Raw genomic sequence first — 57094 nt, 5'->3', positions numbered from 1 at the left:
AGCTGAAACGCTCTCAGATAGTGCGTGAGCTTGTCCTTCGAAACGCCTCGACGGAGCGAGAGCCACGGTCGCACCAGCGACCCGTGGCTCTCGCAGGTGTTTACGTGAGCTTCACCATCGACATACTCGTTGTCCGCATGGATGACCGATTCGCGGTGAAACCGCTCGTCGTCATCCAGCGGGTCATACGCTCGGAATCCGTCCGTGTAGACCGTGAGTGGCTCCTTCTCGCGGGTCGCGAGAAGGAGCCGAACCGTCGACTCGTTCGCCGATTTCGCGGGGACCACGTACCGTTTCCCACTGCCGCGGTCAACGAGCGTGAACACGGACGGTTTGTCACCCTCGTAAGATCGTGCCCGTGCTCGTGATCTTTGCGCGTGCATTCTGGCGATCGTAGAGAATCCGTCCGCAAATTAGTCCGAGTGATGCACGCAGATGGGGACTGTTCGCAGCGCAGTCGGGCGATCAACGAATACAAAGATCAGTTGTTGTGCTCTCACTTCAGGCGGCACTATATTGATTACTGTATTTCACAGTTATTCTCCGGCTAAAAGACCTATAATGGCTCTCCGCTCTGTTCCAAATGATGTCCGAGACACGATGTGGCTATGTCGAGGACGTGGAACCGCTCGCTGACCGGGGGAAGGCATGCTGTTGGCGCCCAGTCAACGAGAGTGGTGAAGACTGTTTCTGGCACGATAATACCCCGAAAACTGTCGAAGCGTTCGATGATCATCCGGAACCCGGTGACCGTCTTGACGGCGCTGATTTTCGTGGAGCCGATCTGGCAGATACCTCGTGGCTGCGTGAGCGGAGCCTCGTCGGTGCAGATTTTACCGGCGCAACCCTCCGTGGAGCGGATCTTTCCGGCACGGATCTTCGCCGGGCAACGTTTGACCGAGTCGATGCCCGGCGGACACGCTTCGACAGGGCTGATGTGGAGGGTGCGACGTTCGAGAACGCCGATCTCCGCGATGCGAATCTCAACAGGGCGAAGCTCTACCGTACCGGGTTTACTGACGTCCGTCTCAACCGTGCCAGTAACTTTGGCGATCAGGTGGTCTATGAAGATCTCGTCAACGATGCCGACGACCGTGAGACACGGGCCGCAACCCTTGAAGCGGCGAGTTGGACCTACCGAGAGCTACGCCGTCTGTTCAAACAGGACGCGCTGCCAGGCCGTGCACGAGCGTGTTATCTGGGCGAGAAGAACGCTCGACGGCGGGCCGCGTGGGCGCGTGGTGAGTACCTCCGTGCGCTCAAACTCGAAGGCTCACGCTGGGTGATGCGCTACGGGACCAGCCCTACACGGGTAGTCACGAGTTCGGCTGTGGTAATGGGTTGTTCTGGATTTTTATATCCGCTGACTGGTGGATTGCGCACAGCTTCGGGGACCTATGCATTCGAACAGCCGATCATAGATATTCTCGCGGCTACACCAGGCCAACTGATGAGCGTGTTCTACCAAGGCTTCTACTTCAGTGTTGTCACATTTGCCACTCTCAGCTACGGCGACATACAACCGATTGGGGCAGTTGCGCGGGCAATTGCCGGTATCGAGTCGCTTCTCGGATCACTATTATTGGCGCTGCTGTTGTTCGTTCTCACTCAGCGAGTTCAGTAATGGAACAGGGCGATCATACTACGAATGCATCGAAAATAGCGAGTATGGACAGAAGGTTGGGGTGGATGAAAAATGCCGAGAGACGCGCTTATAGGGGTTGAGAGATCGGCTGGCGATGACTGATAATCCTCTGACCAATGTATTCTCAGTACCTCACAAAGCTGGTTAGGTGAAGGGACTGCTTGGCAGATTGATGGAGGCCAACCAAGCAGCCAGTGAACTCACAGAGGGCCAAGTCCTTAGCTTTCACGTTAACACTCTCGGCGAGGAGATCGATATCGGCCTCGGCGAAAACGCCGATACCGACTCCGAAGACATCTGGGACGTCTTCGTCGGCGCAACAGTCGACGAGGACTCAGTCAGTTACCTCTGCGAGATTTCAGAGGACTCACTCTACGGCAATACGATCCTCCACCACCTCCGGACGAAGTTTGAGCTCGAAAAGCTCGAACGAGTCAGCAAGACACTCATCCAGCAAGACATTTTTTAACTCCTCCTGGATCGGCCGGTGGAGGTCGAGACGACCTCCACCTACGACCGTACTACGGCGAGGAGTACGACTCCAAGGAAGAACTCTACGAGTTACTTGCCAAAGCTGGCACAACCACGTTCCACGGATACGGCACACTCTACGCCCGCGTACGCAACAAACGCTACACGCTGGCGGTGCGCAGTCTCACCGATGGCGACACCGCCAGTTCGATCCTCGCGGAACTGCTCGGCGTGCTCGACGGCCTTGCTCTCGAAACCAAGGTCGTCTATCTTGACCGCGAGTTCTACGATACGTACTGTCTGACGCTGCTCGTCGCCCACAACTACGCTTTCGTCATGCCGATCGTGAAGTGGAGTTAAAGCGACCCAGGCCGAACTGAGTGAAGGCTGGAGCCGCGTGATCGACCACGACCTTCAAGGTGAGATCGACGATCACACCTGGACCGTCGATCTCCTGGTTTACATCGACTGTACGTACCAGCAAGGAAAATATGACGAGGAAGGTGCAGCATGTCACGGCTACGCCGTCGACGCACCGCTCATCGCGACACCTCGCCAGACTTGGAAGTACTACAGCCGACGCTTCAGGATCGAATTAACCTATCGTTTATCCGAACGAAGTATTGCGATGACGACGACACAGAATCCGGCGATGCGGTTTCTGTACGTGCTGATCAGCTTCCTCTCCCAGAATACGGGAAGTTTCACGGAAACGCCGGCGAAGACGGCTGAAAACGCTGTCAGCTAGCGCTACAACAAAGCTATCGACGTCGAAATCACCGACAGGCGACGTTCTGATCAGTTCTCGCCACGACCTGCCCACTCCTCAAGCTACCCCAACTAGATAGTGCGGGTCATCGAGAATTTGACATCGGTTTTAGTTATTTATGTCACATTTGGTCTTGGGTTCCTAAATACCGATCTATTATTGGATCAACGATAGCAAGTATTATCCAGAAGTACATCGCTCCTTCCGGAGTGACCCACGCAATCAGGATCGAGAACGCGAATACAACTGCTGGTGCGAGCATATGAACAGTATGATTACGTGCCTGCACCGGAGTAATATTGTCACACACTAGGCTAGCCACCTCGGAGGCATACCACCACAGTCCGGTAGAGATAATGCTAGTTACCACTAGGGTAGCTGCGTATAACGAAACAGTGACAGTGGTGATAGCGTCTCCAAGTAGTGAAGTAGGAAACGGTATAAACGCGACACAGAGCAAAAACAACAGATTGAACCAAAGTAATCGATCGTCTTGACGTTCGATCTGTTGAAAGATACGGTGATGACTGATCCAATAGATTCCGATCACGAGAAAGCTGATAATGTATGTCAGGATATCTGGCCACTCGGCAAACACGACACTCGCAATGTTACTGGACCCCATCGCCGGTACTTCAATATTCAAGACTAGCAGTGTGATCGCAATCGCGAAGACGCCGTCACTGAAAGCCGTTAAACGATTGGTGTTATTTTGCGATCTATATTGTTGGACACGTTCCATATCGGACGAACGGAATGGTCAAAGATAACGATATGGTGACTGTATTTCCATCACTGCACTGACTCTATGAGAATTCTCAAGGATAGCAGGGTAAGCATGAACTGGTGACATCCTCCCACGACTGAAGTCGTGGGCTTCCCACCGCCCCACAAAGGCGGGTTCGTTGGTTCTTTGGCGGTTTCTCAGTCCGACGAACTGGTGGGAGTGCCACGCCCCCGTTAACCCTATCGACGCGCTGTTTCAGCGGCGATTCAGGCGTAGCGCGTTGTTTTGCGTCGGTCCGTTTGTCCACGGGCTTACTTGTTTGGTCTCGGCGACGCGGAACGCGTCGCCGTGGCAAACACCGAGTCAACTGCCAGTTTGTGGACCGCCGTCGCCGAAGGGTGCTACCATTCGGCTCGACACCTCTAACGAGGTGCCTCGCGCCCCTAAGCCTTCCGAATCTACATTCGGAAGGCCACTTACGCCGCCGTATCCCACGACTAAAGTCGTGGATTTTGGCGGCTGTCGAACACTTACCGATAACTATCCCTGTGAGCGGTCAAGTGCTTACTGACAGGGTGATTTGGATTTCACAATCTATAGAAACCCCTCAGCAATTTAGCACGCGCGTTTCTCGCACGCTGAACGTGGTTATCTCTAGTCGTCTGTCGCACTCGCTGGCGATTCAACGTGCCCGTTTCGGTCGGCAAGGTCCGTTTCTCGCCACGCGCCGCGCTTGAACCAGAGATACGCAATGACGCCACCCACGACGTTCGAGACAGCGAACGAGAGCCAGAGATCGACGGACCCGAGTGCGTCCGCGCCGGTCCACGCGACCGGCAACCGAACGACGCCCAGCGTCACGACTGAGATGACAGCGGCGATGAATGTCTTGCCAGCCCCGCGGAATCTTCCGGTGTAGGCGCGCATGACGCCGATGAACCCGAAGGTTGGGACAGAGTACCTGGGAAATGCCGCCCCTGCATCCGCGACTGCCGGGTCGGTTGTGAATACCGACGCGATTGGTCTCGCGGCCAAGAAGACGAGAATACCTAACACAGTGAGACCGACGAATGCGTTGGAGCGTCTCCCCAGACTTCAGCAGGCTGTGTTCGTCGAGGAACTCCCATCCTGCATCACTCATGGTGTAGAACTTTCAGGGATATCCTTGCCGATGTTCACCACTGGGAAGTGTCGCCTCTTCGATGATACCAACATCGATCAGTTTTTGGATGTGCTTGTAGACTGTAGCATCGCTGATGCTCGGGTTCAATTGCTCGAGTTCGTACATCGACGGCAGCCCAATCGGCGACCGCACCAAACGCTCTCTCGGAGGGGTGCTCGTCGACGGCGTAGATATCGGCGCGCTCGCTCCAGGATATTGCCACGAGCCAGTCGTTCTCGCGTCGTTCGATTTCCACTGCTCAGTAACACTAGCTGATCACAACAGAAAGCCAGCCGTTTCTGAGCCCACGACAGTATCGACAGAGTTGAATGTAACAGTCGCCCGCCGAGACCGTTCAATAGACATATTGGGTTTATGAGGTAGATCGATCAATATTCCTCCTAAACGCTATAGGGATTCACAGTGGTGTTCATACTTTCTAACGTACCAGACTCGTGACTGACTGAGATCAGCGTGCGAGATAGAGAGGCTGTATGCAGCAAGTCGCCGTTCGTTGTTTCGCATCGGAGAAATTGAACGTATCGAAGGGAAAGGCATGGGTGTCGAGAGCCATTCGTCGTCGACGCGCTCGCAGCGTCGCTGGCGTTCCACACCGGTTTCCAGCGTGATCTTCGGTCCCGCCCGACTCATGCGGTTCGCGTCGAACTCGGCCACCTCGAAGGCCCGTTGCAGCTGTGCGAGCACTGTAGTCCAGGTGAGCTGGCGACGTGCTAGACGCACGATCTCGAGGAGCACCTCGTCACGATGCCAGCAGAGTGTAACTTATCACCCGCATTTCTGGGCCGACAATATTATCGATAGTAACAAACATGCCAAACAACTATGTTCCAACAGTCCAAACACTAGTCTATGTCGAGCGGTACTATCGATATCGACGAGTTCGAAAACGCTGACGCCGACAAATTCGAGGAACGAAATGATACCGAACGAATCGTACTGTTCCTCGACGGGAATGACGACCGGGCGTGGAAGGCGGCGACGATTGCCGAACGACTCGGGTTGGAGACGGACGCTGTCAGTGCGATCCTCTCACGATTGAAGGAACGCAATCTCGTGCGGCACAAGCGCCCGTACTGGGCGATCACTGACGACGAAGAACGACTCCAGTCGGCCTACCGGCTCCACCGACACCACGAGAGGGCAGACGACCAGTACGGTGAAGAGCGTCTTGAAGACCTCCGAACCGACGAGATGGAAGAGGTACAGTGACTGCGTTCGAAGAACTGGAGCGCGGTGACATCGTTTGGGCGACCGACCCGCTCTCGGAGAAAGGTCGCCCGATGCTCGTGCTGGGAACGCCTCGATTCCCGAATCACGGCGTGCAACTCATCACGGCCCTGATTTCCACGAAGACCTATCACGAAGCGGCGCTCACACTCAGAGACGACGACTACGAGGGTGACGCACTCGGAAAACAAAGTCACATGCTCCCGTGGTCGCTTGCGACTCTCAACAGTGCTGCGGACGTTGATCACTACCTGACATCACTCGTTGACGACCGCACCGAGGACGTGGCGAGTCGGGTGATCGACTACATCTCCTCATAGATCGAACACCTCTGATTCTCGTCAAAAGAGTCGTGACTGACTCAGAGCATATAGTCAGTACCAGTTACTTGCAAGGTATCGGGACAGCGAATCTTGCTTGCTGGATAATGAACGGTGTCAATGACCGTTGGTATTTACCGTCTGAACCATTTTGGTCAGATATGGCTCGTGACAAGTTCGTTTCTTGGTCGACATGGGCACTCTTCGTGATGTTTCCTCCATTGGCTATCCTCGCTATCGTATTCTTTCCGATCACTCTCATAGTGGTATACTGGATGTATATGCGCGGCAAACGACAGTCTATGGAGGACTCTGAAGACGAGTCTTTGAAACGACCAGATAATTCTTCCAGTTGAGGCGAGAAGGATCTTCTCGATCCTGACAGACTGACGTGCAAGACATGCGCTCTGAGTTCAGCACGAGGTGTGCGAACTACTTGGATACTGCCAATAACACCGTGACCGACTCAGAGGGTTAGTCAGCAGAAGACCAATGATAAGACCGCATTAGTTTCCTGACTCAATTCAATGATTGTGCGTAGTCGACTTGCTTCGGTCGGAAATCCGTGTCGTGATAGAAGCGGCGCGCGTCCTTGTTGTGCCACTCACAGGAAACCTTCAGGTGGTCGCAACCCCGGTCGCGGGCTATCTCCTTCACAAGATCGACGACTTCGCTGCCGTGACCCCGATTCCGGCGATCTTCGTCGATAGCAAGGTTCACGATACGCAGATAATGCGAATATTCTCTGGAAGAGTGGTAGCCCTCCCGGAGCGTGAGAAAGCCAATGGACTCGGTCTCGTGAACGATGAGGTAGTCAGTAACTTCCTCGTCGTCAAGATGGGCGCGGAAGCCATCGTCGGAAACTTCGTCGACATCCGCGTAGGAAAGCTCATTCAGTTCGCTGTAGGCTTCCATCGATTTTGCAAGAGAATACCAGCGGTCAACGATTGCATCGAGATCTTCAGCGGTGGCTTCGATGAGTTTCATACAGCGACTCTCCGCTGCTCACTCTTTAAATCACGTGAGGTCTGGAATGGAGCGTGACCGATACGCGCCCTATATCTCGCACGCCGACGACCGTAGCCGCTGCTCAGAAGTGAGTAGGTCCTGACGTCGGGTCGTCGCGCCCAACGTCAATAAGTCGGTAGCCGAACCGTCAGCGCCTATAGGTCGCGCGGCTGGACGGTCTTGCGGTCATTTTCGTCGGCGCGACGGGCAGCATTTTCGAGTAGATCTGCTACTTCCTCGTCGAGCGCATCGTAGAAGTCCGACGAGACGTTCATCTCCCCAATTTCGTCCTTCACGGCCGACTGAACGATTAAATCTGCCATCAACAAGAAGAACTGTGGGATCTACTTATAACCACCGGCTGCATGAGCCGTGTCACCGGAAATTACGGGGGTTCTTGAAGGGGAAATCCATTTGCGTTCGCGGCCGTGCTATGAGGATTATCGGAACAATCCATAGTTTTGCACGAGTCCTCTCCAGCAGTTGGGAGATGCAGCGTGTGAGATAGAGAGGGTGTATCTTGCACTTAGTTTCTGTCGCTACCTCTTGTCCTCTTAGCTATCGAATTGAGCTCTGTCAGCAACCAAGTGTCTACTGACAGGATCAGTGTGTGAGGTTATATATCATTGCATAACCAATCATGGTGGGATGAGTCCATCAGAGACGGACGATTTTGACCCAGAAGCTCCTGAAGAACGTGAAATTGGCCGCGAGATGGTTGATCAGAGTACGGGACTCGGATCAGTGATGGCACATCTTTACCGCGGTGAGATGTCTCGCGTGACCATGTGGCGACAGCGTATGGATGAATCCACGAAGTGGGCTGTCACCGTGATCTCCGCGGTTCTCGTGTATGCGTTTTCCAGTAGTGGAACCTCCCCCGCTATCCTGCTCGCTGGAATGGTGGTGACTGTCGTGTTTCTTGTCATCGAAGCGCGGCGCTACCGAGACTACGACGTCTACCGCTCGCGTGCTCGCATGATCGAGGAAAATCTGTTTGCAAACGCGCTCGACCCCACTGCTGGCGTTGAACACTATGATTGGCGTGAAGAGTTGAGCGACGACTACCGCCATCCAAAGCTGAAAATACCCGCCCGAGAGGCTCTCGGACGTCGGTTGCGGCGCATCTATCTGCCACTTCTCGTAGTGCTTCTCGTCGCGTGGGTCTTTCGCATCACGGCACTCTCGTCCAGTCCTGTCATCGAGGCGGCCGCGGTCGGCTCGATTCCTGGCCTCGCAGTCCTTGGTGTTGTTGGAGTGTTCTGCCTTGGGGCGGTCGTACTTACGTTCTGGCCTCAAAACCGGCGGGCCAAAGGCGAGCGCACTGAAACGGATCTTGGCGAATGGAAAGAGAACGACTGATGATAGATTTAGGACGATAGCACCCCACTGCGGCACTGGCAGTATAAGTATGGGCGTAGAACGTGCAAGATACGCGCTTTGTATCTCGCACGCTGTATCTCCCAACTATTGGAGAAGACTCGTGTAAAACTATGGATTGCTCCGATAATCCCTATAATTGCGAACTCAAAGTCGAGTGACGAGCGCTTTCTCGGCTACGCCGTCGAGAGTTGGCGACGTACTGGAATACTCCGACTCACTAGACAACCCGAGAATAGTCAGAAGAGCTTATAAATAAACACCTGATAGATCAGGATGACTATGATGGATGACCTCACTGCATTCCAACGCGATACATTGTATGTGATAGCCAGCATCGAGAACGACTCGTATCCTCACGGGTTGTCGATTAAGGAACTACTGGAAGAGCAGTATTCAACAAAAATCAATCACGGGCGGCTCTATCCCAATCTTGACCAACTCACCGAGATGGGTCTCGTCGAGAAAGGGATGATCGATAAACGAACAAACTCCTATACGCTCACCGAGCGCGGCCACCGCGAACTTGAAGACCGTCGCGAGTGGGAAAACGAGCTTGTTGACGTCGAAACATAGCGTTCCTTAACGACCACTAACGAGCGTATCAAGTACCGAGCATCGAGTATCGAGTATTGCTACAGTTAACCTTTCCACTGTGAACGGCGAGGATTTCCTGCTGTCGCTGGGATAGTAGGGCTCGCAATGCGCTCGTTCTTGCAGACGGAACCGTCCATCCCTAGCACCGAACGAAAATACTGTTGGCTGTGCCAACAGTCGCTATCCCCTTAGATGGTCGAAAGCATCTGGATTCCCATGTGCACCACCGGATCCACTTACCTGGTTGTAGATCCAAACAGCTACTATGCCCGTCTCATCGCTCACTGATCCAGCGCCAGAAGCTGTGCTCAAACTGCTTAGCACGGGCCTCGAGCGCGGCGGAATGCTCACACTCGTCGGAGAGTGTGAGGTCGACTACGACGGACGGGCATCGAGTCATCTCCCGCCTGGTGAGCGCTTGGTAATTCTCAAGCCCGATGGCACGCTGTTGGTTCACCAAGACAGCCAGCGCAAACCGGTCAACTGGCAGCCACCCGGTTCGACGCACAACGCTCGTCTCGACGGCGACAGCCTCATCGTCGAGAGTGTCCGCACCTCACCTCACGAAGAGCTTGAGATCACCTTCAAGACGGTTGCACAGGCTTCACTACTGGAGTTGGATGACACCTCGGGTCTCGCACTCAAAGGCAGTGAAGAGGACCTCCGCCAACGAATTCTTGCCAATCCTGACGTCCTCGAAACTGGATTCAGGGCAATGGCGACCGAACGCGAGACTGTCGCGGGGGCAATCGATATCTACGGTCAGGACGCCGATGGCACTCCCACTGCGATCGAGCTCAAACGCCGCCGAGTGGGTCCGGACGCGGTCGGACAGTTGCATCGGTACGTCGAAGCTCTCGAACGCGAGTTGTACGGCAAATCCGTCAGAGGAATCTTGGTTGCTCCGTCGGTAACCGATCGAGCCGAGCGACTGCTTGCGAGCGAAGATTTGGAATTCGTCTCGTTATCTCCCGAACAGACGGACACGTCTCGACCGACGAATCCCTCCGAGTACGCCGAGAAATAGTAGTACGGAATCTCTTTGTCTCCTTCGACCAAGAGGAACTCATCCTCGTAGACGCTGACCGGTAGCAAGCCACGCCTCGACACTGTCGCCGTTTGAGGGATCGATTTCTTCTTGATTAGGGTTGACCGCAAAGTGGGCTGACCGAATCTCCTCGACTGCCCACCCATCGACAAACGCTGATCGAATCTCGTCGGTACTGATCCGCCGTGGTCCCCACGTCCCGGGTTCTCGGTCACTGAAACACAGAACAACGATATAGCTGCCCGGTGCAACGACGTGGGCGAGTGCTTCGAGATATGTCTGTCGGCTTTCGTCGTCGAAGACGTGAAACAATCCACAGTCGACAACGACATCGAATTCCGCGGTGAGTTCGTTGAGCGTGAGTGCATTCTGGACGGCAAAGCGGACGCGGGCTTCTACGCGACGATTGCGTGCTTTCGCTTGTGCCTGCTCGATTGCCCGTGGGGAGGCGTCGATGCCGAGGACCGAGTATCCCTGCGTTGCAAGGAACAATGCGTTCTCGCCCGTTCCGCAGCCGACGTCAAGGAGTGACTCACCGAACGACCGTGTCTCGAATAACGACCGGAGATCGGGCTGCGGGCGACCGATATCCCATGGAGGCGTTCCGGCGTATGCATCATCAAATCCTCTTTCGTCTCCGTCATCGGGAGAACTCATGGCTGAAACATACTCGATCGAACACAGGCTGAGTATTATATCTCCGGTTGCCGTGGGCTACGCAGTGGCTCGGAACGCGAGACAGAATCCATGATGGTGTTCGCGTTCGAGCTACCTGCAATGATCTTTAACACGGAGGATGGCGACAGCATCCGTATTGAAACGGTAGCAGCAAGCGATTGCGATGAGCCTCGAGAACATCTCGTTTTCGAGGTTGGTATGGCTATTTCAGTCACACCGAGAAGAACAGGAGCAGTCGGGTCTATTTACTCCTACCAGGACGTGGGTTCAAAGCTCCTTGGCTCAGAGGACCAGTTCATCATATTGGCAGAGAGCGGAACAGGGGGCGAAACAGTGCAATGTACCGGGTGTATAATGCACAACAGCACGGAGTTCGAAGCATCGACTATTCACTGAAACGGTCGTTTGCTGCTGGTTCCAGATGAGTAGGCCAATTCCCGCTACTACTGAGATATCGCTCCGAGAGATATCAACGCAAGCGAGCAACGTACGATCTGAGTGGCGGACAACACGTCCACGCTCTCGATTGTGTTCAGAGCAAACTCCCGTGCCGGGTGATGGTTAGGAGTCAGTTTGATATCCGGTGAGCGTCTTCTCAAGAAGTTCAACTGCCATACTTCGGTGGAGGGGGCTGTTGTCGTCCCCGCAATTCGACTCCATCACGCACGCTGGACAGCCGTCCTCGCCTTCACACCCACAGTTGTCGATCATATCGCGGGTATGCGTGGCAATTGTCTCGTAGTTGTTAAAGATCGCCCGGCTGAACCCCAAGCCTCCCCCAACGCCGTCGTAGACGAACCAGACGGGTCCATCGAGTTCTGGATGTCGACGTTGACTGAGACCACCGAGATCGCCTTTATCCAATCGGAGTTCGAGTGGTGCCATCCCAATTGTTCCGTGTTCAGCAGCGTGGAGTCCTCCGAGTAACACTTCTGGATCGACGTCTATCTTCATTTGCTCGTTCAGATCATTCAGTGTTCCTTCAGGGAAAGCCACCCACATGAGTTGGGTTCGCATCTCGATGGGGTCGAGTCCTGTCGAGAGTTGAAGCCCACCACTATCGCGACTGTACTTGATTTTCTTGTAAGCGTAGTAGTCAACGTTGACCGTGGCCTCCCCATAACAGAGGGTGATATCGTCCCCAAGATCATGCGAGTTCTGTTGATCGAGGTCACTGATTGTGATCTCCGAGAGGGTTTGGGTATAGTATTCAGCGTTCGTTCGTTCCAAGAGGACGAACGGGTGAGCCCCTTCCTCGTTTAGCTCGATGATTTCGTATTCGGTTCCCTTGTGCAGGTGGATGGCTCCCTCGTGAAAATCCCGATAGGCTCGAACCTTATCGATGGGCTCCATGTCGATCTCGCCGTTTTTGACGCGAACCTCAAACTGCTCACTCTTTGTCGCATACATCGAGATGTCCATCTGTGGTCTGTGAGGGCCGTTGTATTGGACGCCTGTGTCGAGTCGTCCTACCATCTTTCCAGCACGGCGCCACATTTTGACGGCGCGTTCGAGGCGCTCTTCACCGAACCACTGGCTATCCTCGTGGGTCAGCGGAATTTCCTCAGAGGCACAGAGGAGATGCTGTGCGTAGACAGGGTTATTTGTGGTATCAATGACTGCATCTTCGATGGTATCGCCGAGGATGTATTGTGGGTGATCAAGAATATATTGGTCGATGGAATCGTGGTTCGCGACGAACACACCTAGTGCATCAGAGAGCCCTCGACCTGAGCGACCTACTTGTTGCCAAAACGACTGGCGCGTTCCTGGGTACCCAGTGAGGATTGTCGCATCTACGCTCCCGATATCGATACCGAGTTCGAGAGCGTTGGTCGAAACGATACCATCCAATTTGCCGTTTTTGAGTTTGTCCTCAGCCTGCTGTCGGACATCCTTCCCATGGCCCGCATTGTAGGCTTCGACATTGAGCTCCCCAGTTGGCACGAGGTCCTCGTCGGCATTCCGAACCCGACGTGCGTTGAGTTCAGTCTGCTTGCGTGACCGGGTAAACATCAACGTCTGCAGGTCTCTGTCGGCGAGGTGTGCGAGAACGTCACTGGCTTCCTCGTTGACTGAGCGCTTGATTTCTTCACCGTTGTTGTCGATTTCAGTGGGTGGATCCCAGAAAACGATCTTGCGTTTGCCATGGGGCGAGCCGTCCTCGTCGACGACCTGTACTGCTTTCGCTGTGAGCAATTCAGCGTGCTCTTTTGGATTCCCAATGGTTGCGGACGTGAGCGTTACCTGCGGGTCGACACCGTATCTATCGAGGACACGCCAGAGACGACGAATCACCCACGCGACATGCATCCCCTGAATTCCTGTATAGGAGTGGCTTTCATCGATTGCGATGAGGTCTAAGTGAGAGTAGAATTCTTTCCAGAGAGCATGGTCTGAGAGGTAGACATTGACTCCAGCGAAATTGCTGATAATGACATCCGATTCTTCACGAGCACGTCGGCGCTCGTTTGAGGGGGTATCTCCATCGTAGACGGCTACATCAATGTCCAGCCCTAGGGTAGTGTACAGATCATCGAGCGCTTGTTTTTGATCACGGCTGAGCGCTTTCGTCGGATAAACCAGCAGTGCGGTCGAATCCTTTTGCCGGTAGTGTTGACGGGCGATATGCAATCCGTAGACAAACGTTTTTCCTGAGGACGTTGATGTCGCGACACAGACGTTCTCGCCGGCTTCGAGCAGGGACAGAGCTTCGGCTTGATGAGTGTAAAGGTCGTGCGGGAGTCGGTTGGCGAGCCCGGGTTCGAGCACGTCGGCAGCCGGAACCGTATTAGCATCAGCTGCAGGTTGAGTATGATCGTAGACGACCTGTCCGGAGTAGTGGGGATAGGTTTTTGCAAGCGAGTCCGCGCCAGGTTTTTGGGTGTCACTCATGGTTCTGAAATGGTTGCGGTATGTCTGAAATGTTCGAATGGGAGGGATTCATCCACTGTGTAGGCCCGTTGACCGGCGTATCCACGGTTGCAGTTGAGATCACTAATGCAATTCCTACTGGGAACGGTGAGGAACCCACCAAGCGACCCGGCTAGAGACCGTGTTAGAGACCACCCGTGGTGGTCGTGTTGACCATGTAGTTGGCGACCATCCCACCGACGAGTCAGACGACGAAGTGGCCGTTTCCAGGGAAGAGAGCACTGAGTCATAGAACTGACCCAATGAGAAATCGCATGCTTCCTGCTCGCCAGTCGGTCATATGATCTATGGTCGATCATCGGCTGTGAACTACCTTGCCCTGACGTGTTTTTAGGATTTCAGTAAGCATCTCCAAGCGTTCCTTGGTCAGTAGTTTCTCTGATTGGCTGAGACCGCTTTTCGTTCGTCGCAGCGAGTCGATTCGCCTCATCCATCTTTTCGTAGATGAATGCGAGTGAACGGACATCATCCTCACAGTAGCTCTTGTGACGCTCCCAGTTGAGTTCGTGGTCTGGACTACGTGTCTCTATCCATCGCCGATATGCACGGCCGACAGCGGCTCCTGAGAGGCCCGTATCGTCGTGCTCCCAGCCGAGTGCGTCGGCAACGTGTTCAAGTTTGTTTGTCCGACCGGGGAAAACAGCATTGTCGAGGTCACGAGCCCATCGGAGTGGGTCGCGCTTTGAAGCTCGCTTCCAGGCTTCGAGATACTGCGGGCAGTGTGCGGTGATCTGCTCACGAAGCACAGGGAAATCGAAGTTCCAACCGTTCCACGCGATCAGCGTCCGATCCGATGCGTTCGTCGTGTACCAGAGCATGAAGTCACGAACTGCTTTCCCTGGTTCCTCGGGGTCGGGCTGAATGAATGAAATGTAGTTGCCGTTGATGCCGTCCTGAACCCCAATTAACCATGCAATCGTCGGGTTCAATCCATCTGTCTCGATATCGATGAAGACAGGGTCTTGGCCGGGAAGGGGTGTATCGCTGGTTCGAATGATACGGCCCTCGGTGAAGGCCTGTGCGTTCGAGCGAAGCTTCTCACCGGTCTTCGATCCGATACCCTTGATTTTGGCTAAATCTCTGACGGTCGTGGCGGCGATATCTTCCGTGGTGGTGATCCCTACCGCCTGGAGTCGGTCTTCAGTGGTTGGGCCGACACCATGGATAGCGCGGAGGCCCAGTTTGCCGGGATCAAGCGATTCTGCTTTTGTGTGACCCTCCCTATCGAGTGTAAAACAGGTCAATGGGGGCAACCCAGGCCCTTCTTGAAGACCTATTCCACGGATTCGGAGGCCCTCCCATCTGTGGGCGTAGCCGGCTTCGATCTTCGTCGTGAGGTGTGTGTACGAGCCTTTCTTTTTGGTCGGTGAGAGTGCTGTATGATATTCGGAGAGACCGGTGAGGGTGGTCGAAAGGGAATCGGTATCGATGTTCAGACTCAGGAGTCCACTCACGATGTAGGTTTCCGTATCAGTATTAAGTAACCCGTCTGCCTCAGCGTCGGAGAGAGATCCGATATCAGCAGCGGTGTTTGCGAAAACCACATCGATATCGTTCAATTTCACCGGTCGAAAGTCGTCGGTGAGAGAGGCACCGAACGATTCGAAAACGACGGGAACAGAGTCATCTGTGATATGATCGAAGGCAGCCGTAGTGTAGGAGTGTTCTTGAGGACCGAGGACGGTGAGGGCGTCGGGCGCGAAATAGTTGAGTGCATCTTCGAACTCCGGTGGCGAAAACTGGAGTGCAACCGTGGAGGGGATGACGAGTAGTTTGGCCGTCGAATGAGCGTGAGGCATGTCGATAGTGTGAACGTGAGATCGTTTTTGAGTAGAAACTACTTGAGCGTGGCTCTGGATAAGAATGTTGCTCCTGATGCGAGTTCAGGCAGGCGATACTCTCGACCCTCGTGAAGGCCATCGACTATGAAGAACATGGCCGAAGAACTCGCGGAGATATTGAGCACGTGCATCGTCGACGTCAAGCACGAGGAAAAATAGGCGTGACTGTGCGATAGCTGCCGTTTACGTGGGAGAAAGGCGCGTATCCCCTGCCGTAAACGGCGAGGCTATGCGCCTGTCTTCCGTACAATCGACTCCCAGTACCCGCTCTCGAATCTGTGTGCGACGTCTCTCCCCGACCACCGGACAAGTACAACGCTTTAGTAATACCTGGACGTAATACGGAGTATGGTAAAAACTGTCTCGGCGAAAGTGCCGGATGAGCTCAAAGATGAGATCGACCGAGAGGGAATCAACGTCAGCGAAGTGATTCGGGAAGCCCTTAGCGATGAACTCCGCGACCGTCGTCGGACAGAACTCCAGCGGGATTCGGCGGCGCTCGGCAACCAACTGGCGGGGCGTGTGGACAAAAGCGACGTTGCCACGGCAGTCCGTGAGACCCGCGAGGAGAACTGACGTGGGAGAGCGGTATCTGTTCGACGCGAGTGCACTCGTTGATCTCGTGTTGGGTCTCGGCCCGGAGAGCGTCGATATTGGTGCTGTGTTCGGTGAGCACGTTCTCGATTTGACGATGTACGAGGCCGGTAATGCACTACGGAAAATCCGCTTTGCGAAGGACGCGCTCACTGATGAGGAGTTGGATGAGGCGCTGGATATACTCGGCCGTCTCAACCGCGAGGTGACGTTCGAGCGCGCTACGGAAACCCTGCTCCGTCCGACGATGGACATGGCACGCCAAACAGGAGCGACGTTCTACGATGCGAGTTATATCACCGTCGCTGAAGGCCGTGGGCTAACTCTCGTGACGGAGGACGGGCCACAGCAAGATGCGGCGGACAAAGCCGAAGTCACGGCCGTTCCACTGGCCGAACTCGACTGAGAAATCTGCGTTCGATTCTCACTGGCACGACGCTGCGGCTGTTCGATTCGGCTATCCGCGTCTCTCGTGTTGTATCGAGGTCGAGAAACCGATGACGGTCAGACTCCTAGACAAACATGTCTGGGGGCAGGTACTCCCGCGTTAGCTGAGTTCGGACCGCTGTTATCAGCGTTATAGCCATCCGAGCATCCGCATAATCGTGAGTGCGGTTGCAATCGTGGCGAGCAGTAGCTTCACGAGTCTGAGCCGGCGAGTAGCCCGCGAGATATCGTCCTCACGGGTGTTCTCGCTCGACTCACTGCTCGCCTTCTCGGCGGCAGTGAAACTCCTGAGGCGGCGGACACAGGCGTTGAGAGCGTCGAGAGCGCTCATACAAATGTACAGTCAAATTCTCTCGTAATGAATGCGGGTGGCAGCTTTCCAGAACTGCCAGCAGGGGGGGGGGCTTCGTCTGAGTTGTTCAGGGCAGAAGACGATAGGTCCGCCCACGTCCATCGCCCTCCTTAGTGACGAGGTTGTAGTGAGCGAGTTTCGAGAGATAGTTGCGTACCGTACGGTTGGATCGGGGCTTGTCGACGCGCTCTCTGTAGCGTTCGTAGAGGTCACTCGGGGCGAGTGTCTCGTATTCTTTGACGATCTCATAGAGTGTGCGCTGGTGAGGCGTGAGTTGTTCGATGTTTTTCTGTTTGACTTCAGTTCGTCCTTCCGGAATCGCCTCGTGTATTGTCTCGAAATCGACTGTCTCCGCCTCTTGCTGTTCGGCCCGCCGCGCTGCACTCCGAAGGATGGAGATCGCCACGCGGGCGTCACCCGCGGCGGCGTCGGCGATCAATGCCAACTGTTCGTGGGTGAGTGCATCCTCGGTAAGACCCCATTGCACTCGGTCTTCCAGAATTGATACCAGTTCGTCGAGGTCGTACTTCTCGAAGCGGATGCGTGTCGAACCCCGGAGACGTGAGACGAGGCGGTCGTCGAGAGAGCTGAACAATTCTTCTTCTTGATTAGCAATCAGGATCATTGAGACGCCTCGCATTCGGTAGAGATCATAGAGCACGTCCTCGTCTTGCAACTGATCGACCTCATCTAAGATGACGACGAACGGTGGACCGTCGTACTCATCGAGACGGTCGAGCAATGTATCGGTGGGTGTCGACTGGCGGTGGATGTCATAGGTGGGTCCAGTGGCTTCGACGATGCGATAGAGCGCGCGAAAGCGGTTGTAGTCGCGCCAGCAGTTAACGTACTGGTGGTTGAGATCGATCACGGCCTCCCGAAGCCTGTCGAGAGCAAAGCGTGCGAGACAGGTCTTCCCCGCGCCGGAGGGACCGAACAGGAAGGTGGTCTCAGCAGACTGACCGCGCGTTGCTGGATCAAGTGCCCGCGAGAGGGCATTCATCTCCTGATCACGATGCCCAATCTCCTTCGGGATGAACTCGTCTTGAAGGACGCGGGCATCTTGGATCATGATTTACGGGTGCCTCGCGTAGCAGTATAAATGGCGGCGTCGACTTTCCAGTTCTTCCAGAAACCACACTGTCCGTTCAATTAAACCAATACTCACGTTGGTCCGGTAGCACGCTCGCCATACTCCCCAGCGATCCGTTCGATTTGCTCGCGGTGAGGGCCGTCACCGTCGATAACTCCGTCGGGCTTGACGCGGTAGGTAACGCCGAGACTCTCGACGGTGACGGTTCCTCCATCCATATCGATTTCAGCACTCACCCCACGCTCTGCGAGCGTTTCTTTGAGTGTCACGAGAGCAGCCGACTGTTCGGTTTTAGGTTCCGATTCGATTTAGGAGGCGCTCTCGCTGTCGTCAATAGCTGGTTCCTCCTCTGTACTCCTTGTTTCCTCATCTTCGTCGCTGAGAGAGGGTTCTTCGGCCGTGCGTTCGTTGCTTTGGGCTTCTTGCTCGCCGTTAGTCTCGGATTGTTCGAGACTTCTGAGCCGTGGCGCAGGGAACGAGTAGTGTGAGACACCGGCTTCACCGAGATCGCTAAGTGAGAATGGTGTGTTGCGGTCGTCCCAGTCGGGATCAAATTCGGCAAGCCCGTCGCGATAAACAGCGACAGCAACGGGTGCATCTTCGGGGTAGTCGGGATTGTCCTCGGCGACAGTCGTATCGCGGTAGGCAGTCCACTCGTCGGCGGTTTTGGGGGGACAGTTGACGATGATCGCTGTATTGGGATTCTCACCCTGCTCGCGGTCAACGACTGGTTCGCCAATATCGTACGGGGCGTGATCCATGGCTGTGAGTGGATATCCAGTTGTCTCTTCGAATAACCCTTCTGGCTTTCTCACCGACGAATCTCTTGCTCGAACTTCTCTCTGTGGACTTGGCTGTCGAACGGAGCGACAGGAAGATCGGCCAGTTGACTTATGCAACTGGCCTCTGAGAGACGGGTCGGGGAGATTCCTCCCGCAACGGTGATGCCACGCAGCGGGCCGATCTGGTCTCCGATTTTCTAGGAGCGGGGAGGTGCTCCGACTAGCGCTTCCAAGCTATTTGTAATAAGCTTTGTGTGGAAATAACACTGTCACGCTCAATTCTCGCTCCCATGTCTCGATACGAAGAACGCCACCATACACCAACGGAGAGGAACGTAGCTGTTCGGCGCACTGAATCGGTATGATAACAAACGATCTTGTTTGGTGCGCTCTCGTCCAGTCTTTGATCGCCATCGATGCCAAAAGAGATAGGCTCTATCGGGACGCTCGACCCACCTTATGTAACATATTGGCCTTGGCCTCTTGTCGAATTGTTACACAAGGCAGGATTAGACTCGATGTGTTCTCTGAAGCTGTCACCTCCTGCTCGTGGAGGGTTCCTAGCAAGTGGATCGTGACATATCGCCCTTCGGTAGCGTGCTCGCCGTGGGTTTAGTCATTGGTCGTCTGACCGTTGGCAAGCGTGGTCTGTTACATGGTGGAGTCCGAAAGCGCCGCCCGGGAGTTAGCGCGCGCCCTCGCGCTGCCGACAGATACCGCACAGTCCGCGCGTAGCCGAGCGGGGTGCAACCGGGTCGTCGTATTCAGCGCCGTCCGCGCCGCAAATCGCGCATTGCATCGGTGTTATTCGTCCGGGTAGGCGATACGTCCGGTCCACCGCCGCCGGTCTGGTTCGCTCTCGCCATCAACGCGGAACGACCCCGTCGCGCCACAGCTCCGGGACTCGTAAAATTCCTCCCAGTTGGGGCTGTTTTCGGCTGTCGCGGCTACCATCGCTATCTCGAAGCGCGCGCCGCACGACTGGCACTCGGATTTCTCACCTGCACCCACGGATTCATCTTCGAAGTGTTCGACTGCCTGACCCCAATGGTCGGTCCGTGACCGGGTGCCGTCGGTGTCGCCTGCGTCGGCGGGGGCAACCTGTTGGGTACCGCCGTCGGTGGCAACCTGCTGGTTTGTTTCGGCCGCCGCTGCCGCCGCGCTCGACGCTGACCGCGCGGAACAAACTCAATGAATTACGATTCGAGCGCAAAGTCAAAAAGCGGGATACGGGCGGGCGAACGGTGTTGTGGTACATCCCGGATGAAGACAGCGAGGAGAACGCTAATGTTGATACCGACGCTGACGAGAGAGGAGATGTCGACATGGCCCTCAAGCGTTTGAGCACCGAGCTTGGCGAGGCGATCACGGTCGGTGATATCATCTACGAGGACGGCGACAAACACCCGGCTGATGCGGAGAGCTGAGAGGAGAGCACTGATCCTCAAATATCTCAACGGATAATGAAACCAAGACGGCCACATGACAGCGTTCACGGATCTCGGGACCGTGACGGCGATTGAAACCCCGACCGAAACCCCGACCACGACAGGGGAGTGAGTGAGTTCCGAGAGCAAGCTATCAATGAGAGATTTTTACAAGAAGCTAATGAAGATGAGTATGGAGGATGCACAGGAGATCGCCCGTGACTATGATACCGACGCAGTCGACGAGATGGCGATGCAACTCTTCCAGACACGGGTCCAACACTGGCACATGAAGGCAATGGAAGAGCGCAAGCTCGACGTGCCGAACGATCCCAAGAACATGTACGAATAACAGCTAATGGCTTGGAACTGCCCGGACTGAGGCGAAGAGAACAGCGATGAGAATATCTGGTGTACCGACGTGGAGCCGAGCGTATCTGCCAGTCATGTGGCGAGCCTGTCGCCGAGGACGAACGCCAACTCGCGAACGGTGAGACGATGGACGTCATCGAGTGTCCACACGGCGATACTAAGCATCGATTTCAATCGAGCTGACGGCGAGGTACGATCCGCTATCCGACGGCAGATACGTGCCAGTCGGAATTACTGAGTCCGGAGTGGGAGCTATAGAGGCTGTATACAGCAGACCGGTTACTCGTCAATTTTGCTAAGTGCTATAGAACTGGTCGCTCGACGAGATCACGACGATAACTTGGCGGGCGGGTCTCACAGATCGCGGGCTGTACCGTCTTCCAGTCGTTCGGATGCTGATCGCACGTCCGGCGTCAGGCGGGAGCGCATCGAATGGTGAATAGCGAGACCGAACGAGATCTGCACCGATAGACCGCACCGCCTGCCGCATATGGGACCTCGGTCGGTCTGCGTGCTCATCTCTCCGGTCGGATGGAGATCGTGCTCGTGGGCCAGCCGGGATTAGACTACTACCCCTTGCCAGCCAGCGGGCGTAGCGCTACACTAATCTGCCAGTTGGTTTGTTGCGGCGTCTTACTGCTGGAAAAGCGGTAGAGAACCTCTGATCAGAAGACAGCAGAACCGACGTGATCCTGGCGTGGTGGTGGCAAACTGGCCCCGTTGTGGTCCGGTTCTGTTGCCAGCGTAGAAAGTTGATTATGAGCGTCCCTACACGGTTCACTCCGGTTCTCAGGCAGAACACTCGTAGCACTTTGCTGGTGGTGGACAGTCGGTTTCAAGCTCTCGCTGGTGGACAGTCCAGGGATTCATTTCGCCACCGGACAGTCGGGAGAGAGCACCTTCTGTTGGCATCCATGATGCACAAGTGGCAGGCAGTCCCCGGACAGTCGGCTTCGCTGTGTCGCATGGGGTGACAGTCCGCTTGTGCGTTTCCCTCGGGGTGTTAACTCACTCGTTGTCAGGCGTTGCTGCCGGGTTCTGATACACTGTGTTACGGTACTGCATCAGAGACCAGCTGAGAGTCACTCCAAGTAATGGAATCTTGCAGCATAGCTCGGCCGGCATCCCAGCATGTACGCTCATGGTGGGGCATCCGGCCCTGCCGGTACTGTACTGTTGGTAGCGTCGCTGTTGGTTGTGAGTCGGTGTTGTCGCTCGTGGGTAGCTGCTGTTGGAAGTGTAGATGTCGCCCACACTCGGCTGGCTGGCCGCTCAGTTGGTTCTGCCGGCCGGCTGGCCCGTTGCTGTCAGTGCTGTTGGTAGCGCTTGCTGCGCTGCTTCGCGTAGTCTGACGGAAGCCTCTCGCTCTCAGCGGCCGTCGGTGTCTCAGTAGCCACATTTGCTTGGAAAGCTCGATGTTCTTGCGTGTCTCAGAGGTACTGCATCCGCTCTCTCGGCGGGTTGTGCTTAGTCGTGGCTTCTTCCTCTCCGTGGTGAGTACAACACGCTCTCTACGGCGCTGTGTGCCTCTCTGGACTGGCTTGTGATTTGCCCGGCGCTCTGTCTTCTCCCTTGATGGGACATGGACGCTTCCAGTCCTCTCTTCTCTCATATTCGGGCTGTTGTCCGTGGCCCGTTGTCGCTTTTCTCTCCCGGAGTTCGGGACCAGTACTCAGTATCCGTGACTGTCGGAGGACGGTGGTCGCTACGCGCCGTTGACTGTCCGGCTGTTGGTCTTACTGGCCTGTCCAGTGGTTACTCACTCACAGTGTTGGTCTGCTCGTAGATACTGGACTGTCGGGATGCTCGCTGCTCACACGGTGCTGGTTTACTCCACCGGTTCTGCCTCCTGCTCAGGTAGAAGTCCTGGACTCTGTATCTCGGCCACGATGTCTTACTCAGCGGTCTTCTGTCGGTGTGCTTCGCCGGCTTGATTTCTATATCAGCATGCTGGTGATTTGGATGCCAGTTTTGCTGGTCACTTTGCTTGGATGCCCTCTGTAGTTCCTGCTGGATGCAGTCGGCAGTTCTCGCGCTTCGGTGCTCTTGGTTGCTTGGGTTGCCGCCCTTAGATTGGTTGCTCGGTATGTTTTTGGGTTCCTCTTTGTCGGGTGTTTTGGTGTCGGTGCGGTCTGATAAAGCTATATATCGGAATATTATTATAGCTACGTGAGGAAAATATCGGACCATGGGCGACGCTACTGAACAGGACAGCCCCAGTGAGTTTCCTCCCTCATTCGAGGAGATGCGTGACCACCTCGGAGAAGCACGGCGGAACATCCTGACACTGTTATTCGCTGCTGACAATCGTGCGATGAACACCTCAGAGTTACGGGAGCGGTCAAACGTTCCCAGCGGGAGCATTCGCCACCACACAAGCCGGCTCGAAAATTGGGAATTGATCGAGGAAATTGACCGGGTCTATACGGGGCGTGGAGCACGGGCTATCGTGTGGAAGCTGACTGACCGTGGGGAGGAATTTTGTTCGGATGGGCTGGACGTGTCTGCCTCGTCTCTCGTTCGGCCGGAGGATTTCGAAGAGGTGCAAGAGGAAGTTGCGGAGCTTCGGGACGACGTAGAGAACATCAAAGAAGCAATGGTGCATATCGCAGTTGAGGCCGGCGGTGTTCGGGAAGAAACGGCTCAGGACTGGCTCGATGAATGAATCCTTCTCTGGTCTCTATATCTGATGGAATCTCGCCCATGAAAGCCGCTGATGGCTGATTTCACTTTCAGACCGCATGGATCGGTGCTTTAGTAGTGGCCGTCGATGCAGTGCGTATGAACGAACTCGTTTTTCTGATCGGCCTCGCAATAGGCATCAGTATCGGCGTGCCTGCCCTTGCGAGATTGTGGCAGGTTGATCTGCGCGGCGCGTTCAAGCGCGTTTAGAGCATAATCTTCCGGTCTCGGCGATTCTATAGAGGTTAGCAATAGAACCCAGACTCTAACTTGTGTACTCTCCGACAGCTGTCAGATATCCTGTGCGGGATACAAAGGGTGTATCTCATACTTGGCTTTTGTCTGCATCTATCGCTTCCACTTTAATACTATATCCATCTTGCTAGTGAATTAACCCTGTAAGAGCCGTTTCTTACCGGTCTAGATATTGGAAGCGTATCAGATTCGGTTAGCGTATGTCGGTGGACATTTCGCATTTGTCCACGTCTGAGAGACGCTAAGGGGATATACCACCAATGACTGAATCAACCGACCACAAGAATACTGTCCGCGAGGAATTCACAAAACAAGCTGATGATTACGCAAACAGTTCCTTACTAACTGATCCAGAAAAAAATCGAGAGATTGGTTAACGCAGCAGACCCATCATCTGAAGCGCGGGTTCTTGAGATTGCGACGGGTCCCGGCCATGTCGCGTTCGAATTCGCACAAAAATGTGATGAGGTAGTTGGTATCGACATTACAGAGGCTCCTCTTGAAATTGCTAGAGAAAGAAAACAAGAGCAGAACGTGAAGAACATCTCCTTTGAGAAAGGGGATGCTGAGGATCTTTCGTTTGGTGACAATAGTTTCGATATAGTTGTCTGTCGCCTAGCGTTTCATCACTTCGAAAACCCAGGGACAGTTCTTCAAGAGATGTCGAGAATATGCTGCTCTGAGGGCACAGTTGCAGTTGACGATATTACCGTGAGTGAATTCCCAGGACGTGCATCGTACCAAAACCGTTTTGAGCAACTTCGAGATCCGTCACACGTTCGGGCACTCCCTAGAAGCGAGCTACTTGAGCTGTTCACCGAGTGTAATATCGAAGTTACGTCTGTTGGCTCTGATGTTGTTGTTCAACAGGTGGATGATTGGCTTGATCTAGCACAAACATCAACATCACAGGCAGAGACTGTTCGGGATTTGATTGAAGAAGATGCGAATGACAATCTGAGCGGCACCCGTCCATTTTGGCAGGGTAACGAATTGTACTTCACGCAACAAACTACGGTTGTTGTGGGTCGGCCCTTGAACGAGTTAAAAATCAATAAATAGCCGTATCCTAACTTCCAGATTCGTATTAGTGTTATTCGGTATTTTCGGATCACGGAAACCCACACCAAAGCGATATGCAAGATACGCGCACTATATCTTGCACACCGATTTAAACAAGTCAAGTCGCCAACCTAGGATGTGAGAACTCCGACGACTTCCGCTAACCCATAATCAGATCAGTTGAAGACGCCAGAGAGAGCATCCTCAAGATAATCCCCTTCGTCTTCATGTTGCTCGGAGGTAGATTCGACTGCATCATCGTCTCTGCCTTGTCCGGGCATCTCATCGGTTTCTGAGTTGGTTGATGATCCTTGCTTGCCACCGCTCGGTTCGATGTTTTCACCTTCTGTAACGTCTTCAGTGAGATCAATGAGCGGAATGTTCTTCGCCCCCTCTCGGTAGAGTTTGAGGTCGGCCGGCGTAAGCGTGCTCTCGTTGCCTTCCTCGTCGCGCTCTGGCTCGGGAACCACAATGATGTCCCACTCGATCTTCGTTACGTCCTCCCCGCCGATTTCGTACTCGGGGATGACTGGTGGCTTGATGTTGCGGTTGCCACCGTCAGGATACGCGCTCGCATCAGTAAAGATGTCCGCTGGCGTGTCGAAGCGCGCGTGAACCGTCCCCGCTCGGTCACGCAGGATGTACTGACCAGTCTCCGTGTCGTGGACCCAGACGTTCTCGGCCTCGCCGGGGCGCGTCATTTCCTCGCCGTCGATTCGTAGCGTCGTCGTGCTCGTATAGAATCGCTTCTCGTCGCTTTCCGGGTGGTTACTCCGGCAGCACATCGGCTCGTGCGCTACCGTATTATAGACCTGCTCGGCAACGCTTTCGCGGGCGAAGAACAGGCAGCGATGGCCTCGGTTGTGCGCCTGCACTAGATTCCGAATGGTCTGGGAGGGCTGGGTTGCGCCGGTCGTGTGTTCCGACTCGATATACGCTGTTTTCGTTCCAGCGAGACGGGTTAGCAACTCGTTGGATTCCCGGTAGTCGTTCACTCGGTCGGCGATCTTCGCCGGGTCGTCAATGTCCTCGATCTGAAGAGCATCATCGAGCTTTGCGAGACCGTCGGGCATTTCATCGCCTGTCTGAGCCGGGATATCCATCACGAAGCCGAGTTGCGTGAACGGAATGTAGGCATTCGCCATCGGTGCCCAGTGCTCGGCTTTCCCATCGTTCTCCGACGCGCCAACGTTCATGAATCCGCGGTCGGTAGCTCTGACCTCCATCTGGTCGTCTACCTCACGGTTATCGAGGTATGCATCGGGGACTTCCTGAAGGACGTTGCGCCACGCTCGGCCCGCGTCGTTGATCGTCTCTCCTTCGGGCAGATACCGCTGCAGCCGCTCGACACACTCCTCGACCGCGACGAACCCACCGGGGTCGCCCTGCCGAATACTCTCGTCGAAGACGGCTTTCAGGGCAAGATTTCGCACCTCCTTGTCGTCCATATTCAGCGATGTCGGGCCACCTTCACCCGGTGTGACTGCCCCGCCCTCGTAGAATGCTGATTCTTGCTGCTGTTCCTCTGCTGACTCGATGGGTTCGCCGTAGCGCTCCATCGACTGGAGCTTGAGCGCTTCGACTTCCTCGTCGCTCATACCCGTCTCACCGGTCACACTCTCACGCACTTCTTCAATCGGCTCGAAAGCGTTGACCAGATACGAGTGGGTGTTGTCGTCGGTCGAGGTATGGGTACGGAGGTAGCATTTGTATCGAGGCATCTCCCGAAGTGTCTCCGCCTCAACCGAGTGATGTTCGGCAACGAAATCAGCGTTTTTCGTGCCTGGATTGAACGTGAGGAACGTATCACACTGGTTGCCAACGGTGTTTTTCAGCCGGCCAGGAAGCTGGTTGCCGGGAGCCTGACAGGCCATCACGCAGCGATAGTTGTGGCCGCCCGCTTCTGAGAGAATCGTATGGAGATTGGATTCCTCAGTAGCTATCTTGTCGAATTCGTCACAAACCAGATAGAACGGACTATCGTTATCACAGACACGCTTCGAGGCGTATGTTCGCCGAATGAGTGCTGTGGTGAGCAGTCGGCGCTCGGTTTCGCCTGCTCCTTTAGCGAACCGGAGCACGATGACCTTCCCCTCCTCAACAGCCTCGTGAATCGAAAACGACGGGTCACGTGCGGAAATGAGGTCGCGGATGGCGTCGTTATGAATCCACTCGTCCATCCGGCCGGCGAGCGGTTCGAGGTCCGCATCCTCCTTTTCCTCGAAGCGGTGGGCGGTCTCTCGGATGAACGTAATGCGCTCGTCGTCCATCCAGCGCGAGAACTCAGAGAGCCCAGTCTGCGATGAACACGCGCAGGCAAGATCGAGTAGGCTCACCCCACGGCCGGAGCGTAGCAATCCTCTCGAGACGGTCTTGGTTACGCGCTTCATGAGAGCGCCGAGGTACTTTTCGGAGCCACCGGACTGAGCAACCATCGCGGCGATATCGTCGGCGAGAGCTTCGATCATCGTTGACGCGAACCGCGAGTCAGGGTCATACCCCGGCGGTATCTCCATAAAGTTGAACCGAGGAATGTTCTCGTAGGGTTCATCCTCGGGATTCAGCCCGAGGTCCATCACAATCAGATCGTCTTCATCGCGGTGATCAGGCCATTCTCGAATGAAATCATCCGCGTCATCGCCTTTCGGATCAATGACGAGACCGCCCTCGCCGCGCTCGAATACCTGTGAGCAGAAATGCTCGGTGAGGACTGTTTTCCCGTATCGAGTGCGGCCGGCGATAAACATGTGTGCATCCAAGAATTTTGAAAAGATGCCAGCCTCAGTGCCGTGCTTTGCCCCCCATCCAAAGTAAAACGGGTCGCCCGGATTGCTAGCGTCGAAGATCGTTGTCTGTTTGAGGTGGTCGCTCGCACTGGCGACTCCGTAATCATCGAACGGGAAGCGCGGGGTTTTCGGTGGCACACCGTCGCCGGGTTTCGTGAGCGACCACCGCATCTTGTTCGTGGCAATGTCCTTCGCTTCGGGGATGTTCACGAGACCGGCGACCTCGCCCTGTGCTTTGACGATACCTGTCTCCTCGAATTCTCGTGCGGCCGCGTCAGCGTACTCGTCAGTGAGGTCGCGCTGGTTGATTGGCTGAGGGACAAATGTTTGCTCGCTATTGGCTTCGTAGAAGTTCTCGAACATCCCGGCGGTCTTGGATGCACGCCGTTTCGCTACCTCGGGGTCTTCCGAGAGCGCGAACACACGCAAGCACAGATGCCAGCCTTTCTCGCCCTGCTGCTCCTCGAGAAGATTGGCGATTTTCTTGTCTACCTTCGAGGCAGGATACTCAACTCTCTCCTTGGTGAACGTCATCCGCTCTTTCTTGATAGTCGGCTGTCGGAGGTTGAACGAGAGCTCTTGAAGGGATAGCTCACCAGTGATATTCGGGTCATCTCCGTCAGTAAGCCCATGACCGCCGGACACGCCCTGTCGCCACCCGCGATCTTCGGGTCGAAACATGATTTGGACCACGACATCCGCGTCTGGCGCTACATCATCCTGTGAGTCGACCATCTCCTGCATAATCGCACCGGTCGGGTCGGAACGAAAGCCCGGCAATGAAACATTCTTGATCGGGAAGAGCGTGTATTTGCGAAGCGCGAGTGTTGCGCCTGAGATATAGGCGGATTCTCCGTTGGCACCACTGGATTCGTCGGCAGCAGTGGTTTGTTTGACCGGCAAGAGCGCAGGATTGGCCCGGTCAAATAACGATTCATCGTAGCGCGTCTGCAGCTGCCCCTCGAAGGTTCCGGCGAGCGATTGACTGCCTGGAACGTACTGAAGAGACAGTGATCTTTCGCCGCTCTCGTCGGCGGTGTACCGTATCTCGGCTGCGTGGGCGGGAGAGACGTTGACCGTGCGGCGGCGGAGGCCCTTTCGAGTGGTTTCGACCGTGTGCAGCGATTCCAGGACTTCGATCATCGCTTCGATCCCACCGTTATCACGATGAGGCCGCACGGAGATGGCCTGCTCTACGTCGTTCGGTGGAGCAAGCTCTGCGGCCATTTCTGGTGTGATTTCACTGGCTGCGTAGTCCGCGGCCGAATAGGATTTTCCGAGACCGCCAGTATCGGCACCTCCGGCGTAACTAGTAGGATCACCGATGTCGCTGTCGCTCATCTCACCCATCACCTCCAGCATCGGCTACCCCGCCATCCGATTGGTCGCTGATCAGAGTATTCGCACTCTCGGCAATCGTCTCGGCCCGTGCCTCGCCGATACCTTCGACATTGGTCAGCGCGTTCTGATCGGCTGTCGCCACGTCCTGGACAGTCTTGAGGCCCGCCCTGTGGATTTCATCGGCCCGGTTGTCGCCGACCTGCTGAAGATCCGTGAGCACAGGCTGGTTGTCGGTGCTCTCGGACGTTTGCTCGGCTGCATCGGCGCTCTCATCGCCGTCGGAAACATCCGGAGGTTGTGCTTCCTCGACTGACTGCTCACTGGTCCCGTTGGTTTCAGAACCGTGAGCGTCCTCCGTGTGGACCTTACCAGCATCGGCAGGCATAGACACAGCCGAAGCCTCCAGCGCTTGCTCGGCCCCGTCCTGAATGTAGGTAGCATTCGTCTCGTCGATATCCTCGACTGTTGTGAGTGCGGTCGATTCAGCCGTATAGACCTCTGTGACCGTCTCGAAGCCTGCTTCGCGTAGCACCGTGGCTTTCTCTGCATCCACGATACCGATGTCAGTGACGTCTAGCTGGGATTTTTCGGTAGCCGGATGATCGAAAGCAGAACTAATGCTGCCTCTGAACCGGCTCAGTAGCCCTCGCCGACTCACCTCGGTTTCCCGGTTCGGTTCTTCAACAGCCGCATCTTCTTCCTCACAACTCTCGCTCAAACCGCCGTCACTCGCGGATTCATCAGAACTTGGGTCCTGCTCGCTCTCCGTCTCTGTGTCTAGTCCTTCTCGTGTCCTTGCGTCACTCGTCTCCGCTGATTCGGTAGCGTTGGGCGTCGAAGCAGGAGTGGCAGCCGTCGTGGTTCCCGTGGGCGCCATATCTTTGTCCTCTCGCTCAGATTCAGCGTGTACATCGTACAGAGCAGCATCATCCACCCAGTCCGATCCTTCGTAGGTTTCAGAGTCAGTACCGTTGCCGGCGTCGGGCGCATTGTTGCCGTCAGCGTTGTCGTCATGCGATGCGGCTTCTGTCTGCTCAACGCTTGTTCTGCTATGGTTAGTTGACCCAGAGCGCTCGCCGAGAGTACTCGGGTCCACGGTGAGCAAATCATGGGCCGCGTCCGTATCGGTGGCTCGCCGGGCATCGATACCGCTCTCGTTCGTGCTGTTGCCGACTGGGCCAGTCAGCGTCCCACCGTCCGCGGTCGCCGTTGGAGTGGTTGTAGCCACTGGTGATGACTCCTCATCATCCTCTGCTGGGTCGGGAACAACTGGAACAGCAGTTGCTGGCGGCGTATAACCACTCTCCTCCGGCGGCTCGATACCGCATTGTGCCTCCATGTACGCCGCGAAGTCACCGTCTTCGCGCGGCGTGTACGTACAGATAGCATCCTCGACCGGTGATGCTTCAATATGAAGCGGGAACCAACTTTCAGGCCGGTCGTCAAACTGGATGAGTGCTTGGGAGTAGTCGCCTTCCTTGCCCGGGTGCATCCCCTTCTTGACGTGCTTCACCTGTCTCTCGTTCAGCCCGAACTTCGGTAGGATGTCGTCTTCCTCGTCATCAGTATCGAGACCTCGTGTGCGGAAGAACTGCACCGTCGAACACTGCTCGTAGATCGTCCGGCGTTTGTTCTCGCCATCATCGCCCGTGGTCTGAGCGATGAACTCGCGCGGCGATTGCGAGCAAAACCAGAGGCAAGCATCGTAGCGTGCCCACTCACGGGCAGCTTTCTGCAACCAGTTCACCATCTCCTCGGAGTGAAGCAAGAAGTGCGCCTCGTCGATCAGGAAAATCGTCTCTCCGGACGTGCGCTTGACCTTCTGGTTGACCTGATCGAGCATGAGCCGGAACATGGCCGACTTCTCTGCCGAACTCGAATCCCGAAACTGTCGGAGGTCCAAGTAGGCCATGTCTACGTCATCGTCCATGAGGCCGGTCGCGTCCTCATCGAGCAGATACTCGTATTTCTGGCCCTCCATGAACCCGCCGAGCGCGTCACGCAACTCGGCGATCTTCTCAGCTTTCTTGCCGAGTTCTTTGTCGTGAGTGCCGAGAGTGAGCGAACTCGGCTCGTCCATCACTTTCTCGGACAGTTCGATGAAATCGCGCATGGTCGCGTCCGCATCGGCGAGTGATGAGGGGTCTCGCGGGTCGGCTCCCGCCTCGATCAACGTCCGACGCACGAGTTGTTCAATCGTGTTGTGAAAGATCGACGGGTCGTACCCTTGCGTGCGGACAAGCGCCTTGATGAACTGTACAATGCTGTCGGCCTTCATCGTGAACGGACTCATCTGTCCGCCCGTGTGGCCCGCGTGTTCCGGCGGGGCTTCGGTATGGAACGGGTTGACCGCATCCCGTCCACCGAGCACGATGTGCTTGCCATTCAGCGCCTTCGTCAGTCCATCGAACTCACCCTGCGTGTCGAGGACGATGAGCGTTCGGTCTTTACCCTCGGAATACCAGCGCTGACACGCTTTCTGTGCCGAGTAGGATTTCCCTGACCGAGAGGTCCCGATAGTGATGATGTGCGGAGCGAGACCCCGCTCGAACGGGTTCGCCTTGATGACCTGTCCGTCTTGCTCGTTACGCCCCCATTCGATGCCTTCCTCTTCTTGGATGGTATCGGAACAGGGCGGGAACAGGGCTGCCACGCCGTCGCCGAGCATCCACTGAGTTTTGAGATCGCGCCGGCCGATCTGTGCGAAGGCGTTTCGGCCGGTTGGCGACCCTGACTCGAAGGCCGCATGGTGGAGGTCGCCGGCCATGACGGGATAGCAGTTCGTTGGCGCGGCTTCGAGCATATCGGTAATCTGCTCAGAGCGCACGCGGAGTGCGTCCTGTTTCGCAGCATCTAGCGAGGCGTAGTCGCGGAGCGTGTCTTCGAACTGCTCGATAGCCTGCTTCTGTCCGGCACGAACAGTCACGTAGGCGCTGACGCGCCACGGCTGAACGTTCGTCGTTCGCAGCAGTTCGTACATCTGAGTGTAGATGTCCTGATCGGAATCGACACCGATAGCGGTCACATCGCCCCCACCCTCGGAACGCTGGACGCCTTCGGCACCGATTGATCCCCACTGTTTCGAGAGTTCTTTCATTACGGCGTCTCGGTCCTCTGGTTCGACGTGGATAGACACGTCCAGATCGACTGGAATGTCCGTCTCGGGATTGAGGTCGCCCCCATCCAGTTCAGCGCCGAACAGCGTGTAGATGGGTTTCCAATACAGCGAATCGGGTTCATCCGGCCACTCACTGATCCAGTAGGTACGACAGAGTTGGTCACCGACGCGCACGTAATCGCGGGTCACGTCGTAGATACCGGGAGCGAGCAACCGCTGGGCTGGCGTCTCGTCCTCAGATGATAGTCCCACATGGTCAGCACCGCTCGCTTCGTCGCTGCTGGCAACCCCGTCGAATAGTCCAAACAGGCGCTCGCGGGCCGTTCGGTTGCCCGGAGCACGCATTGTTTCGCCCTCTTGATCGTTGTCTGAGTCTCCGTCTTCACCTTGAGTCACACCGGCAGCGTCCTCGCGCTCATCCCCTGGCATGGGAACGTCACTATCCGGTGTGCTCTGGGTTCGTGCAGGCGGCCAGACGGTCGGTCCGGTATGCTCACGGCGGAAGGCGTGTTCGAGTTCGTCGTCGGGAGCGTGATTCTCGCCGGTCCAATAGTCAAGGAGTATCTGTGCATGTTCGTCCGGCGAGATACGCTCGGCCGAGAGTCCCTCGACGTTACTGATAGCCCCCTCAACATTCGAGAGCCGCGAGAGCAATTCACGCTTAGCAGCCCGACGGCGCTGCCGTTCGGTCACATCCTCCGATGAGTGAAACGGATTCAGCCGAGCGCGTATCGACGGCGAAGGTAGTGAACGGGCGTCGTCATCTGTCGCCTCGACGACAATGTAATGCCGACGGTCGGGTGCGTCCCATGCAGGATCGTCAGTGGTGCTTCGCCACTGCGCGAGTGACCGACAGATCGCGCGCACGTATGTCCACACACGATCCTCAAGGCGCTCACTCCGTGCGGCCTCGTGGTACGATTTCGTGAGCGCGTCCGTATCCGACGTATGCAGCGTGGTCGTGTAAAACCGAAACCCGAAGTTCTTGATCGTCTCGTCGAACTGTCCACCGAGTTGGTTCACGATCTCGTTCGCGTCAAACTCAGTCATTCGGTCGGTTGCCCGCCCGCTGATGTCAGCCAGCCCGACGACACGACCGTCAGTCATCCGGGCTGTCCCGTCATCGTAGATCTCAGCAAGGCCAGCGAGGTCGTGAGCAACCGTCTCGGAATGATTCCATAGCATCGACCGCCGAAGTCGGCGGTAGCGCCGCCAGTTTCGCAAGCGCTCACGCGGTGGCGTATGCCAGTTCGACTTGATGACGACCCAGCCGCCGAGAACGAGTGCTACCGGCGCGAACACCAACACGAACACCCCCGCGAGCAGTGCAGGGCCACTCATGAGCACCGTGAGAACGCCCGCGAGCGCACAGATCCCCGCCGGAAGGAACCCGATAACGAATTTCTTCACGGGATACCCGTTGACCTTCATCGCGGTATCGACGTGGCGCGGGATGATCTGTGCCGGACTCCGATTCGTTTCTTCGTCGTCTGAGTTCTGGATTGCCTTACTCATTGGTGTGATAAGCTGTGATTAATCCAACTGGTCGTGGATGTCGTGGCGGCGGCGCTCAACCTGTGATGCATCGACGCCACCGCGGAGTTTATCGCTCGTTACCTCGCCAACGCGCCGAACAGACCCACCGTGATGATTGTTCGATGCCGCTGTCGAACCGACTGATCCAACCTGTGTCGAACTCTCGCTGGTCGTACTGCCTCTGGTGGAATTCCCGCTGCCATCCCCACGGATGCCCTCTAGTCGCTGTTGGACATTGCCAATGCGTTCACGAGAGTTCTCGTAGCGCTCGGGCGCTTTCTTCATCGCCTGCGACCCGCCCGAAACCATCGCTGACGCCGGGACGCCTTTTCGAGCGAACGCCTTCGGGAAGATGATGAAGACGAAAACAAGGCCGACGATGGTGAGCAGGACCGATCCGAATGCCGTTGCGATGCCAGCTTCAATAGGGTCCCACGAGAGACCGAAGAGGAACCGTAGCATCCCCGACTGCAATACGCGCAGGAAACACAACCCATAGAAGCTCGCGATGCCGGCGTTACCAACCCATTCGATCGAGGAGACTGGTGCAAGACGGGCGACCCAAAAGATCGGCCAGAATGCCGCGAGGATATGAATCGCTACGTAGATCATGACGATGACTGCGAGACCGACGAGGACGAGCGTTGACTGTGTAAGTGATAGCGCGCCAGTGAGAATGACACCGATACTGAGCTTCCCAGAACCGGCTGCCGAGTCAAGGAACTCACCCGCCGATGGGGCAAGTGATGTGGAAACCGCGTCGAAGAGGTGAAGCGAAGCCGGCATGACGAGCAACGCTCCGAGGAGGATCATCACGCCGTGACCAGCTAGGCGTTTCAACTCTTTCTCGCGACGGTAGGGATCGGCTCGATCCATCGCAATCATGATCGCAGGCAGAAGAGCGGCCGCAGCGAACGTCATGAAGATGTAGTACGTTTCGTAGATGTCCGGCCACCAGCCATTCTCCGGGCTCGCCCACGTACTCGGATCGCCGACGTCTCCCGGAGCGGGGATGCCGACGAAAATATCATTGAACCCGCCAACCACTTTCTGCACATTCTTCGTGACCGAATTTTCAATGAAATTCACGAACTCCCTGAGTGTTTCACCGGGACTGGGAATGCACGCACCGGGATTCGTCACACCGCATTTCCCACCGCCCCCGCCGCTGCTGCTCCCGTTTCCAGAAACGCTTGTACTGGTGTTGCCACCAGCCACCCCACGATTCGCCCCGCCAACGCCGAATGAGGTCTGGTTACGTTGATTCGACGCATCAAGCGGCGTTGTCTGGTTTCCACCTTCCCCTGTAGTATTCGACCCATTGAGCCGACTCAGTTGCTCGCCGGGAGTGGGAGTGGATGTGGTATTCGTCGTGTTCGTTGTGTTCCCGGCCTGTGCGCTCACCGGGTCAACGAACACTACACCGCCGGCAACACCGAGAACGATACAGAGCACTACGAGAAGGGTGGATACCTGCACTGCCGACCGACGCGAGTCTGACTCAAACATCTGGATTGGTGAGAGAGCGGGTTGGTTAGGCGCGGATGTAGCCGACGGCAGCGAGCGCAGCGAACGAGAGACCCTGCGCTCCCATCGGGCTGACAGCAGCGATCACCGGATCGAGCGGCGTGCCGCTGGCTGGCAGTGGCATGACCATTCCGAACACGCCGACGTTGAAATCGAAACACGAGATCGTGCTGACACCGATGATTTCGAGGATGGCAGCAAAGATTGGCGGGGCGAACGCGGCTGCACCCGAATAGAGTGCTCCCAGTAACTGGTTGTCACCTTCCTGCTGAGTTTGGGGCTTCTTCGATCCCTTCTTGTCTAGCCCGGACATTCCTCTGAAGATGGCTTTGAAGAGGAAATAGAGGGTAGCAGCGGCAAACACGATCGAGAGAATCTGACCGATGCCGTTGTTACAGAGCGCTTGGCCGACCTGATCGAGTTGGGCCGCAGCCGGCACTGCCAACATCGACAGACCGATCACCACGAGTCCGGGCACGCGCACGTATCGACGGAGCGTTGCTTCACGGTCAGCATCAACCGGTGTGCGGTGATACACTGCAGCGAGGCGGGCGACGAGTGCTGCGAGGCGTGGGTACCGCTCTTTTGCCTTCTCGACGAACAGTTCGACGTGCTCGCGCGAGTTTTCGTTTAACATAGTTGTTTCTTCGAACACCGTCCTCCGGTTGCGGTGTCGATGTTCTCCCTCTCTCCCATTACAGGATAAAATCTATTCGAGTGTGTTTTGAACTACATATATTCCTGATCATTGGGGGCCTGATATGACAGTTTTAAATGAATATCAAAATATACAACGCACAGTTCACATCCTGCATTGGCAGAAAGAGGGAGATATGGCTGATACCAAAGCCGACTCGGCCTCGCTAGCAGACTTCCATCCCGATCTGAGTCAACTGTTTGCACAGCCTAACAAGACTTCACAAGAGGTCGTACGGGCAATCTTCGATCTCAAGCAAGGCGAGATTCGCGCGTATTTCGCTCTCATAGAACAGCCACACAGCTCTACTGACCAGCTTGCAGATCTGCTTGATCAGCACCGGCGCTATGTCGCCCGGTCGCTCCGAGGACTCCACGAGGTCAGCCTCGCCAAACGCGAGCGTCAAACCCTCGAAAACGGAGGACAGGGGTACGTGTACCACCCCGCGCCGGTCGAGGAGATGAAAGAGTACCTTGATGCCCAACTCACTGAATGGACCTCTCATCTCCGGGCTGAAATCGAAACCCTCGAAAGCGAGATTGGGGCAGAGTCTGCTTCGGATGGTGACGTGAACGAGGAGAGCTGTTCTCGGAACGAGGATGTGTGAAATGTACCGCCGCGGCCACACTGCAATACGCCGCGTGCTACTCGGTCTCGGCGTTCTCGCTCTTATCGGGGTGCTCTTCGCAACTGTTTCAGCTGGCCCCATCGGAGTGCCTACAGACCTCTCGCCCGTCGATGTCGCCGCCGGCCAAAGCACTAACGTGACGAACGCCACGGTTACGTTCGCGAACCAGACATCGAACGGGACGAACGTGACTGTTGAGGGTGCGACGCTTCCCAAGGGTGGATTTATTGTCATCCACAGCAGCGGCTACACGACCGGTGGAGCGTCGGCTGAGTCCTCAGTCATCGCCACCTCGAAATATCTCAAACCGGGCAACTACTCGAGCGTCACAATCGACATTTCGAACGCACCGCCGGGCAATTATCCCGGCTTGAATCGCTCACGGCTCAACGCTTCGGGCCCGCTCACGGCGATGGTCCATCGGGATACGGATGGAAACAAGCGAATGGATTTTGTCGCATCGGTCGGTGCGAACGACACGGCCTACGCCAGCGACGGAAGCCCGATTACTGACTCGGCTGGTATCACGGTGCCAACCGAGATCCGCGAGCAGGCGTCGGTGACCGTTCGCAGCCAGACGCTACAGGGCGATTCGCTGACGGTCGAGAGAGCCCGACTGCCTGACAGCGGGTTCCTCGTTATCCACAACAAGAGCTATCTCTCGTCGGAGAGTGCTCCGCTCGAAAGCGCTGTCGGCGTCTCGTCGTATCTCGAAGTCGGCCAGCACAAGGGCGTGAGCGTCCCGCTGCTCGACGGAGCCGCTGAAGAGGATCAGACACTTGTCGCCGTGCCCTACCGCGACACAAATGGAAACCAGCGCTACGACTACATCGCCAGCGATGGATTCCAGGACACAGCCTACGAAAACTGGACGGGCAACCAGTCGGTCATCGTCAACGACACAGCCGGTGTCACGGTCGAAGATACTGAGAGTGTCACTGAGAGCGAGGAGACATCGACTGCGACACCGGTTGATACCACGACGCTGTTCAAGATCACAACCCTCTCAGTGAGCAACCGAACGGCACACGTCGGCGATGAAGTGACCGTCACGGCACGAATCACCAACCCCCGCGATTCGCGCCTTGACGGTGAACTCGCACTTGCTACCGTGGGCGAATCCGTCGAGACCCAGCAGGTAGCGTTATTCGCCCAGGAAAGCCGCACAGTGACGTTCACCCACTCGTACGATGCGGCGGGTGAATACGTGATTAAAGTCGGCGATCACACCCAACAGATACGAATCGTCGACGAAGGCGCGCCGCTGACACCGATGACGACGACCAGAGAGACGAGTGCAAACACGAATGCGAATAGCTCCGGGTCACAAGCGGCGAAGAGTGGTTCAGGGGGATCGCTGAGTCTCACCGACATCATACTCCTCGTCGTACTGATCGGTATTCTCGCAGGACTGATTTGGGCGATCTTCGCTATCCGCAAACGGATCTAAGCGATGTCTGACGCTGATATTCAGCTTTCGCGTCGGCAATTTCTCGCCGGATGCGGTGGCTGCGCGGCGACGGCAGCAATGCCTGCCATGGCCGAGTCGCGGACGTTCGGTGACGAGAGCGGACTGGATGGGCCGGACCCGCCGACCGCGTCAGTGGAACGTGTCTCACTCGAAGGCCGGGCGGCGATGGCCGACGTCGAGCGTCGCTTTCAGCAGCAGCGTCCGCAAATGCAGCGCACGGTCAGCGCCGTTGATGATCTCGGTCTCGACCCGACTGGCGGGACGCCTATCAACGGCGATTTCGGGGCGGCGCTGTCGGGGATGTCGAACGCACGGATTACATTCCCGAGTGATGGCACGTTTGCTCTCTCGGAGCATGTGACGGCGATACCTGAGGGCCCGGTCGAAATCATCGGCAACGGAAGTTCGTTTGTAATTCCAGCTGGAGAGGAGATGAAGAGCCTCACGCTCGTGTTGCCGGGCGGCAGTCTCGTCCGGAATATCGTTATCGATCAGAGCGCCGAGGGTGCAGTCCAGGAACTCAGCATCCAGTCCGAAGGCGTGATTCGTGCCGACAACATCACGATCAAAGGATACGCGCCGGCGAAATCGAACGTCGGCCCCACGGGCACGAACAGTAGTGTCGATTCGATGTTTTCGCCTATTGCGCGGGCCTCGGATGCAGTCGTTCGCGTGACGAATCTCACGGCCGTCGGCGGGACGGCCGCCGGCACGCACGATGATCCTGACAAGCCTGAGTCCGCCCCCGAAAACCGCCTCGGAGCGCCGATGGGAGTTTGGGTTGGCCAGAGCACCGAAGGGACGATTCAGTTGGTCAATCCCACTCTTCGAGGCTGGTCGAACGGTATCTACGGCGGGCGCACGACCGGCCGTGTCGAGGTTCGTGGTGGGACCTTCCTGAACAACTTCAACGCACAGACACGAATCGGTGGTGGGTCGGTCGTTGACGGAGCGTCGATGCTGCTTGACGACCGTCAGTGGTCAGACAAAGGCCCGTACAATATCGGTCATCAGGGCGTGTACGCTGTGCGCGTCGACGCGAAATATGGCAACCAGACTGACCCGGTTCAGTTTCTCAACATCAAGGTCGTGGCGAACTCGATGCGAAGTGGAGCGTCGCTCTTCGAGTGGGAATCGGAGAGTGGCCCAGGAATCATTCGCAACTGCCACATCACGAACCACCTCGACCGGCCGGTGATAACTGGCAGGCCACCGTCAGCTCCAGCAGCGACGAATATCCTCGTCAATCAATCTCTCATCGATGGAAGTTCCTCGGCCGGCGTGACGAACATTCAAAACCGGCCACAGTCGCGTATTCAAGGCACTTGTATCCAACTGCCAAATTCCGGCCCGGACGACATCAACGGTGCTCAGGTCGGAGAGGGAGTGAGCTTCAGCAAGCAGTGTAAGAGCGGTAGCGGTCTCACCAACCCGAAGAAGGTCGGCTCCGGGGGAAACATTAGCTCACTATCGGCATCGAACGCGAGTTACAGTGGGACCGGATATGGTGCTCAGAGATCTGCGAATCAGGGCAACTGGATCGGCCAACTGGCGGCTGGTGTCGCACAGATCATGGCACTCGGATTTCTTTTCCTCATCTCACTGTTTGGCGTCGTGATATTGGCCGCGAAAAGTCTCATCTCTGGCGATTAGGTACAGGGATTAGCAATCAAACTCATACCTCGGTTTGGGCAGTAACTCTATGAGAATCCTGCTTAAGTCCCTCAGGCGTGAAGCATGAGAGGGAGTGCAAAGGTCGATAACTAGACCGCGCTCGAAGCGCGGGGCAGTGACGGACCTCACATGCGAAGGAATCGGAGAACTGGGATCGCAGCCCGGCTGACCAGGGGTCAGCCGGGCTGCAAGCCCGTACGGATGACGTTCCGCTCCACGCATTCACTCCAGAGCAACGCGACTCGGAAGTCATAGTGATCACGAAAACGCGCACCAGAAAGGAGGAAACGATCCAACAAGGTGAACCCATGAGGAACGCCGTTTAAGCGTCTCTCATTAGTGGATGGGGAGATACAATCAGCGACCACTACTGCAGTAAAGATGTCTCCCGAACCACTGGGGTAGTGGCAAATTCAGCTGCTTGCTGACGGTTTTGCTGTATTTAGACGTGAACAAAGACAGTCTTCCGAACAGTTATAGCGATAGCGGTGGTTTATTCGGTCAGCAGGATTCTCATAGAGTCACTGCCTGTGAGATGTTAACCTAACTTAGTTTTTATGTGCGGAGGAGTTCCCTATAACTACACTGAACCCCCTCTCGGGAAGTGTCAATGATTCGATGATGAAGTACGAGGGAAGGAAATACGTTCTTCGAGTGCTGACGAAGAGTAAGTCATGCGAGCCCTGGTAATCGCTGGCCTTATCGAGGTACTCATAGTCATCGCCGCCGCGGCAACACTATATGTAGGTGGAAGGTGGCTCGCTCGCGCCATCATGAATTGTGATCTCACCGTCTCGAAGCGACGGGAGCGTCTCAGCGCACTATTCGTCGTTGAAATGATTATTGGGGTGATGTGCATGCTGCTGGTACTCATAGTCGACATCCTACTGGGCAACACCGCTCTCGGCACTGGTTCCTTCGGAGTCACCCTCCCGGTTTTGTTAGCGAGGCTCGGCAACTCACTAGTCCTGATCCTGACAAGTATCTTACCGCTTGTCCTCTATACTAGTGCTATCTATCTTGCCGTGACGCCGTCGTTCGCGAGAATCCAGGGCTTGGAGCCGCTTCCACTTCATCAACGGGTGGCTCGCAATGGTCTGCAAATCACTATCCTCCTCACGGTCCTTGCCGTTAGTTTTGGAGCCTGGAAGGCGGCCACCACCTCAATCGCTACACTGGGCCTTGCGGCCGCCGTGCTGTGGGTTATCGGAATCGTCGCCGGAACACAGTACCCGCCGGTGGCGGCATGGTTTCGCAGGCACTCGCGCGCGGATACCACCATGACTGAGCGGCTCGGTGCCAAAGCCGATGACATTCATGTGTATCTCCGACCGGATCCGACTGGGGAGGACATTACTGGCCTAGCCACCGGTGCCGCCGGTCGGCAGACGATCACGTTGAGCGATTCCGCTGTCGAAACGCTCGATGACGACGAACTCTCCGCCTTGATCACACATGAACGCGCTCATCACGCCCATCACGACTCGCTCATTGGAACAGTGTTCTGCATGACGCTGTTTGCTGGGGTTTTCGCCACCGGATCGGTACTCTGGGTGTATCTCGGGTGGGGTGCATGGCCCACAGTCGGTATCGTCGTCGCGGGCGTCCTGACAGGGTGGCTGGTCTACCTCAAGGCATTCTCACGGCCTGCCGAGTACAAGGCGGACCGCTACCGTCTCAATGCAGACAAAAACATCGAAGGACGACGGAAACTCCTGCGGCGCTACGATGCCGACCGAAACGAGAGCTGGATCGCGCGTCTCATGCCCCGTGTCGAGTATGCCACATCAACCCATCCGACGCCCGAAGAACGACTCACTGCGCTTGAGACCGCCATCGATTCCGAATCGGAGAGATAAGCGGTTGTGAAGGGCTGACTTTACCGAAGTCAAGCGCGCCCTTCGACAAATTGTCGTCGGCTGTCCGCAGCGTTCGTTCGTGGCATTTCTTGTCCTCATACTCGGAGTTTTGCTCGGGATCGTCGCGCTCGAACTCGCTCGACGACTTGCGAGACTGAGGTAATCTGGTTAATTGTCGGAGTTGGCGTCATCGGAGCGGCTGTAAACGTCGCGCTCGGGCTTATTGAGGACGCGCTCGTTTACCAGTGGCTCCGACGAACGAACCGTATTGACATGGTAAAAGAATCGGAGACTCGGTGAGGGTACCCCCGCCTGGGGGCTGGCAGGATAAGTATGAACGCAGTCGACATGCAAGATACGCGTTTTGTATCTTGTATAGACGCGTCCGATCTGCACATTTCCTGTCAGTAATGACGTGACCGATGCAGAGTTTGTATCTCGCATCTAGCTGCTGTCGCTATCTCTCAGGCAACCCTACAAGCGGAGGAGTGCCTGTTTGTAGGGGTTAGTTGAGTATTATAGTTCAACCGACGAATCTGATTCAGCAACCACTATACGTCCGGATTTGCTTGCTTTCTAGATGGTCTCTGCGTGGCTGTACCTCATCGTCGCGGCAGTTTTTGAAACCGGCTGGGCGCTCGGCCTTGAATTCTCAGATGGATTCACGAAGCTCGTTCCCAGCGTCGCTACCGTGATCTCAATGGCCATTAGTTTCGTGTTGCTAGCGAAAGCCGTTCAATCACTGCCGATTGGAACTGCCTATGCTGTCTGGACAGGAATCGGAGCCGCCTCAACAGCCATCTTAGGCGTTATTCTGTTCGACGAAACCTCAAGCATCGCCCGATTCGGATTTATTGGTCTCATCGTTGCTGGCGTTGTTGGGCTAGAGATCACGGGCCACTGAGGACACCTCACGGCTCCAGTGGGGTGGGAGGGCTGCCGGGATAAGAATGAGCGTGGAACGTGCAAGATACAGGGCGCGTATCTTGCACGGCGGTTTCAACAAGTCGAGAAACTGTAATTTTCGAACTCTGAAAATCAGTGCTAACCTCTATAGCTACTGGAAGATGGAGGGATATCCGAATCTCTTTTTCAGGAATTGGCCATAGAGCCACCAACTTCCAACTAATCCACAAATCATCCCGAAATTCGTCATCCACACGTCTGCGTTGATGAGTCCTATCTCGTCTGCGGTCCCATACACTATAGCGACCAGTACGAAAATGACCAATATACCAGCGATGGCGGTGAGCCAGAACCCGGTTCTACGCTTTGCACGCGACAGAAAACTCTCGCGCTCCATATGCTGAGGAGATAGCTGGTTGTACTGCTCTGGCGGCCTCCGTCTCTCTCGGTGGGGAGGTGGATGGTTGGCAGCCTGATCCGTGGCTCTCCGTTCCTCTCGCTGGGAAGATGAACGATGAGTGTACCGATCTGAAGCCATACATCGCTCTTGTCTACCAGCAATGATAATTGTTGGGCCGTATCAGAGAATGAAACCGAAAACTCGGTCCTCCAGCGCGGGAAGAAAATCACAAGGTCAGTCGTAGCAGTCGTAGGCGGTCTCGCGGTAGGATTGCTCTGTATCGTCGTGCTGGGCGCGCTCGACGGCGCGGGCGGCTTCATCGAGCAACGAGCGGCCACGGGAGAGGTCGCCATTGGAAAGCGCGTCAGCCGCGTGCTGGCAGGCTTCGACCGCCTGCTGATGGCCGTTCGACTGGTCGTCTATATCGTCTGATTCGAAATGACGGTCAGTCATCGGTCTCCTCCTGTGGCCGGGGCGCACGCTCGAAGCGTTTGATTTGTTCGTTTTTCTCGACGCGCTCGTACACCGCGCGTAACGTTTCCTCGGCGCGCAACAGGCCGTGGCGATCGAGAAACGCCCATCCTTCATCGCTCACTCCATAGAACTTGTACGGAAGGTCGCGTTTGCGTTGGTCCGATGGGAGCATGTATGTCTCGACGATACCCGCCTCAACCAGCCGTTCGAGATGTTGGTAAATCGTTCCCTCACTCTTGCTTGGATTGACGTAGGCGAGTTCCCTCATCGAAGGGAGCTGTGACGGGTGGCCGAGAATGTTCTGAAGGAGGACGAACCGCGTGTCCTGCGTGGCCACGTGCAACCGCTCGCGCTCTTGCTCTCCCTCGAAACCGTCCGCCGATGCTGTCTCACTCATGGGTAGTCGTTTGACCTGCCGGTACTAATAGTTTATCTCGACCAATTTGGTTGTAGAACTGGTGGCTAATTTGGTGAGCAGGATATAATACCGGTTGCTTCGTAAACAGCGTATGGACGATCATTCGGAGCCGGATGTTGAGGATATCGCCGACCGCGCTGCCGAGTACGCCCACCTCGACACGCTCTCGCCGCACGAATACGAACAAGCGCTTGACGCGGTTGCCGAACTGACGCCGCTGTTCGAGTACGAGAGTTCATATTTCGTGCTCGGAAGTTACGGCATGCCGGAAATCCATCGGCTCCAGCTCGTCAAAGATCGATTGAACCGTCGCTCCGATGTATATGCGTTCCTGATGGTGGACATTCGCGGTGAGTGGTCGAATACGCTGGTGAAGTTTCGTATTCTCGCTGACTACGCGACATATCTCGTTGGCGTTGCCGAACACAACCGCAGTGGATTCCTTGTCGAGCAAGGGATGTTCTTTCTTCATCAGCCCTACTTCGAACGAGCGCACGTTCTCAAGCGTGAGTATGACCAATCGACGCTTGATGAGGAATTCGATGGTAACGAGCCGTACAGCGCGCTCCAACTCGATGGGTTTGACCCCCTTGACCGGGAGGGGCGACTGTTCGTGTGGACGGATGAAGACGAGTTGATAGCAGCCGTCGAAAGACTTCTATGAATCGCATACAGATATATCGAAAATAATGGCTCGCCAATGTATTGGTTGCGGGTTTGCGGCGGTGCAAAACTGTTTGGTCGACTGACAATATCTAGAGGTTATCGGAGCAATTCGTAGTTTTGCACGAATCCTCCAGCAGTTGGGAGATGCAGCGTGCGAGATACAGGGCGCGTATCGATCACACCAAACCCACTATATATTCAGGATGCGGGTTTAATGTTCAGGTTGTGGTGGAACACATTCTCAGGGTCGCACTTGGCTTTGATTTCCGTTAGGCGGTCGTAGTTGTCACCATAGGCCATCTGGGCACGTTCCTCTCCCTCAACGACCCCGGGGAATCCAGGATAAAACCCCTCGACTGTGGCTGAATCGTCTCGAAGACCCTCCCAAACCTCGCGTGCCCAGTTGGTGCATTCCTCGTCTTGCTCGGGATCCTCCCAAGCGGCGCCGACGCTCAGCATGAATGCAACGTCGCGGAACCCGAATGCGGTCGCGCCCCCGTCAACGTCGGCAATCGCTCCGCCGAGGTGCCAGATGCTAAGTTCGCTTTCCTCAGAGGGGGAATTCACCAGCGCTTCGACCATCGCGTCGATGGTCTCGTCGGCGAGTTCGGTTGCGTACAGCGAATGCCAGGAGTAACGACGCGCATCAGGAAACAGCTCGCGGGCGACCTCGTGGACGGCGGCGAGTGGCTGTGGACCGCTCATGTCCATCATCGGCTCGCCGAGTTCGCCTAATGGTGTCATCGCCTGTTCGCCCTCCGCAATTGGGCCGGCATAGACACCGTAAACCATCACGACGGGTGTGCCAATAGCTTCTGGCGGGACCATCGGGAGTGGCGGAATCCGCATCAGCGCGATCAGCGTAGTTACCTCGTCGGGTGCATCTTCGGCGTACGCTCGGTAGGACCGCAGAACCTCGCTGGCAGCCTCGATCGGATAAATAACCTGGGTGATGGCCATCTCGGGACCGGCTTCGACGAGTTCCATCTCAAAGCTCGTGACTACGCCGACGTTCGCACCACCGCCACGAATCGCCCAAAACAGGTCGGAATTTTCCGACTCGCTAGCGGTCAATATGTCACCCTCGACGGTCACGAGTTCGACCGACCGGAGGTTGTCGACTCCCAGGCCAACCTTCCGGCGGAGCCAGCCGATGCCGCCCGCCAGCGTTGACCCGGCCACGCCGTTTTGCGCTGCGGACCCAACAACTGGCGAGAGACCGTGCTCTTGAGCAGGGTTGAGAACATCGGCCACCCGTGCGCCGGGTCCGACCTGAGCCGTGCGAGTCTCTGGATCAATTGTGACTTTGTCCATCCCGCTCAGATCGACCACGAGTCCATCATTGACGAGCGCGACGCCCGTGACGTGGTGCCCGCCGCCGCGAACCGACAGCGGGAGGTCGTTTTCGCGGGCGGTCGCAATCGCCGTCGCTACATCCCCCGCCGATGCCGCACGGACGAACACAGCCGGACGGCGGTCGATGGCACCGTTCCAGAGCTTGCACGCTTCCTCATAGCCTGCATCGTCGGAGGTAATCACGTCGCCGGTGACGGCTGCTCTAAGGTCCGCAATGGCGGATCTGTCTGGGGAGATTGTTGTGCTGCTCATAGTTTGACTTTACCTCTGTGTTACAAGAGGACAAACACCATACGACTTGAGAGATAATAAATCATACAGTAACACAGGGACGGTACTGACTCTATGAGAATCTTGCTTAAGTCCCTCAAGCATGAAGTAGAGGGGAAGTACAAAGGTCGATAACTAGCGGCAGAGCTCGATTCTCACGGTATCACGGCCGAATACGTTCTCGACGCACTCTTTGAAGGGGCAGACGATTTCGAGGATATTCTCCCGTACTGTCGTCGAACGGAGACTGTGCTTGTGACGAATAACATTCTTGATTTCAACGCGACGGACCTCACACCCGCCGATCATTCTGGTATCGTCATCGTTCATGACAAAGACCGCCCCGCCAACGAGATCGCTGCTGAACTCGAAGAGATTGTCGCAGCATACCCGAACCAAGACGCGCTCGACGGGTTCGAAAGTGCCGATGACTGGATTCCGGACCGAATCTGAACCAACTCCAACCCGTGGACCAGGCCTCTCGACGGACTTCTACGACGCACTCGATAGCGAAGTCGTGGACCTGCTCGCGGATGCGGCACGACGAGCAGACGACAACGAGCGCAAGACCGTCTATGCCACGATCTCTGAGTCAGGCCGAGTAACAGATCTTATTCGGTATCGATATATTTTAGCCTTCGAATAACCATCTATTGGATATGTACGATCTGACTGGCTTCCAGCGTGATCTGCTGTACGTGGCAGCCGGCAAGGATGAACCGCATGGATTGGCGCTCAAAGACGAACTCGAACAGTACTACGAGAGCGAGATCCACCACGGACGGCTCTACCCGAACCTCGACACGCTCGTCGAGAAGGGCCTGCTCGAAAAGGGTCAGATCGACCGCCGAACGAACTATTACCAGGTAACTCAGCGCGGCCAGCGAGAAATCGAAGCCCGCCGCGAGTGGGAAGACCAATACGTGGCTGCCGAAGCCTGATACTATGAGTGATGTTTCGTTCCGTCGAACGTACGCTCTCGCTGTCTCATCGAGAGCGATATCGAACACCGGCAACAGAGCGGGAGCGGGTGTCTAATGGTAGAAATCCCTGATCCACTGGAGAGTTTGTTCACGGCTTCAATAGAGAAAGACGACGACTCATACAGGATTGAGGTGCCACAGGACGCACTCGATTTAGGCACGATCTCGGCTGGCGAGACCTATCGAGTGGCGATATTCGGGGATTCCCAGCCCAGCGAGAGCCAAAGCCAACAGGAGCAACCGTCCGCAGAGTCGACACCGACGCCGCCAGTCGATACCGGCGACGTCCGCGAGGTAACCATCGAAACGCTGGGCGACAAAGGTGACGGGATAGCGAAAATCGAGCGTGGCTACGTGCTGATCGTTCCCGGAGGGCGTCCCGACGATGAGGTGACCGTCGAAGTCACAGAAGTGCGCCAGAACGTCGCCTTCGCAGAAGTACGCGATTAGTCCACCAACTCCGAACGTCGGTAGCTCTCATCGAGCATTGAGATCTTCATCTTACGAGGAACCGCCTGACTCAGATACATTTATTAGAGGGCTAGTGCTGTGTTCACGTAAGACAATCATGGCACGCGAAACGGATGAAGTGCGCAATTTCACGCTCCGGGAGGAAACAGGCGAGGAGACGAGTAGGTTCACCGGGAAGACGCCCCGGCAGGCAGCACTCAAAGCCGCTCGGCGGTTCGACCCGGCCGATAGCGAATCAGAAGCGACCCGTATCCGATTCCGGATTCGTGAAACGGGGACGAAGAAATTGCACATCTACGAGGGATGGGCGTGGCGCGACGAGGCACCCCCAGACAAGCCCGACTGGATGCCCGAGACGATTACGGAAGCGAACGTCTCGAAAGAAGGCGTCGAGCATCTTGACGAGCTGTAGTAGCTGTTGTCCCTGAATTTGATATAGATTCATATACAGTCGATTGAAAAAGTTTGTCTGGACGAAGAGAGGCGGATATCCTCGTTTGGCGACGACACGCTCGCGTTGTTGACGAAAGTGGCCCGCGGAACCGACGAATCCCTCCACGAGACGAGGCTATCAACGTGATCATTGATGACGAGCGTCTTGTCCGCTACTGGTTCTGCCCACCGGACTGCCGTGCTGAGTTCGTCGAAGCCGTTGAAGACTGCAAGTGTGAAGAAACGCTCTACGATGACTGACGCCGCTCTTAATTCCGACGTTGGAGGTCGAGTATGCTGACGGCAGTACGCTCATGCCCTCATCGAAGTTGCTCGTTTGTTCTACTGCTATAGAAATTAGTACTCAGCTTCAGAGTCTCCACATCGCAGACTGTTGTCTCATTGAAATCGCCGGCGAGATACAGTGCGCGTGTCTTGCACATCGACCGCTCTCATTGCCGAATCTGCTGGCCGGAAACCATAACCGGCGCGGTTTCGGCGCGCAAACCCCGTATTGAGGGAGATCGTTTCCAAGCCTGCGACTGATTGGCACCCCGGGGCTATGATTCAGACGGTACTGAGGTGCTCTCGAGGTCGAATTGCCGTATGAGAACTCTACAGTATAAACCCGTAACCTTCTCATGCAAGCCCCGGTTGGAGACTCTCATGTCGGTCATTGCAGAGTTCAGTATCCCGGCAGAGGAATTCGCGCTTGCCGAGACACTCGAACGCCGGCCGGAGCTGACGTTCAACATCGATCGCGTTGTCGCCCACAACACGACCCAGGTAGTGCCATTCGTGCGAGTGAAGCACGGAGAACTCGAAGGATTAACCGAGATACTCGAAGCCGATCCGAGCGTCGAAGAGGTCGAACTGTTCGGCGAGACGGACGAGGAGTGCTTCTATCGGCTGGTGTGGGACGATACTGCCCAAGTCGTTGGGTACATGGTCAATGGCCACGACGCGACTGTTCAGGAGGCCATCGCGACTGACGGCGAGTGGCATCTCCGCGTGCTCTTTCCCGAGCGAAGCGGACTTTCAGCGACGGGCGAGTACGCCGAAGAAAGCGAGTTCACGCTCGACGTGAAACGTATCTATGGAGTTGACGGAATCGAACAGGCCCGATACGACCTCACTGAACAACAGCACGACACCCTCATCGAGGCTGCCGAGAAGGGATACTACGATATTCCCCGGGATATGAGTGCCCAGGAACTTGCCGAAAACCTCGATATCTCTCATCAAGCGTTGTCTGAGCGAGTCCGCCGAGCACACAAAAACCTCATCATGAGTTCGCTGGACGTCAACGAAGACGAAGAAACTGATCCATTGAGTCAATAAGAGGGCACTATCCATCGTCTTAGGTCCTATGGCAACAGAAATCGGTTAGGTGGATCCATCATGGCACCTTTGATGACTACAGCCTCTCTATCCAGCAGGGCGATGATGCAGAAGTCCTCACAAAAATCACACACGAGAGGGTGGAACCAGTATGCAAAACTATCAGTTGGTTTTCAATTCGCGTCTCAACCGGAAGGAGCTATCAGACCCATCTACGCGACAAATCCCCGTGAACGGACGGTTGCTCACCTGAGTAGAACAGCTTTGAAAATTTGATGTCAAATTTTTGGAATAAAGGGGAGGGAGGAATACAGTGAAGCGTCGAATGCTGACGACGAGAGCGTACAGCCCCTGTATTCCATCTTCTCTAGGTCTTCGGGGGAGAAAACCGTTGCTGCTACCCCACTCATCACCTATTTACTAGTAATCAAATTTCGGCAGCTATTAGCATAGATTAGCGACAGTTACAACAACAGTTATATACTTGTGAGTACTAGTTAGAATTGCTATAATTGTCTGCGGTGTCAGATTCGCCCTTGGGAGGGAGACTGGATCCGATCAGGTCAATCGTAGTCACAGGAGAAACCAAATGCTATCAGCAGCAATCAACTATCCGCGAGAGAGCGACCACGTACTAAAAACCGTCCTGATCGGCGGCGTGCTGAGTCTGCTCAGCGTTCTCATTGTTCCTGCCTTCATTCTTGGAGGCTACGGGATCCGCGTGCTTCGACACACGACGCTGGGCGATGACGAACTTCCCCAGTTCGACGACTGGGGAAAACTCGCAGTCGATGGCCTCAAAGGATTCGCCATCGCGATTGGATATCTCTTCGCCCCGATCGTCCTGTTCGGGCTCAGCCTTGCTGTGCTCTCAGGCACTCTGCAGATGGTCGGCATCATCGTGAGTGCCATTGCGTATCTGGCAGCGGCCTACAGCCTCCCTGCTGCGACCACCGTGTTCGCACGCGAGGAACGTGTCGGTGCCGCTTTCAAGCTGGACAACCTCCGACCGGTTCTCACCAGCCGGCGCTACGTCAGTGGTTGGCTTCGTGCCATCCTCGTGAGCTTTGCCGCAGGTCTCGTCATGGGTGTGATCGGTCTCGTGCCGATCCTCGGAGCCATCGCTGGTCTGTTCGTTGGGTTCTACATGAACCTCGTGATCTCCCACCTCTTCGGCCATGCGGTCGCTGATGCCGAGAGACTAGCTGTTCCACGCGAAGAACAACCCGCAACCCAACCTGTCGCCTAAATACGGCTCGGCGACAGTTGTACTATTGTGCTGTCCGGTAAAGATTTCGTCGGTCATCCATCGACGGTCACCTCGGTTGCGAGCAGATCGCCACCGCTCTTCGCTGGCGATGGCACCAACCGCTCGAACGCCTCAGCTGGCGCTTCCAGCGTGTCCCAATCAAGGCTCATGTGCGGGCGCTCCTCGTTGTAGAAGGTGAGGAACTCGTCGAGAGTTCCGAACCGCTCGCGGTGTTTCTCGTAGGTCTGGAAGAACCGCTCGATCTTCCCGTTGGACTGTGGCCGCCCAACCTTACAGAGCGTGTGCTCAATATCATTCTCGGCAAGATAGCGTTCGAACTCGTGATCGAGACACGGACGATCATCTTGACGAGGATTGACGAACTCCGATCCGTGGTCGGTGATCACCTCCAAGATCGGCACAGGACTGTCGAACTCCTCGTCAACGCTTTCGAGGAGTTCGACGGCTTGAATAGCTGAACTGCTGTCAGTCTCGATCATGTCGAAGACGCGCGGCGAGGCGTCGTCTTCGACGGCCAGCACCTGTTGTCCGCGGTCGTTGCGATACCAGTCCAGGTGGACCGTCACCGCCGCATTCTCACGCTCGAAGCGAACCCACGGCCGCTTGCGGCCCTGCTTGGTAGGATTCTCGGTCACGTGGTCGTGCTCCTGGAGAATCTGGTGGACGCGATTGTTAGCGATCGAGAGACCGTCCCTGACGCGGAGGACGTGGGCGATGACGACTGCGCCAGCGCCGAGGCGCTGGCGTACGTCGAGTACACGGTCTTCGAGGTCGTTGGGATAGTCCGCGTAGGGACTGCGACCAGGCGTCTCCAGCTGTGAGATCTCTCCAGTCCCGCGGTAGGTTTTGGCGAGTTGCTGGACCCGCCGCCGACTGATCTCGAACTGCTCGGCAACCAAGCCGGTGTCCATGCTGTGGTCAACAACTCGCTTACATATCCGGTTAGCATCGTCCAGATCAAGTTTTATCTCACCTGGTTGATCGCCGGGCAGATACCGCCGACGAAATCTTTGGCGGACACTACAGATGGCGTTGCCGAGCCGATTCCCTGACCGTAGCGCTACTCTGCCTCGTCGAGAACGCTCCGGTCTAGTTCTATCCCCAGTCCGGGCCCATCGGGTGGTGTAACCGTGCCCCCGTCGTGGTCGATGGTGTCAGTTAGGAGGAAATCGCGCACGTCGGGCGTCCACGGCGGCTCCATCGGGAACTCACACCACGGCGAGCGTGCGGCGGTCATCATGTGGAGATTTGCGGCGAAGCCGACGCCATTGGTCCAGGTGTGGGGGATGAACCTGATACCCTGTTCGTGGGCGCTCGCTGCGATTGCCGCCCCTTCTTGGATGCCGGTAGCGAGCATCGCGTCAGGCTGGAGGACATCAACCGCGTCGTGGCGCAGGAGCTCCCGGACCTCGTGTGGCCCGTCGTTGAACTCGCCACCCGCAATCGGAACGTCGGTGCGGTCGCGGAGCCGGGCGTACCCGCGGTAGTCGTGTCGCGGCAGCGGCTCTTCGAGCCACCCGATGTCGAACGGTTCGAGATCGCGTGCGACCGCGAGCGCCTCTGCAAACGACCACTGTTCTTCCTCCTCGATGGCGCGAATCGCCCAGCCCTTGTTCGCATCGACCATTAGCGTGAGATCCGGAAACGCCTCACGCACTTCTCGGACAATTTTGACGTCCTCGCGGGCGGTAATGCGGAGCTTCACCGCCTCGAACCCTTCATCGAGTCGGTCTTCGACGTATGCAATGCGCTCGTCGGCCGGCTGGACCTCGCTGGTGCTGGCGTACGCCGGAATCTCTTGGCTCGTCCCGCCGAGCACCTCGTGAACGGGCTTACCGGCGTCCTTGCCGATAATGTCCCAGAGTCCGACCTCGATGTGCCACGGCCGCGGGCCGAGGAGGTCGAGCGAAGCGAGCTTCCGGCGGATGCGAGCAACGTCGTGGGGATCCTCACCGAGCAGGAGCAATCGAAGAGTGTCACCGTAGTCGAACCCGCCGGGAATGGACGGACTCGCCGTGATGCCGGTGATGCCTTCATCAGTTTTGATTTCGAACAGTTCGCATTCGTGGCTGCCCTGTGGATAGCCCGGCACCCACGTCGGGTCGTGGCTACCATCGAGGTCGTAGGCGAGGTGATACTGCTCGATGCCAGTGATCTCCATGTACGAATGGCCACATAGATCACAAATAACTATTATCAATTCGCCTGGAGAGAATCTCTACAACCATCTGAAACTAGACAAGCGGATTTCTCAGAGGTGACGGACGACGAAACCAATCTCACCAGCCCATATTTCGGAAGGAGATATGGATGACGAATCGGGCTAGTACGCCAGCAAGTCTCGACTACATAGCTGAACGGTCAGTCACGTTGATTGATTTTCGCTCAGCAATCAACGGATGCAGCCGACTGCATATCGGGTGTCACTGCCATCTTCTTGTAGAACGACTGCGAGACGTATGTGTGTTTCTCTCTCGGTAGTCGTATATTGTGGTTTCAAAAACAGTGGTTTTCGACACCGGCCAGAAAGCCTCCATTCTTTATATACTGAATCGCGATACGATTAGGGTGTCCGAGTACACCATGCAATATCAGTAGGACGGTCGGTCTGCTTCTCAAACAGAATTCTTCGATCAGGCGTCTCCGACAAGATCCTCGACGAATTTGAAGCCGTTGACGAACGTCACCGCGTCTCCATAGCCCTCACTCGCTAAGACTGTCTCTGCCCCTTCGCCAGCAGCGATATCGGTCGTGTAGATGTAAGCGTGAGTCACATCACCCGAACTGAGCGCTTGTACAGCAAGCGCACCGAGAGCTGGGTCGGCACGTTCGATCTCGTCGGCCGGTCGATCGTCGGCGTTCGCAATATAGCGTTGAATGCCGTCCATCGTCTTTGAGACTACTGGATTCGTGTACTCCAACGGCTCTGCAACACGAACCCAGCCGTCGTCAATAGCAACATCGATTGGAATCGCTTCCGCTTCGACAATTTCGCTGTCATCAGCCCCGGTCAACTCCTCATAGATGCGTTTCGGGACCATAAAGACGATCTCGTTGCGTTTGGCGAAAGTCCGTACTCGCTGGTAGCGATCGTTCGACGGTGCTCCAAGAGCAACGAAAAAGCCTGTATCCGCGATGTGGAGCGCGCTCACACGTCAAGATTCTCGGCGTCAGCCACGTCCGCTAGCGACGCCCCAGAATCTTCGACCGAGAAGTGCTCATGAACAACGGGCCGAAGCGCTTGGAGAATCACCTCCGCTTCGAGCTCCGAGATATCAAGATCGTCGGCCACGAGCCGATGAGTTGTCTCGCCATGCTCGCGAGCGAGGGTGTGGGAGAGCGCGGTTGCGAGGCCGTGAACGCCGTGACGATTGATATACGAGTCGATGGTGTCGTCGGTCGTCCGGCGTGCGACTGCGGCAATGAGAGCGGGTGAGATGGTGTATTCACGATCGTCGCTGACGGTCAGGGTGAGTTTGATCTCGACGGCTGCGTACCGTTGGGGTTGGGTGTCTGTAGTGGGAGTGAGAACACCAGTATCGGTGAGCTGGTTCACGTAAGTGTAGGCAGTTCCTTGTGAGAGATCGAGCACGTCGATGAGTTCGCTGACGGTCGCCTCACCCTCACGGTAGAGATATGCGTAGATACGGGCGAGCTGGGGCTGTTCGAGGAGATCGGCGATCGAGAGGAAGTCGCGAATGATTTCTCCTTCCTGTTGTGAAGCTGTTCGTGACATAGCTAAGCCGCGTGTTTACAGATTATACACAATCGGTAATAAGTTTGTCGGACGGCTGAGTTTCTATTGGGAAATTATTGGGGAGTTCGCCCCCCAGAGGTGGCCGTCTGCGGCTGCTCGCGGCGCTCGACCCGGCTGGCGAGCGCGAAGTGCGCGACCTCAAGGTCGACGGCGAAATCGAGCTTTCGGAGGGCGCAATCGACCGTTACGTGCGCGAATTCGCCGATAAGTACGGTCTCCTCGACACCGAGGACGTTTCGAGGATCTTCAACAACGTAGTCGAATAGGTAATGGCTGGAACGGCCACAGGTATCACACACATCGCTGTCGGGCGTATACACGAGTTCATCAAGGTTGGTCGTCGGTGGGCATGCACTACCAACGGCAGCCAGTACCTCTCGAAGGAGGTCGGTGTGGTGTTCGGGGGGATCGCTTGGACCCCTAGAAGTATCGGATACCATGGTGTCCACGAGTTCACCGTCACGACGGGCTTTCCAGCGCTGGTACTCTGTTTCATTGACGTCGTACTCCGTTATCTGAGCGTATATTTTGTCAATCCCGATGGCCTTGCAGGCTATCGACCGGTGGTTCCCATCAGAGCCGACGTAAAGATCGCCACAGATTTCCCGGTAATGGGGCATTCCATGGTTCTCCACATGTTCAGGGCGGTACTGGCCATCGATCATTAGCTGGAGCACACTTTCTATGCGCCCTTTCTCAAACCGTCCTGTTAACTCTGGATCTGTTCCCGCAATGTCGCTTACTGAAATCCACCCATAGACTGTCCCAACTTCTCCTCGTCCATCGACATTAGCCATCCGTTCCAGCGTATAATCTGGGGGTGCACCCTTCCACTCATCAATAAGATCGGTTGCGTGTGTCGCGTCCCCGTTTTTGACCTGTTCAAGTACATCTCGGGCTCGCTTAGACTGCTGTTGAGTGAGTTCTAGTCCGTCCATTTTGAGATAGACGTGGTCGACATCCGTCTCTTTCGTGCACTTCTTGTCATCGTCGTGAATGAACGCTAAGTCACCATTCCTAGCCATATTGACTCCGAGAAACTCCCGACCGCACTGCGGACACTCATCGTAGTCTCGGTTGGCGTCTGCTGCCCGTGTCTTGGCCCCTAGCCGGTCAACTTCGGTTACTGATTCTTTGGTTTGTTCGCCATGGTTGTGGTGGGTTCGTTTGGTGTGATCGTCAGTCATGACTTTCTTTCAGCTAGTAGTATGAATCTATATCGTCATTAAAGATATTCACTTCGCTACATCAGAAGTTGTGACTGGTGCTCTCAATGCATAGGAGGAATTCGCTTTGAGTTGGCGAAGTTCATAAATAGTATGAAGACGTAGGCCTGGGAAGACAGATGGCCCGAATCACCGGCTCATACCCAGACGACCTCGACCTTCTCATTGAAGGAACTGTTGAGGCGGGTGTATTTGGTGGGAAAAGCGACGCTCTTCGGGAGTTCGTCCGTGAATACTTCGAAGACCATGAGAACGAGCGCATTGCGGCTGCGGTTGCCCTGTACGAGCATGAGCGTGTTACCCTCGGTGATGCGGCGAGACTCGCTGCTGTCGATCGTTGGACGATGCGAGACATTCTCCGTGAACACGGCCTCGAACTCCGTTTTGGGCTTGAAGATGAAGAGGATGCGGCCTACGAGGCTGAAGCTGCGGCAGAACTCGAATTTAGTGACGATTCGAAGGGTGACGAGAAGTCACACACGAAATGACAGGCAACGATATTCCAGTCCATCCAAGCGTCCTCAACACGACCGTTCTCTCGAATTTCGCCTACATCGACCAGTTGTGGGTGATTGAAAATCTTTCCGAGATCTGTACGGTCCCGGTCGTGCGTAAGGAGCTTCGTGCCGGCGTTGACGGACATCCATATCTCCAGTCAGCACTCGATACACTCGACGTGGAAATTCCTGTAGCAACAATCTCCGAAACGGTCGCAAACCGTGAAGCAGTGGTCAGTAGTCATCTCGATCCCGGTGAAGCACAGGCGTTCGCTGTGGCGGACGCACACCACGGACGGCTGCTGACCGACGATGGGGACGCCCGGTCATTCGCGAAAGAACAGGGCGTGACTGTCGTCGGTTCGGTCGGCGTTCTGCTGGCCGCGATTGACGCTGGGAAGATCAATGAACCAACCGCTGATGAATGGCTATCAGCCTGGATTGACGACATCGGATTCTATGTGCCATACCGAACGATTTCGGAGTATCGGTAACCACGTTAACTATAATATCAATTTCTTGAACCGGTTTGTCAGTGATTAGGTGGTTTGTAGAAATTCAGACGCCGAACCTCTGGGACACCAATGGCTGACAGAAGTTGAGGTCGGCCATCTCAATGCATAGAGCTAATTCTCGTATTTTGAAATAGTCACTCTGTCCTATGTTCTCCCTCTGTCTATGACTCCAACCGGATTACGTGGTTTTACCTCTCTGTTTTACTTAACGAGGGGATCAGCAGTGGCCCAGAGTTGTTGGAAGTACTGCTCGAACTCAGCGACGACCTGCGAATCTTTGATCCCGACCACGCCAATTCGATCCCCACCGGACACTGGGTGTGGGATGTCGATCGTCGTCTCTCCGGTATCGACTACATCAAAGGAGAGTGCAACCTCTGGAATCGATCTGACGGTGACGTCTGCTGATTGATTTCCAATCAGAGCGGGGAATCGATCGGGGAGGACGGTAACTGCCTTTTCACTGAATATGAGGTTGATAGAAAGAGTTCCATCGGCTCCGTCGAAAAAGCCCTTCACTTCAGATTGAAGTGTCTCCCACGTCGCATTCTCGTAGGGCACTCCAATAACCGCTTGGACGA

The 57094-nt window shown here is 55.9% G+C and carries 52 protein-coding genes and 7 pseudogenes (1 of these 59 cut by a window edge); 32 read left to right on the top strand and 27 right to left on the bottom strand.

The genetic code is table 11. From position 1 onward, the window contains the following. A pseudogene (locus ACP97_RS02160) lies at positions 1-371 on the bottom strand (IS1595 family transposase) (its annotated part extends 67 nt beyond the left edge of the window); the annotation flags it as partial. A 215-nt stretch (positions 372-586) separates the two neighbouring features. Between ACP97_RS02160 and ACP97_RS02155 the strand changes: the two are divergent. Beyond that, positions 587-1624 carry a pentapeptide repeat-containing protein gene (locus ACP97_RS02155; protein WP_049996204.1) on the top strand — a complete coding sequence of 346 codons (1038 nt, stop codon included), beginning with the start codon at positions 587-589 and terminating at the stop codon, positions 1622-1624. A 190-nt stretch (positions 1625-1814) separates the two neighbouring features. Further along, positions 1815-2813 (top strand): annotated as a pseudogene (locus ACP97_RS20670) (ISH3 family transposase); the annotation flags it as partial. A 193-nt stretch (positions 2814-3006) separates the two neighbouring features. On the opposite strand, the gene ACP97_RS02145 reads toward ACP97_RS20670, so the two are convergent. The 3 genes and pseudogenes from ACP97_RS02145 to ACP97_RS02140 all read right to left on the bottom strand — a co-directional run. Continuing rightward, positions 3007-3627, bottom strand: coding sequence for a TMEM175 family protein (locus ACP97_RS02145; RefSeq protein ID WP_049996203.1), 621 nt, complete (start codon positions 3625-3627; stop codon positions 3007-3009). 639 nt (positions 3628-4266) lie between these two features. After that, positions 4267-4668, bottom strand: coding sequence for an MATE family efflux transporter (locus tag ACP97_RS18835; RefSeq protein WP_336884748.1), 402 nt, complete (start codon positions 4666-4668; stop codon positions 4267-4269). 13 nt (positions 4669-4681) lie between these two features. Continuing rightward, a pseudogene (locus ACP97_RS02140) lies at positions 4682-4918 on the bottom strand (PadR family transcriptional regulator); the annotation flags it as partial. 432 nt (positions 4919-5350) lie between these two features. On the opposite strand from ACP97_RS02140, the pseudogene ACP97_RS21370 reads away from it, so the two are divergent. The 3 genes and pseudogenes from ACP97_RS21370 to ACP97_RS02130 all read left to right on the top strand — a co-directional run. Further along, positions 5351-5509: pseudogene (locus ACP97_RS21370) on the top strand (DUF7558 family protein); the annotation flags it as partial. A gap of 135 nt (positions 5510-5644) precedes the next feature. Next, a complete protein-coding gene (locus tag ACP97_RS02135) occupies positions 5645-6004 on the top strand; it encodes a MarR family transcriptional regulator (protein ID WP_049996202.1) in 360 nt (119 codons plus the stop codon). Then, positions 6001-6342 carry a type II toxin-antitoxin system PemK/MazF family toxin gene (locus ACP97_RS02130; RefSeq protein WP_049996201.1) on the top strand — a complete coding sequence of 114 codons (342 nt, stop codon included), beginning with the start codon at positions 6001-6003 and terminating at the stop codon, positions 6340-6342. The genes ACP97_RS02135 and ACP97_RS02130 overlap by 4 nt, the downstream gene beginning before the upstream one ends. A 519-nt stretch (positions 6343-6861) precedes the next feature. Here ACP97_RS02130 and ACP97_RS02120 read toward each other — a convergent pair. Further along, positions 6862-7329, bottom strand: a complete 468-nt coding sequence (locus ACP97_RS02120) for a GNAT family N-acetyltransferase (RefSeq protein WP_049996199.1) — start codon at positions 7327-7329, stop codon at positions 6862-6864. Positions 7330-7505: 176 nt separating this feature from the next. Next, entirely contained in the window at positions 7506-7673 is a 168-nt protein-coding gene (locus ACP97_RS02115; RefSeq protein WP_049996198.1) for a DUF1931 family protein, read from the bottom strand. Positions 7674-7998: 325 nt separating this feature from the next. Here ACP97_RS02115 and ACP97_RS02110 point away from each other — a divergent pair, with 325 nt between their 5' ends. From ACP97_RS02110 to nucS, 3 genes are all read left to right on the top strand, one after another. After that, positions 7999-8712: a DUF2270 domain-containing protein gene (locus tag ACP97_RS02110; RefSeq protein WP_049996197.1), complete on the top strand. Its 714-nt coding sequence runs from the start codon at positions 7999-8001 to the stop codon at positions 8710-8712. Between the two features lie 303 nt (positions 8713-9015). Further along, positions 9016-9306: a PadR family transcriptional regulator gene (locus tag ACP97_RS02105; RefSeq protein WP_049996331.1), complete on the top strand. Its 291-nt coding sequence runs from the start codon at positions 9016-9018 to the stop codon at positions 9304-9306. 286 nt (positions 9307-9592) lie between these two features. Further along, entirely contained in the window at positions 9593-10354 is a 762-nt protein-coding gene (nucS, locus tag ACP97_RS02100; RefSeq protein WP_049996196.1) for an endonuclease NucS, read from the top strand. A gap of 39 nt (positions 10355-10393) precedes the next feature. Here the strand turns inward: nucS and ACP97_RS02095 are convergent, their stop codons facing one another. Next, positions 10394-11032: an SAM-dependent methyltransferase gene (locus tag ACP97_RS02095; RefSeq protein ID WP_049996195.1), complete on the bottom strand. Its 639-nt coding sequence runs from the start codon at positions 11030-11032 to the stop codon at positions 10394-10396. 90 nt (positions 11033-11122) lie between these two features. On the opposite strand from ACP97_RS02095, the gene ACP97_RS02090 reads away from it, so the two are divergent. Continuing rightward, entirely contained in the window at positions 11123-11449 is a 327-nt protein-coding gene (locus ACP97_RS02090; protein WP_049996194.1) for a hypothetical protein, read from the top strand. Between the two features lie 165 nt (positions 11450-11614). Here ACP97_RS02090 and ACP97_RS02085 read toward each other — a convergent pair whose 3' ends face one another. Together ACP97_RS02085 and ACP97_RS02080 are read right to left on the bottom strand one after the other, a co-directional pair. Further along, the gene (locus ACP97_RS02085) at positions 11615-13948 is read right to left on the bottom strand and encodes a DEAD/DEAH box helicase (protein WP_049996193.1); all 2334 of its coding nucleotides are present in this window, start codon (positions 13946-13948) and stop codon (positions 11615-11617) included. Positions 13949-14325: 377 nt separating this feature from the next. Continuing rightward, positions 14326-15786, bottom strand: a complete 1461-nt coding sequence (locus ACP97_RS02080) for a ribonuclease H-like domain-containing protein (protein ID WP_049996192.1) — start codon at positions 15784-15786, stop codon at positions 14326-14328. A gap of 390 nt (positions 15787-16176) precedes the next feature. Between ACP97_RS02080 and ACP97_RS02075 the strand changes: the two genes are divergently transcribed. The 3 genes and pseudogenes from ACP97_RS02075 to ACP97_RS20665 all read left to right on the top strand — a co-directional run. Next, positions 16177-16404, top strand: coding sequence for a ribbon-helix-helix protein, CopG family (locus tag ACP97_RS02075; RefSeq protein WP_049996191.1), 228 nt, complete (start codon positions 16177-16179; stop codon positions 16402-16404). A 1-nt stretch (position 16405) separates the two neighbouring features. Continuing rightward, positions 16406-16828 (top strand): type II toxin-antitoxin system VapC family toxin, encoded by a 423-nt coding sequence (locus tag ACP97_RS02070; protein ID WP_049996190.1) that lies wholly within the window; start codon positions 16406-16408, stop codon positions 16826-16828. A 16-nt stretch (positions 16829-16844) separates the two neighbouring features. Further along, positions 16845-16973 (top strand): annotated as a pseudogene (locus ACP97_RS20665) (ferredoxin); the annotation flags it as partial. A gap of 26 nt (positions 16974-16999) precedes the next feature. Here ACP97_RS20665 and ACP97_RS02065 read toward each other — a convergent pair. The 5 genes from ACP97_RS02065 to ACP97_RS19615 all read right to left on the bottom strand — a co-directional run bounded on the left by ACP97_RS02065 (position 17000) and on the right by ACP97_RS19615 (position 20050). Continuing rightward, a complete protein-coding gene (locus tag ACP97_RS02065; protein WP_049996189.1) occupies positions 17000-17200 on the bottom strand; it encodes a hypothetical protein in 201 nt (66 codons plus the stop codon). Positions 17201-17288: 88 nt separating this feature from the next. After that, positions 17289-18293 carry a Cdc6/Cdc18 family protein gene (locus ACP97_RS02060; protein ID WP_049996188.1) on the bottom strand — a complete coding sequence of 335 codons (1005 nt, stop codon included), beginning with the start codon at positions 18291-18293 and terminating at the stop codon, positions 17289-17291. 92 nt (positions 18294-18385) lie between these two features. Next, positions 18386-18583, bottom strand: a complete 198-nt coding sequence (locus tag ACP97_RS02055) for a hypothetical protein (RefSeq protein ID WP_049996187.1) — start codon at positions 18581-18583, stop codon at positions 18386-18388. 39 nt (positions 18584-18622) lie between these two features. Then, positions 18623-19075, bottom strand: a complete 453-nt coding sequence (locus ACP97_RS02050; protein ID WP_049996186.1) for a hypothetical protein — start codon at positions 19073-19075, stop codon at positions 18623-18625. 825 nt (positions 19076-19900) lie between these two features. After that, positions 19901-20050 carry a hypothetical protein gene (locus ACP97_RS19615; RefSeq protein ID WP_161782610.1) on the bottom strand — a complete coding sequence of 50 codons (150 nt, stop codon included), beginning with the start codon at positions 20048-20050 and terminating at the stop codon, positions 19901-19903. 290 nt (positions 20051-20340) lie between these two features. Between ACP97_RS19615 and ACP97_RS02045 the strand changes: the two genes are divergently transcribed. The 5 genes from ACP97_RS02045 (at position 20341) to ACP97_RS18825 (ending at position 24894) form a co-directional block, all read left to right on the top strand. After that, positions 20341-20523, top strand: a complete 183-nt coding sequence (locus ACP97_RS02045) for a hypothetical protein (RefSeq protein WP_049996185.1) — start codon at positions 20341-20343, stop codon at positions 20521-20523. A 193-nt stretch (positions 20524-20716) separates the two neighbouring features. Further along, positions 20717-20875 carry a hypothetical protein gene (locus ACP97_RS02040; RefSeq protein ID WP_237561063.1) on the top strand — a complete coding sequence of 53 codons (159 nt, stop codon included), beginning with the start codon at positions 20717-20719 and terminating at the stop codon, positions 20873-20875. Between the two features lie 59 nt (positions 20876-20934). Beyond that, positions 20935-21078: a hypothetical protein gene (locus ACP97_RS19610; RefSeq protein WP_154019904.1), complete on the top strand. Its 144-nt coding sequence runs from the start codon at positions 20935-20937 to the stop codon at positions 21076-21078. Between the two features lie 2005 nt (positions 21079-23083). Next, entirely contained in the window at positions 23084-23560 is a 477-nt protein-coding gene (locus ACP97_RS02035) for a transcriptional regulator (protein ID WP_049996183.1), read from the top strand. A gap of 641 nt (positions 23561-24201) precedes the next feature. Beyond that, positions 24202-24894 carry a class I SAM-dependent methyltransferase gene (locus ACP97_RS18825; RefSeq protein ID WP_161782609.1) on the top strand — a complete coding sequence of 231 codons (693 nt, stop codon included), beginning with the start codon at positions 24202-24204 and terminating at the stop codon, positions 24892-24894. Positions 24895-25070: 176 nt separating this feature from the next. Here the strand turns inward: ACP97_RS18825 and ACP97_RS02030 are convergent, their stop codons facing one another. The 4 genes from ACP97_RS02030 to ACP97_RS02015 are packed head-to-tail and all read right to left on the bottom strand — an operon-like array spanning position 25071 to position 35839. Next, positions 25071-29021, bottom strand: coding sequence for a type IV secretory system conjugative DNA transfer family protein (locus tag ACP97_RS02030; RefSeq protein WP_161782608.1), 3951 nt, complete (start codon positions 29019-29021; stop codon positions 25071-25073). A 1-nt stretch (position 29022) separates the two neighbouring features. Continuing rightward, positions 29023-33654 carry a helix-hairpin-helix domain-containing protein gene (locus ACP97_RS02025; protein WP_049996181.1) on the bottom strand — a complete coding sequence of 1544 codons (4632 nt, stop codon included), beginning with the start codon at positions 33652-33654 and terminating at the stop codon, positions 29023-29025. Positions 33655-33672: 18 nt separating this feature from the next. Continuing rightward, complete coding sequence (locus tag ACP97_RS02020; RefSeq protein WP_154019903.1) at positions 33673-35184, bottom strand: hypothetical protein; 1512 nt, start codon at positions 35182-35184, stop codon at positions 33673-33675. A 25-nt stretch (positions 35185-35209) separates the two neighbouring features. After that, positions 35210-35839, bottom strand: coding sequence for a hypothetical protein (locus ACP97_RS02015; RefSeq protein ID WP_049996179.1), 630 nt, complete (start codon positions 35837-35839; stop codon positions 35210-35212). 196 nt (positions 35840-36035) lie between these two features. Here ACP97_RS02015 and ACP97_RS02010 point away from each other — a divergent pair, with 196 nt between their 5' ends. From ACP97_RS02010 to ACP97_RS01990, 5 genes are all read left to right on the top strand, one after another. Continuing rightward, positions 36036-36506 carry a helix-turn-helix domain-containing protein gene (locus tag ACP97_RS02010; RefSeq protein WP_237561062.1) on the top strand — a complete coding sequence of 157 codons (471 nt, stop codon included), beginning with the start codon at positions 36036-36038 and terminating at the stop codon, positions 36504-36506. Between the two features lies 1 nt (position 36507). Next, a complete protein-coding gene (locus ACP97_RS02005; protein ID WP_049996177.1) occupies positions 36508-37977 on the top strand; it encodes a DUF7282 domain-containing protein in 1470 nt (489 codons plus the stop codon). Positions 37978-38064: 87 nt separating this feature from the next. Next, entirely contained in the window at positions 38065-39651 is a 1587-nt protein-coding gene (locus ACP97_RS02000; protein ID WP_154019902.1) for a hypothetical protein, read from the top strand. A gap of 695 nt (positions 39652-40346) precedes the next feature. Then, positions 40347-41531, top strand: coding sequence for a M48 family metalloprotease (locus ACP97_RS01995; RefSeq protein ID WP_049996175.1), 1185 nt, complete (start codon positions 40347-40349; stop codon positions 41529-41531). A 580-nt stretch (positions 41532-42111) separates the two neighbouring features. Further along, on the top strand, positions 42112-42435 hold the full coding sequence (locus ACP97_RS01990; protein ID WP_049996174.1) for a DMT family transporter: 324 nt from the start codon (positions 42112-42114) through the stop codon (positions 42433-42435). A gap of 636 nt (positions 42436-43071) precedes the next feature. On the opposite strand, the gene ACP97_RS18820 is transcribed toward ACP97_RS01990, so the two are convergent. Together ACP97_RS18820 and ACP97_RS01980 are read right to left on the bottom strand one after the other, a co-directional pair. Continuing rightward, positions 43072-43290 (bottom strand): hypothetical protein, encoded by a 219-nt coding sequence (locus ACP97_RS18820; RefSeq protein WP_079977503.1) that lies wholly within the window; start codon positions 43288-43290, stop codon positions 43072-43074. Next, positions 43283-43708 carry a helix-turn-helix transcriptional regulator gene (locus ACP97_RS01980; RefSeq protein ID WP_049996172.1) on the bottom strand — a complete coding sequence of 142 codons (426 nt, stop codon included), beginning with the start codon at positions 43706-43708 and terminating at the stop codon, positions 43283-43285. Before ACP97_RS01980 ends, ACP97_RS18820 begins: the two co-directional genes overlap by 8 nt. 112 nt (positions 43709-43820) lie before the next feature. Between ACP97_RS01980 and ACP97_RS01975 the strand changes: the two genes are divergently transcribed. After that, entirely contained in the window at positions 43821-44393 is a 573-nt protein-coding gene (locus ACP97_RS01975) for a hypothetical protein (protein ID WP_049996171.1), read from the top strand. 200 nt (positions 44394-44593) lie between these two features. On the opposite strand, the gene ACP97_RS01970 is transcribed toward ACP97_RS01975, so the two are convergent. Continuing rightward, complete coding sequence (locus ACP97_RS01970) at positions 44594-46003, bottom strand: FAD-binding oxidoreductase (protein WP_049996170.1); 1410 nt, start codon at positions 46001-46003, stop codon at positions 44594-44596. A 168-nt stretch (positions 46004-46171) separates the two neighbouring features. On the opposite strand from ACP97_RS01970, the pseudogene ACP97_RS01965 reads away from it, so the two are divergent. The 7 genes and pseudogenes from ACP97_RS01965 to ACP97_RS01940 all read left to right on the top strand — a co-directional run. Beyond that, positions 46172-46474: pseudogene (locus ACP97_RS01965) on the top strand (DUF5615 family PIN-like protein); the annotation flags it as partial. Positions 46475-46499: 25 nt separating this feature from the next. After that, a pseudogene (locus tag ACP97_RS20660) lies at positions 46500-46595 on the top strand (DUF1931 domain-containing protein); the annotation flags it as partial. Positions 46596-46680: 85 nt separating this feature from the next. Beyond that, positions 46681-46962, top strand: coding sequence for a helix-turn-helix transcriptional regulator (locus tag ACP97_RS01960; RefSeq protein WP_049996168.1), 282 nt, complete (start codon positions 46681-46683; stop codon positions 46960-46962). Positions 46963-47058: 96 nt separating this feature from the next. Next, positions 47059-47454 carry a TRAM domain-containing protein gene (locus ACP97_RS01955; RefSeq protein ID WP_049996167.1) on the top strand — a complete coding sequence of 132 codons (396 nt, stop codon included), beginning with the start codon at positions 47059-47061 and terminating at the stop codon, positions 47452-47454. A 118-nt stretch (positions 47455-47572) separates the two neighbouring features. Next, the gene (locus ACP97_RS01950; protein WP_049996166.1) at positions 47573-47887 is read left to right on the top strand and encodes a non-histone chromosomal MC1 family protein; all 315 of its coding nucleotides are present in this window, start codon (positions 47573-47575) and stop codon (positions 47885-47887) included. A gap of 686 nt (positions 47888-48573) precedes the next feature. Then, on the top strand, positions 48574-49248 hold the full coding sequence (locus ACP97_RS01945; RefSeq protein ID WP_049996165.1) for a bacterio-opsin activator domain-containing protein: 675 nt from the start codon (positions 48574-48576) through the stop codon (positions 49246-49248). Between the two features lie 589 nt (positions 49249-49837). Continuing rightward, a complete protein-coding gene (locus ACP97_RS01940) occupies positions 49838-50497 on the top strand; it encodes a DUF4013 domain-containing protein (protein ID WP_049996164.1) in 660 nt (219 codons plus the stop codon). A 53-nt stretch (positions 50498-50550) separates the two neighbouring features. On the opposite strand, the gene ACP97_RS20655 is transcribed toward ACP97_RS01940, so the two are convergent. The 5 genes from ACP97_RS20655 to ACP97_RS19605 form a co-directional block, all read right to left on the bottom strand. Beyond that, a complete protein-coding gene (locus ACP97_RS20655; RefSeq protein ID WP_237561061.1) occupies positions 50551-51429 on the bottom strand; it encodes an integrase core domain-containing protein in 879 nt (292 codons plus the stop codon). Between the two features lie 149 nt (positions 51430-51578). Continuing rightward, entirely contained in the window at positions 51579-52679 is a 1101-nt protein-coding gene (locus tag ACP97_RS01930; RefSeq protein WP_049996163.1) for a mandelate racemase/muconate lactonizing enzyme family protein, read from the bottom strand. Between the two features lie 472 nt (positions 52680-53151). Beyond that, positions 53152-53670, bottom strand: a complete 519-nt coding sequence (locus ACP97_RS01925; RefSeq protein WP_049996162.1) for a hypothetical protein — start codon at positions 53668-53670, stop codon at positions 53152-53154. Further along, on the bottom strand, positions 53667-54254 hold the full coding sequence (locus ACP97_RS01920; RefSeq protein ID WP_049996161.1) for a winged helix-turn-helix domain-containing protein: 588 nt from the start codon (positions 54252-54254) through the stop codon (positions 53667-53669). The genes ACP97_RS01925 and ACP97_RS01920 overlap by 4 nt, the downstream gene beginning before the upstream one ends. 74 nt (positions 54255-54328) lie before the next feature. Next, the gene (locus ACP97_RS19605; protein ID WP_154019900.1) at positions 54329-55462 is read right to left on the bottom strand and encodes a hypothetical protein; all 1134 of its coding nucleotides are present in this window, start codon (positions 55460-55462) and stop codon (positions 54329-54331) included. A gap of 158 nt (positions 55463-55620) precedes the next feature. Between ACP97_RS19605 and ACP97_RS01905 the strand changes: the two genes are divergently transcribed. Together ACP97_RS01905 and ACP97_RS01900 are read left to right on the top strand one after the other, a co-directional pair. After that, entirely contained in the window at positions 55621-55989 is a 369-nt protein-coding gene (locus ACP97_RS01905) for a UPF0175 family protein (protein WP_049996158.1), read from the top strand. Beyond that, positions 55986-56492: a twitching motility protein PilT gene (locus ACP97_RS01900; RefSeq protein WP_049996157.1), complete on the top strand. Its 507-nt coding sequence runs from the start codon at positions 55986-55988 to the stop codon at positions 56490-56492. The genes ACP97_RS01905 and ACP97_RS01900 overlap by 4 nt, the downstream gene beginning before the upstream one ends. A 222-nt stretch (positions 56493-56714) precedes the next feature. Here the strand turns inward: ACP97_RS01900 and ACP97_RS01895 are convergent. After that, on the bottom strand, positions 56715-57094 hold a 380-nt coding region (locus ACP97_RS01895), incomplete at its 5' end, for a DUF7436 family protein (protein ID WP_449404915.1).

It is taken from the genome of Halococcus sediminicola (assembly GCF_000755245.1).
Taxonomy (GTDB): domain Archaea; phylum Halobacteriota; class Halobacteria; order Halobacteriales; family Halococcaceae; genus Halococcus; species Halococcus sediminicola.
Note: the sequence above shows the minus strand (reverse complement) of the source record. Positions and strands in the feature narration are given on the sequence as shown.

What these genes read in the sequence shown, in the direction of transcription:
- ACP97_RS02155 (WP_049996204.1), top strand. Translation starts at nt 587, where the DNA reads ATGTCCGAGACACGATGTGGCTATGTCGAGGACGTGGAACCGCTCGCT.
- ACP97_RS02145 (WP_049996203.1), bottom strand. Translation starts at nt 3,627, where the DNA reads ATGGAACGTGTCCAACAATATAGATCGCAAAATAACACCAATCGTTTA.
- ACP97_RS02135 (WP_049996202.1), top strand. Translation starts at nt 5,645, where the DNA reads ATGTCGAGCGGTACTATCGATATCGACGAGTTCGAAAACGCTGACGCC.
- ACP97_RS02120 (WP_049996199.1), bottom strand. Translation starts at nt 7,329, where the DNA reads ATGAAACTCATCGAAGCCACCGCTGAAGATCTCGATGCAATCGTTGAC.
- ACP97_RS02115 (WP_049996198.1), bottom strand. Translation starts at nt 7,673, where the DNA reads ATGGCAGATTTAATCGTTCAGTCGGCCGTGAAGGACGAAATTGGGGAG.
- ACP97_RS02110 (WP_049996197.1), top strand. Translation starts at nt 7,999, where the DNA reads ATGAGTCCATCAGAGACGGACGATTTTGACCCAGAAGCTCCTGAAGAA.
- ACP97_RS02105 (WP_049996331.1), top strand. Translation starts at nt 9,016, where the DNA reads ATGGATGACCTCACTGCATTCCAACGCGATACATTGTATGTGATAGCC.
- nucS (WP_049996196.1), top strand. Translation starts at nt 9,593, where the DNA reads ATGCCCGTCTCATCGCTCACTGATCCAGCGCCAGAAGCTGTGCTCAAA.
- ACP97_RS02095 (WP_049996195.1), bottom strand. Translation starts at nt 11,032, where the DNA reads ATGAGTTCTCCCGATGACGGAGACGAAAGAGGATTTGATGATGCATAC.
- ACP97_RS02090 (WP_049996194.1), top strand. Translation starts at nt 11,123, where the DNA reads ATGATGGTGTTCGCGTTCGAGCTACCTGCAATGATCTTTAACACGGAG.
- ACP97_RS02085 (WP_049996193.1), bottom strand. Translation starts at nt 13,948, where the DNA reads ATGAGTGACACCCAAAAACCTGGCGCGGACTCGCTTGCAAAAACCTAT.
- ACP97_RS02080 (WP_049996192.1), bottom strand. Translation starts at nt 15,786, where the DNA reads ATGCCTCACGCTCATTCGACGGCCAAACTACTCGTCATCCCCTCCACG.
- ACP97_RS02075 (WP_049996191.1), top strand. Translation starts at nt 16,177, where the DNA reads ATGGTAAAAACTGTCTCGGCGAAAGTGCCGGATGAGCTCAAAGATGAG.
- ACP97_RS02065 (WP_049996189.1), bottom strand. Translation starts at nt 17,200, where the DNA reads ATGAGCGCTCTCGACGCTCTCAACGCCTGTGTCCGCCGCCTCAGGAGT.
- ACP97_RS02060 (WP_049996188.1), bottom strand. Translation starts at nt 18,293, where the DNA reads ATGATCCAAGATGCCCGCGTCCTTCAAGACGAGTTCATCCCGAAGGAG.
- ACP97_RS02050 (WP_049996186.1), bottom strand. Translation starts at nt 19,075, where the DNA reads ATGGATCACGCCCCGTACGATATTGGCGAACCAGTCGTTGACCGCGAG.
- ACP97_RS19615 (WP_161782610.1), bottom strand. Translation starts at nt 20,050, where the DNA reads ATGGTAGCCGCGACAGCCGAAAACAGCCCCAACTGGGAGGAATTTTAC.
- ACP97_RS02040 (WP_237561063.1), top strand. Translation starts at nt 20,717, where the DNA reads ATGGAGGATGCACAGGAGATCGCCCGTGACTATGATACCGACGCAGTC.
- ACP97_RS02035 (WP_049996183.1), top strand. Translation starts at nt 23,084, where the DNA reads ATGGGCGACGCTACTGAACAGGACAGCCCCAGTGAGTTTCCTCCCTCA.
- ACP97_RS02030 (WP_161782608.1), bottom strand. Translation starts at nt 29,021, where the DNA reads ATGAGCGACAGCGACATCGGTGATCCTACTAGTTACGCCGGAGGTGCC.
- ACP97_RS02025 (WP_049996181.1), bottom strand. Translation starts at nt 33,654, where the DNA reads ATGAGTAAGGCAATCCAGAACTCAGACGACGAAGAAACGAATCGGAGT.
- ACP97_RS02020 (WP_154019903.1), bottom strand. Translation starts at nt 35,184, where the DNA reads ATGTTTGAGTCAGACTCGCGTCGGTCGGCAGTGCAGGTATCCACCCTT.
- ACP97_RS02015 (WP_049996179.1), bottom strand. Translation starts at nt 35,839, where the DNA reads ATGTTAAACGAAAACTCGCGCGAGCACGTCGAACTGTTCGTCGAGAAG.
- ACP97_RS02010 (WP_237561062.1), top strand. Translation starts at nt 36,036, where the DNA reads ATGGCTGATACCAAAGCCGACTCGGCCTCGCTAGCAGACTTCCATCCC.
- ACP97_RS02005 (WP_049996177.1), top strand. Translation starts at nt 36,508, where the DNA reads ATGTACCGCCGCGGCCACACTGCAATACGCCGCGTGCTACTCGGTCTC.
- ACP97_RS02000 (WP_154019902.1), top strand. Translation starts at nt 38,065, where the DNA reads ATGGCCGAGTCGCGGACGTTCGGTGACGAGAGCGGACTGGATGGGCCG.
- ACP97_RS01995 (WP_049996175.1), top strand. Translation starts at nt 40,347, where the DNA reads ATGCGAGCCCTGGTAATCGCTGGCCTTATCGAGGTACTCATAGTCATC.
- ACP97_RS01990 (WP_049996174.1), top strand. Translation starts at nt 42,112, where the DNA reads ATGGTCTCTGCGTGGCTGTACCTCATCGTCGCGGCAGTTTTTGAAACC.
- ACP97_RS18820 (WP_079977503.1), bottom strand. Translation starts at nt 43,290, where the DNA reads ATGACTGACCGTCATTTCGAATCAGACGATATAGACGACCAGTCGAAC.
- ACP97_RS01980 (WP_049996172.1), bottom strand. Translation starts at nt 43,708, where the DNA reads ATGAGTGAGACAGCATCGGCGGACGGTTTCGAGGGAGAGCAAGAGCGC.
- ACP97_RS01975 (WP_049996171.1), top strand. Translation starts at nt 43,821, where the DNA reads ATGGACGATCATTCGGAGCCGGATGTTGAGGATATCGCCGACCGCGCT.
- ACP97_RS01970 (WP_049996170.1), bottom strand. Translation starts at nt 46,003, where the DNA reads ATGAGCAGCACAACAATCTCCCCAGACAGATCCGCCATTGCGGACCTT.
- ACP97_RS01960 (WP_049996168.1), top strand. Translation starts at nt 46,681, where the DNA reads ATGTACGATCTGACTGGCTTCCAGCGTGATCTGCTGTACGTGGCAGCC.
- ACP97_RS01955 (WP_049996167.1), top strand. Translation starts at nt 47,059, where the DNA reads ATGGTAGAAATCCCTGATCCACTGGAGAGTTTGTTCACGGCTTCAATA.
- ACP97_RS01950 (WP_049996166.1), top strand. Translation starts at nt 47,573, where the DNA reads ATGGCACGCGAAACGGATGAAGTGCGCAATTTCACGCTCCGGGAGGAA.
- ACP97_RS01945 (WP_049996165.1), top strand. Translation starts at nt 48,574, where the DNA reads ATGTCGGTCATTGCAGAGTTCAGTATCCCGGCAGAGGAATTCGCGCTT.
- ACP97_RS01940 (WP_049996164.1), top strand. Translation starts at nt 49,838, where the DNA reads ATGCTATCAGCAGCAATCAACTATCCGCGAGAGAGCGACCACGTACTA.
- ACP97_RS20655 (WP_237561061.1), bottom strand. Translation starts at nt 51,429, where the DNA reads ATGGACACCGGCTTGGTTGCCGAGCAGTTCGAGATCAGTCGGCGGCGG.
- ACP97_RS01930 (WP_049996163.1), bottom strand. Translation starts at nt 52,679, where the DNA reads ATGGAGATCACTGGCATCGAGCAGTATCACCTCGCCTACGACCTCGAT.
- ACP97_RS01920 (WP_049996161.1), bottom strand. Translation starts at nt 54,254, where the DNA reads ATGTCACGAACAGCTTCACAACAGGAAGGAGAAATCATTCGCGACTTC.
- ACP97_RS19605 (WP_154019900.1), bottom strand. Translation starts at nt 55,462, where the DNA reads ATGACTGACGATCACACCAAACGAACCCACCACAACCATGGCGAACAA.
- ACP97_RS01905 (WP_049996158.1), top strand. Translation starts at nt 55,621, where the DNA reads ATGGCCCGAATCACCGGCTCATACCCAGACGACCTCGACCTTCTCATT.
- ACP97_RS01900 (WP_049996157.1), top strand. Translation starts at nt 55,986, where the DNA reads ATGACAGGCAACGATATTCCAGTCCATCCAAGCGTCCTCAACACGACC.